We start from the raw sequence: 57,671 nt of genomic DNA, 5'->3' as shown, positions 1-57,671 counted from the left end.
AAGCGGGGAGTCGAGTGTAGGAGCAGAGCAACAAGGCTAAAGCCACGGTGATCAGGGCATTGTTCAGGGGGTGCGTCATCAATGCGGTTGAGCGAAAAAAAGCAAAGGAGTCAAACTCAACGCTTACTATACGAGTATTTAATACGTACTCCCCCACGGCAAGTAAGGAATTAAACAGCAACAAGTAAGCAAGTAGCACCAAAATACGCTGCAACTGCGAGTGTGATAATTGCGCGAGTAGCACTAACAACAACAATGGCGCTAAAAAGGTATTAACCATATAGGCCATGCCTGACGTGCCTTGTGTGGCTAGGCCATAGACGATAACAGCGCTTAGAGCGATAAATGACCACCACCAAATAGACGCTAACTGACCTAATTCAGCAACACTTGCTGCCATGCCTCTGCTCAACACCAATAACCCAAATAACGCCAGTAAAATGTATGCATAAAGGTGTATTTTAACCACCGGCGAGCCGCCTTCTGATACGTAGGCGATACCGAGGTTTTCAAGCAGGTAGCCACCGAGTACCACCGCACTGAATAAGGCTAATTGTAGGTATTTTGCTAATTTAATCTCAGACACTGCGCCGCCTCCAGTTGAGGCTTTGGCTACGTATAGCGAAAGTATTGAGTAACCAGTGCATCAGCGCATAGGTCGTGATCCCTACCAGTACACCAATAACAAGCTGCTGCCAAGGCGCAAGTGATACAAGGTTTTTCAACAATGTATAAAGCACTGCGCCCATTACCGTTGTCGCCAGTAACGTTTTATAAAGCTGTGCTGGCCAGGTAAAGTGGTAACGGTAATAACGCCCAGTTATCAACGACAGCAACGCTGCGACACACATAGCAATAAGCAACGCCAATGCAGCACCTAAAGCACCTAGCTTGGGTACCCATGTAAACGCTAAAGCGAGCTGCAAGGCAAAGCCCACAGCAGTGATCAGCGGTAGCCATTGAGTGCGCAACCTAAACTGTAAGCCATGGTCTAAATAGTGGCCGCGTAGATTCAAAATAAAGGTGGCGGCGGCAATAGCATAAAATACGCGTAAATCTAGCTGCTGATAGCGCTCACCTAAAAACACAGTGATCAGCGGCTGTGCCAGTAAACACAGCCCGGTCAGCGCCGGTATCGCTAACGCACACAAATACCCACCATAGCGGCTATGAGCCTGACGCAATTGCTGCGGTTTATCGGTGAGTTTGGTCAGCTCTGGATACAACGGCAGAGCCACGACCATAAACACCAGTGCCATTAAGCCCACTAACAAGTTGGCTATGCCGGCGTAGAGCCCTGCTTGCTCTAACGAAGTAAGCTGGGCAATGACGATACGGTCACTGCGTGTCGCCAATACTCCGAGGGCACCAGTAAACATAAAAGGTAAACCATAGTGCAGAAACTCTCGGCGCAGCACCGGTGTGCCCTTATGTCCCTGAGGGTTTCTACGCAAAGTAAATAACAAGGCGATGGCGTTACTCGCTACCAAAGCAATTAAGGCGCTATGCAGGGCACCATCAAGCCACAGGCAACCCAAGGTAAGCACCACGGATAACACCGCTTGGGTCAAGGCCGCATAACGATAACGATTAACTTGCTCACACACTCGAGCGCGCTCAAGGTAGTAGGTATATGTTCCTTTGGCAACGAACAGCAGAGCAACCCAAAGCATATTGCTCCATGAGAACAGCGAAAACACCCACAAGCATAAGGCTACAACCAGTACTGCTACCGCTGCAAATAACCATAACAACGAGCTACTGAGGCACAAAAGCTGCTCACGCTCTGGACTTTGTGCACTGGGGTAAAAGCGTAGCAGTGCAGTATTAATCCACTGCGCAAACATAGAGCGTGTGCTTTCCATGATCACCAGCAGTACTGCCAAAAGACCGTATTCGCTTACCGTGAGAAACCGAGTTTGTATGGCTATGAGCGCAAACACACTCAATGCTGAAAATATCTGTACTGGGGCGTAGCTGAGTAACTTATTAAACACCCGCTAGCTCCTTGTACAACTGCTGATACTGGGCATTGACTCGTTGCGCCGAAAAAGCGTCAGCGATGAGCTGAGGCTCAGCACTGCCCCTGCCCTCGAGCACCTGACTAACTCTTTGCACCGCAGCGTCGATATCATTGCTATCGATAAAGGCACCACCCGCACTGATGAATAACTGTGGCTGCTCAGCCAATACACCCACGCGCGTCGAGACCACGTTAAGACCAGCAGCGACCATTTCCAAGGGGGCCAAGCCAAAAGTCTCCTCTTGTGAACAAAACAAGCCCACATGTGCTTTGGCATAATGCTGCGCCACTTCAGACATTGACAAGGCACCGGTAAATTGCACGTTAGTCGAGATCCCAAGCCGCTCGATTTGAGCGTCTAACTCCGCTTTATAGTCATGATCACGTACCGGGCCGATAATGCACAAATTCACCTCACGGCTTTGATTTAGCTTCGCCACAATATCTATAGCGACATGAATGCCTTTTTTCCGGTGGATCATTGCACAGGTCACTAAGGTGAGGGTGTTAAACTTCTCTATTGACGCTGTATTTACAGCAAAAAAAGCAGGGTTAATGGGGTTGGCAACGACCTCTGCATTTATTCCCGTTTGCTGGGCAATACACTGTCGCAGCTGCTCGCCTACACAGGTAACTTTATTCGCCCTATGGCGTGACAAGCTCGGCAGAATACGCTCATAGAGCAAGTCATTGAGCATCGACACTGACTTACGCCCTAACTTTCCAAACGAATGCACTGTCACCATTTTCGCAATGTGTTTGGGCACGCCAAGCAACAGCGACCAATAGTGACTGTGCACCACATCCGCACGGTGCGCCCGGCAAAACTTGCGCACTTGCCAGCACTGATAAATCACGCCAGGTACTGGCACTCCCGCGATCTTGCCCTTGCTAGGTACAAAGGTCACATGCACTTGTTCGCTTAAGCGATAACGCGTGAAATACTCTGCTGAAGACTGACCAACTTTCAACGCGAGCACTTCATACTGACACCCGGGCGTTGGCGTCGTTATGAGTGCTTGCAATAACTGCTGGCACACACTATCGACGCCCCCGGCGTTATCGCTGCCCCAGTCAATGGTGCTTAACGGTGCAACAATCACTACTTGGGTCATGAATTAACCTGCACTGGATTTGCAATATAGGTTGCCTCACCATGTTCGCGCACCACTTTAGCCGGGTTCCCGACAACGGTGGCATGCGCAGGTACATCCTTGATCACCACAGCTCCCGCGCCTACCTGAGCACCATCGCCAATGTGTACGTGTTCAACCACACTGGTGTGTGGTCCTATGTATACATTGTCACCAATATGCGCTGCGTGACCATGGTTTGAACCAATCACGGTATAAGGGCTTAAATTACAGTTAGCGCCAATTTTAGCGCTGGCATTAACAATAATGCCGGTGCCATGACCTAAGTACAGCCCAGGCCCGACCTGCACTTCCTTGGGCAACTGAATCTGATACCGTACTGATAAATGTTTATGCATCAACCGCGCAAAGCCGCGCACCAGGGTGCTGCGAGCACGACACAAGCGAAACCAAAACACATAGTTGAACGAGGGGTTCACTAATAAATGCTTGATCAGTAACACCCTAGAAACTCGCCCGGTTTGCCGATATAAATCGGCTTTAATGAGCTGCTTAGGTGTCATCACGCCAACACACCTCGGGTATCAATCACCACTTTACGGGCAAACTCGGTTTTGTCGGCATTTTTAAATTGCTTATGATCAACCAGTACAACGACGATATTTGCAAGCTCTAGCGCCTGCTCCAGGGAGGTCAGTTCAACCCCTTGGGCACCAAGGTGACTAGGAAGCTCATCGATGTTCGGTTCAACAGCCAATACGGCGCCGATTTGTTGTTGCGCTAAGTCACTGACAATGTCTAAAGCGGGGCTTTCTCGTAAATCGTCAATATCAGCCTTAAATGACAGACCAAGGCAAGCAATAACCGGGCGCTTAAACTCATCCGCCGCTTGCTTTATTTGCTCAACCACATAGCTTGGCTTGCCGTCATTGACCAAGCGCGCTTGTTTAATCAGCTTTGCCTGCTCGGGAGCACTGCTAACAATAAACCAAGGGTCGACTGCGATGCAGTGACCCCCCACTCCTGGACCGGGATTAAGGATATTGACGCGGGGGTGGCGATTGGCCAAGCGAATGAGTTCCCACACGTTGATTTTTAGCTTGTCACAGATCAACGATAATTCGTTGGCAAAGGCGATATTCACATCACGGAAAGAGTTTTCGGTTAACTTAGCCATTTCTGCGGTGCGTGCATTAGTGATAATACACTCGCCGCGAACAAAGTTTTCATACAGCTCAACCGCGCGTTTTGAGCATGCTTGCGACATACCACCAATGACGCGGTCATTAGAAACTAGCTCCTGTAGTACATAGCCAGGTAGTACACGCTCTGGACAATGGGCGATTTTAATATCTGCGTTGTCACCCACTTGCTGTGGAAAGCTCAAATCTGGACGCGCTTCGCTTAACCAAGCAGCGAGTTGTTCGGTGGCCCCAACCGGGGAGGTCGATTCAAGAACCACTAGATTGCCTTTTTCCAACACCGGCGCAATCGCTTTGGCCGCACTTTGGATATAACTTAAATCGGCCTCCACTGGTCCACTGTCATTATCTTTAAAGGGAGTGGGCACCGCGACCATAAACGCATCCGCTCGCTGAGCTTCGGTCGTCGCACGCAGATTACCGGTGGCAACCACACCGCGTACCACAATGTCTAAATCAGGCTCAACGATGTGGATTTTTCCTTCATTGATGGTATCCACTGCTTGCTGATTGACATCAACGCCAATGACATTAATGCCACGCGAGGCGACAACGGCGGCGGTAGGCAGGCCGATATAGCCCAAACCGATAACTGAAACTGTTTCAAAATTCATAGTAACTATCCTTATTGGGCATGAAAGTGAGCGCCGATGGCATCGGCAATGCGTTGGCTGGCTTGACCATCACCGTAGGGGTTATGAGCACGGCTCATGCGCTGGTAGGCCTGCTCATCAGTCATTAAACGTTCAACGGCAGTGAAAATGGTTTGCTCGTCAGTGCCAACCAACTCGACTGTGCCCGCCGCCACCGCTTCTGGGCGTTCGGTGGTATCACGCATAACCAATACAGGTTTCCCAAGACTTGGCGCTTCTTCTTGCACGCCGCCAGAGTCAGTTACAATAAGGTGCGCACGATTCATTAAATAAACAAAGGGAAGGTAATCCAATGGCTCGATAAGTGAGATATTTTTCAAGCCTTGGAGCAGACGATTAACCGGCTCACGCACTTGCGGATTCATGTGCATAGGATAAACAATCCGGCTTTGTGGAAAGCGCTTAGCAATACGCGCCAATGCCTGACAAATACGCTCGAAGCCGCCACCGAAACTTTCTCGGCGATGCCCGGTCACTAAAATCACTTTCTCGTCTGCGGCCAAAGCCAATTGCTGCTGCAACTGTTCGCTAAGACTTGGCTCGGTATTGACCTTATCGACAACATCCAGCAACGCATCAATCACCGTATTACCGGTTACGTGCACGTTGCTCGGGTCAATATTTTCCTTCAGCAAGTTGTTCTTTGAAGTGTCTGTTGGCGCAAAGTGCAGCTGTGTCAATGCGCCTGTAAGCTTACGGTTCGCCTCCTCAGGCCACGGCGAATATAAATTCCCGGTGCGCAGCCCTGCCTCTACATGGCCGACGGGAATTTGCTGATAGAACGCCGCCAAACTCGCCGCAAAGGTGGTGGCGGTATCACCATGCACTAAGACGATATCGGGTTTAAATTCATCAAGCACAGGAGCTAAGCCCTGCAAAATGCGACATGTCACATCATTGAGTGACTGCCCTTTTTGCATAATATCGAGATCATAGTCGGCTTTAATGGCAAAAAGGGCCATAACTTGATCGAGCATTTCTCGGTGTTGTGCCGTGATACACACGCGCGCTTCAAAGCGAGAGTCATTCGCCAAGGTTTTCACTACCGGCGCCATTTTGATTGCCTCAGGACGTGTACCAAATACACTCAGTACCTTAGTGGCCATATAAATCCTCTAATTTTTTAATTCGCTTAACAGGTGTTATGCCGATGCGCTGGCACTGTGCTTGGCTTGCTCGATAGCTAACATGCTTTCCAGCGCAGCTTGAAATTCGCTGCCAAACTGTTGGCTACGCATGGCATAGTGCACATTGGCAATCATGTATCCGAGTTTAGAGCCACAGTCATGAGAGCGACCCTTCAAATGGAATGCCTCCACGGTTTGAAGTTGGCGAAGCTGATGGAGGGCATCGGTTAATTGGATTTCGCCACCGGCTCCTGGGGGCGTGTGTTCGAGCAGATCCCACGTTTGCGCACTGAGCACATAACGGCCGGTTATCGCCAAACGGCTTGGCGCTTGTTGCTGTGAGGGTTTCTCTACCATGTCACGAATAACAGCGCTGTCACCCGCGTGAATCGTCTTACCGTCAATGTCAACGATGCCATATTTGTCAACATCAGTGGCTGCTACAGGCTCAACCATGATTTGCGAATGCTCACTGTGCTCATAACGTGCAATCATTTGCGCAAGGTTTTCGCTGCGCAAATTACACGCAAACTCATCAATAATCACATCAGGCAGTAACACCGCGAACGGGTTTTCACCAACGATCGGACGCGCTGCTAATACCGCATGGCCTAATCCTAGCGGCTTGGCTTGGCGTACTGAAATGATAGTGACATCGTCTGGCACAATGCTGCGCACCTCTTCAAGCAAGCTACGTTTGACTCGTTTTTCCAACGTCGCTTCGAGCTCAAAGCTGGTATCAAAGTGATTCTCTACTGAATTTTTTGAGGAATGAGTCACCAGCACAATTTCCTTGATCCCCGCCTCAACGGCTTCACGGACCACATGCTGGATAAGGGGTTTGTCCACTAATGGAAGCATCTCTTTAGGGATGGCTTTGGTCGCTGGGAGCATACGTGTTCCGAGACCGGCGACCGGTAATACCGCCTTTTGCACTTTCATATATATTTCCTTTGAAAACGGTGTGAGTGGCAAAACACTCAGTGAGCCCACTCCGTCCTTGGCACTGCACATCTAGTCGATAAGTACTAAACATTGTACTTGTTAACAAATAGATTTCAATAACTAGCACCAAAGAATTAGATTAAGTTTTTATTTCGCGTGTACCTGTTGTACATTTAAGTGATATCATTCTGGGAATGAACGCAAACTTATAAGGGACTGCAAAATTGTAACCGGAATCAAAACAGCAGTAAGATTTGCTGTCGCAGTCGCCTTAAGTTGCACGGCTGCATTGACCTACGGACAATTGTTGCAGCCGCAGCAGCTCGTTGAGTACGTGCAAAATAAAGGGAACATTAGCGCATCAAGGCGGGCCCAACACTGGCTAGAGATGCTTGTTATGCAGCAACATGCAGATGCATGGCGCCAGCTGCAGAGCGTCAACCAGTTTTTTAATGACGTGGTGGCCTACCAAAGTGATGAAACGCTGTGGCATCAAAGTGACTATTGGGCCACACCGGCTCAACTGCTGATCCAAGGTGCCGGTGATTGCGAAGATTACGCCATTGCCAAGTTTTTTACCTTGGTTAGTTTAGGCATCCCCGATGAGCAGCTACGCTTAATGTATGTGCGCCATTTAACGCTTGATCAACCACATATGGTAGTGCTGTATTTTGATGGTCAAGATGATGAGCCTTACGTACTTGATAATTTTGATAATCGTATTGTCAAAGCCAGTGAACGCGAAGATTTAAAACCGATTTATAGTTTCAATGGCCAAGGATTATGGTTGGCTAAAGCGCAAAACCTCAGTGGCCAAGCCACTGGCAGTCGAGTGTCTGCTTGGGAGGAGTTGATTAAGCAGATCGAACAGGAATCAGCGAACAAGGAGTGAAAAGTCAATGAACAAACCAAGGATGAGTTTACAAACTCAAGTCTACGCCCTCATCGTGTTACTGGGAATAATCACTTTTGCAGTGAAGTTAAAGCTTAGTAGCGAACAAACCCAAGCCTTTTATCAGCAACAAATGGCGACTCACGCTCGTGATACCGCGACCAGTTTAGGTCTGGCTATTTCACCCTATTTAAATGAGCGCGATATGATGGTGGCACGCACCATGGTTCAAGCTATTTTTGACTCTGGTTACTATGCTCAGATAGAGCTTAAAGATGATCAAAATAAGTCGCTTGTTAACCTCAATCACAACCCCGAAATACACGGGGTGCCATCATGGTTTATGCGCCTATTTCAGCTCACAGCACCGACCTACACCAAGGAGCTCAATAGTGGTTGGAAAGTGGGTGGTTTTTTAAGTGTTACTACGCATCCAGGCGCTGCATACATCGAGCTTTGGCAGCAGGTGAAACAAGCGGCAATCAGCTCAGCAATGATTTTAGTGATTGCCCTGAGTCTTGCTTATTTGGTGCTGCGCTCGGTATTCAGGCCACTGCGAAAAGTAGAACAGCAGGCACAGCGCATTGGCCAGAAACAGTTTGTTCAAAACAACGCGAGTCCGAAATCTCGAGAGCTGTTCTCAGTCACAAAAGCGATGAATGACATGGTGACAAGTATTCAGCGTACCTTTGATGCGTTAACCAAACAAAGCGATGCCTACTACCGCCAAGCATATCGTGATGAGTTAACTGGGTTGGGGAATCGTCGCGCCTTTGATAACCAACTTAGCGCAGTGACTGAACAGCTGCAAGATGAGCATACCCACAGCGTGGCAATGGTCACCTTGCCTAGCCTGCAATTAATTAATGAACATCATGACTACCGTCAAGGTGACGCCTACGTGCTCGCGGTGTTGGAAGTCATCAAACGCTACCTCGCTCACCTAGGTGACTACCATATCTATCGCATCAGCGGTGGTACATTCACTATTCATATGCCCTACCCTTGCGACTTTGTTGCTGAAACATTATCGCGCTTGCACCACAGCCTTCAAAAAGAGCAACACCATCGTTATGAGAAGGGCTTTGCACATCTGAGTATCGCCTCCGTAAACAGCTGCAGTACCGTGGGCAGTATACTTAGTGAACTGGATACCGCCATTTCAACAGCGAGCCCTGACAAGCCGGCAATGTGTCAAACACACAATTTAGTGCAATCGCAAAGCCAATGGCGAGAGACCATTGTGAGAATTATCGAGCAAGGTAATTTTAGTTACTCATTTCAACCCGTTCGCAAACAACAACAGCAGCAAGCTCATTATTTTGAGACCTTCGTGCGCATTAGCGACCAAGGGAAGTCTATTGATAACCAACAACTATTCGCCATGGCTGAGCGCCTCGGCTTGGCGTGTGAGTTAGAGAAAAAGCTATTCCAAGCTTTTATTAACTTTCGTAATACTCATACGGAGTTAGCCCTTGCAGTAAACCTAAGTAAAGAGGCGTTTTACAATGAAGATTTTATTACTTGGGTGTGTCGTCAGGCTCATCATTACGGGTGCTTACGCCACAACACGGTGTTAGAAATAGGTGAAGCCACCCTCTTGGCCGACATCGCCATGGCCAAGAATGTGTTGGCGCGACTGAAAGCATTCAATATTAAAGTGTGTATAGAGCACTTTGGTTCCAGCCTTACCTCATTTAGGTATCTGCGTGACCTCAATATAGATTACGTGAAGGTGGATGCGGCCTATACCAAGGACCTACAGCAGAACGATGATGCACTTGCTTTATTACGCTCCATTGTCACCACTTGCACAGGAGTTGGAATAAAAACAATTGCCTGTCATATCGAAAACGCAGTGAGCTTTGACAAAGCTATGCAGCTGCAGTTTGACGGTCTACAAGGAAACTACATAAAGCCGCCGATGCAATTAGAAGAAGGCCCCGAACAAGCTATCTTCAACTTTCAAACACGAACATTATAGCGATAAAGGAGTAGATCATGAAAAAGACCGGTTTAGTGCTGTGCATAGGGATGATATGCGCCATGATGATAGGCAATGCGCACGCTGTCGAAGCGACCGCTAAAAGCGATGCGATTATTACTGAGGCTATCGACCAAGGACAGCCACTCAGTGAACAAATTACCGCACTTATGAGCCGCTACCCAGCATTAAATGCAGCTTTGGTTAATTCTGCTATCACTGCTGTTGGGGCTGATACCAGCGCAGCCAATGAGCTATTTTCCCGAGCCTTAGTCCACGTGGGCGTGACCTCAGATGAGGCCATGAATATCGTTGCAGCGGCGCTCAGTGCTGGCATGAACCCTGATAATGTGACCGCGTTAGCTATTGCCAACAATATGGATGCAACCTTAGTGTCACAAGCAACTGCAGCAGGGCCGGCAACAGCCCCAAACTTCGCACCATCCCCCATCGTCGGTCTCGGTGGTTCAGGCGGGGATGGCGGAATTTCTGAGTCAAACCAATAAGCGTTGATTCTTCAGTGTTAAGCCTGTCTCTGAAGACATCCGAAAGCTCGGATAATCGCCTTAAAGCGCATGGTTCACGTGCTATCTTTGCGCTGCTACTCATCATCTTATTTATAGCCCCCTTTGTATTAGGGGGCTTTCGTCTTTGGGCCAGTGCATTATTGTGCCTAGCTATCGCTGTAGTCAGCGCTTTGCATTGTGCTTATGCTGTGACGACTCAACAACCGCTATGGAATATAAATAAGACGCACCGCTGGCTTATTATCCCCATGCTAAGTTGTGTGTTTGTAGTGGCTATGCAGGATGTACTAAAGCTGAGCGCCAGCCCCGGTGCGACTAGGCATGCTTTGCTGGTCACGGTTGCACTGACCCTCTACGCCGTTTTGCTGCTCACTTACTGCACTAGCTATCAACGATTGCGGGCACTGGTCGTGTTATTGGTGATAACCGGGTTGGTGCAGGCAAGTTATGCCTGTATTTTGGTGTTAAGCCCAGACTTACCTAGCCTAGTCTTACAGTGGCAGCGCAACGACAAAGCCTTCGGTAGCTTCACCTACCAGAACTTTTTAGCTAATTACCTTGGTTTGGTTTTAAGTTTAGGCGTTGGGCTCATCATAGCTCAGCTAAGCACCGGGCAAAACCCTCTCAGCTTTAAACGTCTGATCCAAGTATGGTTAAGCCCCAAGTTAATGATTCGCTTAGCATTAATGGTTATGGTTATCGCACTTATCCTGACCCGTTCACGCATGGGCAATGCTGCTTTTTTCATTGCCTTGGCCTTAGCCTGTTTATTAGCCCTGTTTTTTTACCGCAAGCCCTCAAAGCAATTTAAGTGGTTAATTTTTAGTTTTTTCGTGCTTGATTTCATTCTTATTGGCGCACTGTTCGGGGTTTCCCAAGTGAAGGAACGTTTGAGTAACACCGCTTTGCTTTTCGAAAGCCGTGATGAAGTGCTTCGTGACGCATGGACACTGCTGTTCGAACACCCTTTTTTAGGCCATGGTGCGGGGAGTTTCTACACTGTATTTCCAAGTGTCCAACAAGGGCCCTACTCAGGATATTACGATAACGCCCATAATGACTATCTGCAGTTTTTAATTGAGCTTGGTTGGCCTGCTAGCATTGCCTTGGCAGTGGCGATTGGTGGTTGCTTATGGGTCTCGGTACAAGTAATGAAAAAGCGCAGAACGCGGCTTTATCAGGGGCTCGCATTCGGAGCAATCGCCGCCATTATATTTATGTTATTGCACGCAAGTGTAGATTATTCCCTGCAAGCCATGGCCAATGCGCTCACTTTCATTACCGTGTTATGTATTGGGCTATTATGCAAAACCTTATCACCGCCTGTGCTTGCCCGTAATTAGCGTTTATACACTTACTTACATTTGAATGTTGGCGAGGCATTAAAAGTTATGTCACTGTAAAGAAGTCATCTTGGGCCTGTACTTGCGTGAGTCGCTGGCCCCAAGGTAAATACCAGTGACAATACATAACAATAATGAGGTCTAACGTGACAGGAAGACACTTGCCAATTAAAAGTGCCATCGCCGCACTGCTTTTGCTAAGCAAACCAGTATGGGCCGACGCTTTTAGTGAACACCATCTTGATGTTGACTTTAACATTACTCAGGCCCCTATTAGCGCCGATATTTCGCCTCATCCGGGTAAAGAGATAATCGCTATCGGCCGCAGCAGCGCCAAAGCACAGCAAGTGGCCGTTCTGGCGTTGGTTGACGGGACACTAACCCAGGTGGACCGCTTTGCCATTGGTGAGCAGTATTTTGCCTATGACATTGGCAACGACCCGCAGGGCAAACAGACCCTATATTTCCTCGCCAAAGACCATGTTGGTCGTTATCAGTATCCACAAGGCCCTTCAGAGCCAAGGTTATTGTCCTATCTCGAAGTCAGCTCCGTATTCCAAATTCAACGCAGTAACTTTATGCGCCGCATGCCATTTATATTTGACTTTAATGGCGATGAAAGTGCTGATGTGATGCTGCCTAACTTTAATGAGCTACAGGTGTGGTTTAGCCAGCAAGATAAAGCGCACAAACTCTCCAAATTGGCTATTACTGGCCAAAACGTATTGACTCGCGATGGCTTGAGTGTGACTCCGGCACAAACCTTTACCTTAGATATTAATAACGATGAGCGCATGGATATTGCTCATCTCACCCCCGGGCAGCTGCACATTTACACTGCTGCCAAGCGCCATTTTGACCATCAAACAGTGGCCATTCGCGAGGATATTCACGCCATCGACTGGTGGGATCAACTCGATGATGATGGCCGCTCTTTGGACCAAAGCGATCTCAACTACCGTAAGTTGGAACGCTTTGAAGACGTTAACGGCGATGCAATAGTGGATATGGTGGTGCGCTATACCCAAAGCTCCGGCGTGTTAGATAGAAAAAACGACTACGAGATATTTTATGGCAAAAACACCGCTGATGGCGAGCTTAGTTATGGTGCGCAGGCCGATACCACAGTGCGTGCAGAAGGAACGCTCACTGGCCTTGAGCTGCAAGACATTGATGGTGATGGTCGCAAAGAAGTGATGGTATCCAGTTTTGAGTTAGGGGTCTCGCAGGTAGTCTCTGCGCTGCTAGCAAGTAGCATTGACCAAGACGTGCTGCTCTATCGCCAAAATGCGCAAGGACAGTATCCGGAACAGCCGAGCATGGACTATGAAACCGAAATGGGCTTTAGTATCAGCAAAGGCCGCGCCAGCGAACCCTTGGTGAAACTCGCCGATATTAGTGGCGATGGCATTCTTGATTTACTACTTTCTGAGGACAGCGATGAGCTTATTTATCGCTTAGGTAACAAAGACGGCGGCTTCTCCCGCAAAAGCAGTCAAGATATTGCCTTGCCACAATCCGCAGCACAGATTAGCCATGCCGATATCAACGGCGATAACAAAGCCGACCTTATCGCCTATTATGGCAAACTCGATAGTGCCAAGCTGCACAAGCGCTTAACCCTATTGGTCGCTAAATAACTGGCTACGTAATCACAGGCAGCGCGTTATTTATGGCCGCGCTGCCTGAGAAAACCATTAAAAGTTAAGCACCATCGGCGCTATCACTAAAGTTGCCAGCGTGATCAGCACAATAGCAATAATGTTCAAAGCAAAGCCTGCACGGATCATATCGGTAATTTTTATCTCCCCCGAGCCAAATACAATCGCGTTCGGTGGCGTGGCCACCGGCATCATAAAGGCGCAACTGGCGGCAATGGCAGCGGGCACCACCCAGACTAAGGGCGTACCAGTAATCGACTCTGCCACCGGCCCAAGTAAAGGCAAAAACCCGGCGGCAGTCGCCGTATTGCTGGTGATCTCGGTTAAGAAAGTAATTAACGCGGCCACCACGAGAACACTTATCACCAACGGCATAGCACTGGCCCCACTAAGCAGATTAGCGATGTAATCAGCCAAGCCTGAGCTTTTTATCTGCGCCGCTAAGGTCAAGCCGCCACCAAATAGCAACAAAATCCCCCAAGGCACGTTTGCCGCGTTTTGCCAGTCTAAAACCCGCTCTTGAGAGTGCTTTTCTGCCGGTAACATAAACAACAGCAACGCCGCAGCAATAGCAATACCGGTATCTGATATCGCCAGCCCGGTGACATTACCGAGCACTGGGCGCAACACCCAACTCACCGCTGCTAAGGCAAAGACCGCGAGGACACTTTTCTCAGCCCGAGACATCGCTCCTAACTGCGCTAGTTGATTGCGAAACATGCCTTTGGTCTCTACTTGGCTGGCAGTTTTATCCACTTTATACATCACTTTCGTTAACCACAGCCAGGTTAGGGTCAGCATCACTAAAGACAAAGGGACGCCTATCATCATCCAGGTAGCAAAGCCGATTTCGATATTGTAACTGTCGGCTAGATACGCAGCCATCAAGGCATTCGGTGGCGTGCCTATCAAGGTTCCAATACCGCCAATGCTAGCGCCATAGGCAATACTCAATAGCAACGCCTTGGCAAAATTATCACATTGGCTGCCATTGTCCTTTAATAGATGGACCACCGATAAAGCTATCGGTAGCATCATCACGGCTGTTGCGGTGTTTGACATCCACATTGATAAAAATGCGGTCACCGCCATCATCGCCATGATTTGCAAGCTTGGCTTGCTGCCCGCCAGCAATAAGGTAGTCAGAGCAATGCGTTTATGCAGCCCCCAACGCTCCATGGCAATTGACAGTAAAAAGCCGCCTAAAAAGAGGTAAATAAGAGGATGGGCGTAAGGAGCTGCAACCGCCTTAATCGGTGCAATCCCAGCCAAAGGCACAATCACCAAAGGCAGTAACGAGGTGGCCGGAATAGGCACCACTTCGCTGACCCACCAAGATGCCAACCAAATTGTTAAGCCGGTAGTGCGCCACGCGGCCATAGACATCCCCGCTGGTGGGTCGAGCAAACAGGTCAACAACATGACGCATGGCCCGAAGGCCAACAACAGTTGACCCCGAAGTTGAGTAAATTTCGAATCTGACATGCTAAGACCTCTTAGAATTTATATTTTAGTCCAATTGCAGTACTGGTATCGGAGACTTGGTTGAGCTCAAGTTTAGTCGCTAAAAAGTAAAAAGATGTTTGCTTATCAACTACGTAGTCAACACCCGCTGAGAGCTGCTCGCTATCGCTGTCATGACGAAGCTGGCTGGTATCACGCGCATATTGCAATTTGGGTTGCCATGCGTCACTTGCATAATAGCGCAAACTCACAAGCACACTGTTGCCGTCTTTATCGCCGGCTAAGTTTTCACTGCGCTGCACCAGCACCCCACCTTGCAGTCGTTGCCATTGATACACCGCATTGACGCGTAACGCTTGAATATCAGCTAAGGCATCGGTGTAGCTTAGGGCTACATAATAGGGGGTCTGCTTTAGGGCGCGATCGCCATAACTCAATAAGGCGGCGACGCCATTCTTTTCGGTTTTAGCGTCATCTTTCGGCGCAAAAGTCAGCGCCCATTGCCATTGCCCCCACTTTGGCGAGGTATAGGTAATGCTATCGGCGATACGGTCTTGACCGCCTATTGTTTGCGTTATGTCGCTTTGGGTCTCATTGAATTGGTCAATTTTGCCCTCACTGTACTTGAAGCGGCTGTCATTACGACCAAATAGCACCGTGCCATAAGCTGATTGCACCCCTAAGCAGGTGTTGCGCGCACTGAATGGCTCGCTGGTGTCGTCGCTTTCAAAGCCTTTCACCTGCACTTCGTATTTATATACCACTTGGGCTTGCGCACTGATATCGTGCTTGCCTTTTACGCCAATGCGCGAGAATGGCGCATCAATATGGGTGCCCTTATCGGTGTAACGCATCAATCCTTTATCGGTGTGCTCAAGTTGCACCTGTGCTTTACCATAAATGCTGTAGTCGCCGGCCGCAGCGCCATGTGCAGCCACCCCAAGTATCACGCATGAATATAATGTTATTGGTCTTATCATAGTGTTGTCCTATTGTTGTCTGCAACACTACACTCAAGAACCTGACCAATTTTAATAACCTAATATAAACAATGAGTTGTCATAATTTAAAGAACGTATAAGGCGTGACATGTGTGGATTCCCGCACATTCTTTTACTTATTTATCACCAATTCCACCCATTAATTAGGTTCGGTATAACTTGCTCGGGTGAGCTGGTACTTGGCCATTTTGTCATACAGCGTTTTACGTGGGATTTGCAACAGTGCCATGGTCTGTTTGATACTGCCTTGGCTTTGGGCTAATGCATCTTCAATGAGTGACTGCTCATAGTAAGCAACTTTTTGCGCCAAACTCAGTACTTCTTGCTGCGATTCAAGCGCTTGTATTGAGTGAGTGGCTAATTGCTCGCCAAGCAATACCGTACGCTCAGCATGGTTGCGCAGCTCACGTACATTGCCTGGCCAATCATATTGCATCAGTTGCGCACGCAGGGGCTCTGTTAACGCCATACTGGGTTTATGAAAACGCGTGGCGGCGATAGATAAGAAGTGCTGATACAAAAGGGGGATATCGGCTTTTCTTTGCCGTAGTGCCGGGATCGGCACTTTTAAAAGATTGAGGCGAAAGAACAAGTCGGCGCGAAACTGTCCAGTATCCACTAAGGTTTGCAAATCGACCTTGGTTGCCGCAATCACCCGCATATCAAGATCAATGCTCTGGTTCGAGCCGACGGGGGTGACTTGGCGCTCTTCGAGCACACGCAGTAATTTAACTTGTAAGCTTGCTGACATCGCTTCGATTTCATCGAGAAAAACCGTTCCGCCATTGGCGTAAGCGAACTTGCCTTCGCGTGCCTGATTAGCCCCAGTATACGCACCACTGGCAGCACCGAAGAGCTCACTTTCAATCAACTCTTCTGGAATTGCACCACAGTTGATTGCCACAAAGTGGCCTTGGTTGCGATCGCCATGTTCGTGTAAATAACGCGCGACGAGCTCCTTCCCGGTGCCGGTTTCACCTTCGATTAATACATCTGCGGGGGTGTCTCTAATCGCATCAAGTAACTGCATCATCTGCTGTATTTGTGGGGTTTCCCCCAAAATACGCACCCCAGGAGCACAATGATGCTCTATTTGCCGTTTTAATTGGCGATTCTCTAGCACTAGTTTGCGTTTATCCAAAGCCCGTGCCAGACAATCTAATAGCTGTTCATTGACCGGTTTTTCAAATAAATCATAGGCCCCTTGCTGCATCGCCTTTACTGCGGTACTCACATCGGCATAGCCAGTTAAAAACACCACCGGCAACTCAGAGTCAAACTGCTGAACCTGCTGCAAAAACGCCAAACCATCCAGTTTCGGCATATTAATATCGCTAAGCACCACACCGGCAAAGCTACGGTTAAGCTTATGCAAGGCTTTATTGGCATCGTCAAAACACACGGCCTGATAGCCCTCAAGCTCTAACAATTGCTTTAAGGAGTCACGGATACTTGGTTCATCGTCAATAACGTAGATAGTCTGTGCATTGCTCATATTTGTGGCTCTTGTTGATGCAAACTAATTAGAAATTCAGCGCCGCCATCAGGGTGATTATGAGCGCTAAGCGTGCCTTGAAAAGACTCGATAATTTGCTTAGAAATGGATAACCCCAGCCCTAGGCCATGCTCGGATTTGGTGGTGTAAAATGGCTCAAAAATGCTGCTTAGCGCATGATGCTCTATCCCCGAGCCGGTGTCGATAATGGATAAATACACATTCTCGTCGTCACTATCAGCTTCAATACGCAACCGCTTCACCGCCTGTTTTTCCATGGCTTGGCAGGCATTAGCAAAAAGGTTCACCAACACCTGCTCGAATTGATACGGGTCAACCCACACCGTCACATTGGGCGGGTGGTAGCATACCTCAACACCGTATTCTTTGAGTTGCGGCCCTGCAACCAACAAAGCGTTATCTATGGTTTGCACCAATGACGTTGCTTGCATTTTATGCTCACGCTTTTGACTAAAAGATTTTAGTTGCGCCGCAATGGCATGAACGCGATTAACTAATTGCTCGATTAGCTGTAAGTTGCTGAGCGCTTTATCATATTGACCACGAGCAATAAGCCGTTTACTGGCGGCAATATACGCACTCATGGCACTGAGCGGCTGATTAATTTCATGGTTAACGCTGGCACTGAGTTGACCGATAGTGGCGAGTTTAGCGGTGCGTACTAGGGCATCTTGGGCTTGCTCCAACTCCTGACTTCGCTGCTTCACCTGCTCGGCAAGGGAGCGCTCGCTGTAAAGCAGTTGCCGATACCCCGCTACTTTCACCAATAAATACTCAACCAAGGCAATCAAGACCAATAAACACATGAGGGTGACACCAAGGCGCGCCACCAAGGTTTCATTAAGGTAATTGCGAGGCACGAGGGTCAATAGTTGATAAGGTGCACGCGCCAAAGCGGTGTCATCAATCACAAAGGTGCGCTTGCGCTTTGCAATGTAAACCTGCGCTTGACCTTGCCACTGCCAAGGCGCCGGTACGATGATGCGTTCAAGAAATTGCTGCGACTGCTTTAGCTGCTGGCGCTGCGGTGTCGTCATTGGCGACAACGAGGTTAATCGCCACGGTTCAGCGTTCGACATCAACACCACATTGTTCTCATTAACCAATGCAAATAGCGTATCTTGCACGCTATCGAGTGCCGCTTTATCGGCCTCAAACTGGCTGGCATTCACTTTAACAACGATGACGCCGGCCGCCTCACCTGCGACTATGACAGCTTGAGAAAAGTAAAAACCGCGCTTGCGAGAGCGCTGCCCTAGGGCAAAATCAATGGCGCTATGGTGGCGCATAGCATCTCGAAAGTAGCCGCGAAAAGCAAAGTTATTGCCTTTGTAGCTGTAGGGTAAACGCCAATTACTGGTCGCAACCACAGTGCCTGATGTGTTGAGTAAATATACATCAGAGGCGCCACTGGCCAGTTGCATATCGTGCAGATAGCGGTCGGTATCTTGACTGGCCGCGCGCTTTATATCCAAGGCTTGGTGCACTGCTTTACTGCGACTCAAGGAATCGACAATACGTTGATAGCGGCTAAATTGCCTATCGATATAGTCACTGAGGTGCGCGCCTTGCACCCTTGCTTGCTGGTGCGCACGTTGCGCCTGCTGCTGCACGGTCACCTGCACGGTCAACACCATAGCGACCACCAGCACTACGCTATAAACAAGAAGCTTAACGACCAGCTTATTTGACACGTATTATTCACTTATTGATGGTGATATTCGCTCTCAGTCTACCAGTGTGACGACCACGATGGTAGCGGTGCAACAACAAGCGATGGGTGAGTTTAGCACGCATTCGAGCAATAAAAAGGCCGCGAATGCGGCCAACAGGAGACACAGCGATGACGCTGAAAAAGGCTATTTTTGTAGCACTAAAGCAATGGACTCTGGCGCCACGAAAGCATAGCTGGCATCTGCACTGACATCCCCACTGACACGGTTAAGGATATTATCCCAGCGCATCACCAAGCCATTGGACTTTTCTGCGAGGTATAAATCGCGCCCACTGAACATAATGTCTACTGGGTTTCCTAACATCGAATTAGGCCCGCTAATAGCAATATCAATGTTGGTTAGCCCAGAGGCCATGGCCGCGCTATTGAGCACATAAATTTTACCGTCGGTAGCATCGGCGGCGCTGCCCACATCTGTCACGATTAAGGCATCGCTCAGCGGGTCGTAGTCAATGCCATGAATATTGGTGGGCGCCGCCACAGCCATACCTGACATTGCCGGGACAATAAGTCGGTCTTCGCCGGCCAAGGTGCTCATTCCACCATACATCTTAGCGCTGACTTCATCGAACACGGCAATGGTGCCATTGGTTAAGGCCACAAAAGCGCGATCGCTTTGGGCATCATAATCCACATCCCAAGGGCGTGCATCGTTGGCTGGCAGCAAGGTCATCAGCGGCGCCACATTGCCCGACGCACAGCGCGAAAAAACTTTGATACCGCGATTACTGGTCGAGAATTCGGCAACAAACACGAGCCCTTGCTTTGATGCGATATCGATCCCTTTCGGTGAGGTTAACGTGGTGTTGGTGCCACTTACCATACGATCCTGACTCAAGGTGAACATGCCGTCATCACGGGTGTTGGCAATACGGTTTGCGATGATAATACCGCCAGAGCTGCCATCACTGCTATCGAAAGTGGCGTAGCCGTTGCCCTCAATATCAAAGGTCACGCTTTCAATGGTCGCTTGAGTATCAAAGGTCATATTCATAGCCGACAGCGGCGCATTTAGTTGCGCTATCATTCCAGTTGTCGGCCCAGCAGTTCCCGGATTAGATGACACCGCAACGCCACGTACTGTGGCTGGCCTATCAATATCTGAAGCATCAAAGTGCGTGGTGTGTTGTTTGCGAGCAAGAGACTCGGGTTTGCTGGTCATGGTCACAAAATCAGGAGCGATATCACCGCTGGCACCATTGAAAATATTGGTGTACACCAAAATCGCATCGTTCGACTTCTCGGCCACTCGCAAGGTAGCGCCCTCTAAAAGAATATCAACCGGATTACCTAGGCGGGTGCTTGGGCCCGCTATCATACGGCTTACAGGGGTATTGCCATCAGCCATTGCCGCACCTTCAATGACAAACAGCGCGCCATCATCGGGACTCTGCGCACTGCCAACATCAGATAACACTAAACGGTTTTGGCTGCCATCGAAGGCGATGCCATGTAAATTTACGCCAATGGCGTCGCCGTTACTGTCGCTTGGAACAATCGTACGAGCTGGGGTGGCTGTCATGCCTGAAGCAATGTAATTGTCGTACACCGCGACAGTGCCATTGGTGAGTGCAGCGTAGAGGCGGTCATTAATATCGTCATAGGCGAGATCCCAAGGAGCGGCATCGGTGGCGGTTACGGCAACTGGCACGTTATCACCACTGGCCATCGCACCAAAGGCGCTGATTTGCATAGCGCCAAAGTCAGCAACCAATAAAATCCCGTGCGCGCTGGCGAGCGTCATCCCCTTGGGGTTTACCAAGGTGCTATTGGGGCCAGATATTGCGCGATCCCAAGTGCTAGAGAAGCCATTGTTTTGCGCCCGTAGCGATGTTGCGCACAGTGTTTTAATACTGCCAGTATCGGCATCCCCGGCTTGAATAAGCTGATCTTGATGGCCGTATACCAGCCCTTGATTGTTGGTAGTTTCTAGCGTGTATAACAGTTCACCGTATTCATTAGTGACATCAACGGTGCCGGCATTATCGCTGCCATTATTTGCACGTAAGAAGGTGCCTGCTGACAAGGCCGGGCGGCCGTCTTCTCCGTCGTTGCCATCGCTACCTGGCGCGCCATCGGCTCCTGGCGCACCATCACTGCCATCATCACCGCTACAGCCAGCAATGAGTCCGGCGCAGGCCAAGGCGATGATACGCAGCTTTATCGCATTGGAGTGGGTAGAAGGTGTGAGCTGCTGCGATGCAGCAGAAGTATGTTGATTACGCATATCCATTCCTCGCAAGTTGTTAAACCGTGTTATAACGTGTCTTCGCTATACTGCTTCACGTCCTAGCCCTGACGTCGCTATCTTTAGTTACATCAGGGGCGTAACGGCTTAACCTCGCAATTGGATGCGAAATTATTCAAATTATCAGTGAAAAAATGATAACCATCTGATTTAAAAGGGGTAATGATACCCCTTATTCAGTAACTAAAACGCCTTAAGCGTCTTTGAGTACTAGTTGTACCTCAATATTATCTCGGGTCGCATTTGAGTAAGGGCAGACTTGATGAGCTTTTTCAATCAATTGTTGCGCTTCATCTGTAGCCATATCTGGCAAATGGATCTCCAATTTGGCCTTGATGCCAAAACCGCCTTCAATCGGCCCTATTGAGACCTGCGCGTCAATGGCGGTGCCCTCAGGTAAAGAGGTATTTCCCTCGTTGGCAACGTGGCGCATAGCGCCGATAAAACACGCTGAATACCCTGCTGCAAATAACTGCTCCGGATTGGTCCCTTGGCCATCATCGCCGCCTAACCCTTTAGGCGTGGACAGGGTCACGTCCAAGCGACCATCGTCTGATTGAGCATGGCCTTCGCGGCCACCTTCGGTATGTACTTTCGCGGTGTAAGCAACCTCATTAAGTGTCTTCATACTGTGCTCCTCTTTAGCAGTTGATGCTAAGTGTGATAAGCGAATTACCAAGTTTTCCTTGGGCCTATAATGGGTGTTGCGACGCGAGCGATGGTTTTCAAGACCAATGACAATAAAAATGCGACCAGCAACCATTGGCCATGTTTACCCCACCAGCTCCCTTAGCTACACTAGCGCCACCTCATCAAACACGGATGATTGCTATGTTTTCTCCCCAATACCGTGTGCTACTCAGCGCTATTTTTTGTGTTTTATTGGCCATGGTCACGATTCAATCGGGCGCTTCAATTGCCAAACAGCTATTTCCCCTAGTAGGCCCTGAGGGGACCACAGCCTTGCGCTTAGGCTTCTCAGCCTTGGTACTGTGTCTGGTTTTTCGTCCCTGGAAAGCGCTTCCCCAGGGCACCGAGTGGCGCAGTATTATCACCTATGGCCTGTGCTTAGGCGGTATGAACATCACCTTTTATTATGCTATTGAGCGTATCCCCTTAGGGATCGGTGTGGCGCTGGAATTCACTGGGCCTTTGTGCGTTGCATTGCTGAGCTCAAAACGTAAACGTGATTTAGTGTGGGTGGCATTGGCCATCGCAGGTATTGTGTTGCTGCTACCGGAGATAGATGCGCAAACGGGCCTCGACCCCATCGGTGTTATTCTCGCATTAGCGGCCGGTGGTTTCTGGGCCGGCTACATCCTATTTGGTAAGCGCACCGGTGGGCAAAGCTCCGGTGGACGCACTGTTGCTTTAGGCATGAGTGTAGCAGCCCTGGTATTAGTCCCCTATGGCGCAGCATTTCAAGGCATGGACTTGCTGAGTTGGCAGGTGATCCCGCTCGGCCTATTGGTCGGTGTGATGTCCAGCGCCTTACCTTATACGCTGGAAATGATTGCTCTTAGAAATATGCCAGCCCAAGGCTTTAGCGTGATGATGAGTATGGAACCGGCCATTGCCGCTTTGGCCGGATTCATGATCTTGGGCGAATTGCTGACGCCATTACAATGGCTGGCCGTAGCCTTAGTGATCACCGCGTCCATTGGCTCATCATTGCAACCTAATAAAACATAACCGGGTCTATTTCGCTGGTTTTGAAAATAAAAAGTTAACTAATGTAAGCGAATTTGATCGTTTCTCATATGGCTTTCGTAATCGCCCTAGTTGGACACGCAGTAAACGTCCCTCTGTGAGTAATCAATTTACAGGAAGCCATTATGAGATACCTACTGTTACTGAGTAGTCTACTATTTGTGAGTGCCTGTAGTGATGACGATGACGACAACGTTACTACACCGCCTCCCCCTCCTCCCGCACCAGAATTTTCTGCCACACAAACTTATGAGCTAACGCTCAGCGCCAAGCAAGAAGTACCGATGAACGATTCTATGCAAAGCGCTGCTGCCACTGTTGAGCTCGATGAGAACCTGATGCAGTTTCGAGCCTCTCTCGATGTCAGTGATGTCGAAGGCTTTAGTGCTGCCCACATTCATGATGGAGATATCGGCGAAAATGGTGATGTTGCCTTCACCTTTAGTGCCGCCAGTGAAGGCATGTTAGAGGTGGCTATCACTGATCTAAGTGAAGACTTAGTATCGGACTTAATGGACGGCGACTGGTACATTAATGTCCACACCGACGCCTACCCAGACGGAGAACTTCGCGCCCAGATTGTGCCTGATACCATCTCCATTATCACCTTTAAACTAAGCGGCGAGCAGCAAGTTCCCGCTAACGACAGCGCCGGTCTTGGTTATGGCTATGCTGCCTTTGACAGCACCAATAATGAGTTAGCGCTGCGCGCTGTAACCATGGGCGTGGACGATGCCACCGCCGCACATATTCATACCGGACGCATAGGTAGCAATGGTGAGGTGTTAGTGGTACTCGAACAAGATGATGAGGTCATGACCGATTGGGTTGCACCTGAGGGCACGCAAATCGACGCCGATACACTCGCTGTTCTGCTCTCTGGCGGCCATTATGTTAATGTTCATACCCCTGACTTTCCCGATGGTGAAATTCGCGGGCAAATTCTGACAGATAACTTTGTTGTCGCGACTTTCCCTCTATCAGGTGCTCAAGAAGTTCCAGCAGTTGAGACCATGGCATCTGGTGACGGTTATGCCCTAGTTAACACCGACGACTATGGCGTTGAGCTGAAGGTGAACACCACCGGCGTTGATGATGCCAGCGCGGCGCATATCCATACTGGCCGTTTAGGCACCAATGGTGAAGTGTTGGTCGCCCTTGAGCAATCTCTTGACGATGCCGGTACGTGGATGGCCCCTGAAGGCACACAAATCGATGCTGATATTTTTGCTGTGCTGGCCTCTGGCGGTCACTACGTCAATGTGCATACCCCAGCAAATGCTGGCGGAGAGTTACGCGGACAAATACTGACCAGTAATTATGCGCTGGCCACCTTCGCGCTAAGTGGTGCCCAAGAAGTGCCTGCGGTATCCACTTCCGCCTCAGGCAGTGGTTACGCCCTGGTGAATACCAGCGACTACAGCACTGAAGTACGGGTTGTCACCGAAGGCGTCGATGATGCCACCGCCGCCCATATTCACACCGGTCGTGTAGGTACCAATGGCGAGGTCTTTGTTGCCTTGGAGCAGTCGATGGATGATGCCGGGGTGTGGATGACCCCAGAGGGCACGCAAATTGATGCCGATATATTCGCGGTGCTGGCCTCAGGTGGTCACTATGTCAACGTGCATACCCCAGCAAACACGGGCGGAGAAATACGCGGACAAATACTGACCAGTAATTATGCGCTGGCCACCTTCGCGCTAAGTGGTGCCCAAGAAGTGCCTGCGGTATCCACTTCCGCCTCAGGCAGTGGTTACGCTCTGGTGAATACCAGCGACTACAGCACTGAAGTACGGGTGGTGACCGAAGGCGTCGATGATGCCACCGCCGCCCATATTCACACCGGTCGTGTGGGTACCAATGGCGAGGTCTTTGTTGCCTTGGAGCAGTCGATGGAGGATGCCGGGGTGTGGATGACCCCAGAGGGCACGCAAATTGATGCCGACATATTCGCAGTGCTGGCTTCAGGCGGTCACTATGTCAACGTGCATACGCCAGCAAACACCGGCGGAGAGTTACGCGGACAAATTCTTACTGACAACTATGTACTTGTCGCCTTTCCTTTGAGTGGCGATCAGCAAGTACCCATGGTGACCACAGACGCTTTTGGTGATGGCTATGCCCTAGTTAACACCGACGACTATGGCGTCGAGCTGCAAGTGCTTACCAACGGTGTCAGTGATGCCACTATGGCGCACATTCACACCGGTAACCTGGGTGAGAATGGCCCGGTCTTAGTCGCTCTAGAGCAAGACATGGAGAACGCCAACCGTTGGATGGCACCAGCGGAGACGGCCATTACCGCAGAAATTTTCGCCATTTTAGCCAGTGGTGGCCATTACGTGAATATTCATACGCCTGCCTTTCCAGACGGAGAAATACGCGGACAGATTCAATAAAGCTTACAAAGGCCAGCAAAGCTGGCCTTTTTTATTTCCTCGCCGTGCTAATTCATTCTTTATCTACCTGCTGGCGCTGCTTAGTGGTTAATTCATCGGCTACGGTTGCCCCACGCTCCCCTCTTGAGCGAGGCTCGCCTATGGTGCTATCTGTCAAGGTTTGTTGCTCAATACTGGCGTTAATCGCTGCGCCCAGAATGACAATATAGGCGCTGATATAGAGCCACATCAACATGATCACCACACCAGCCAGTGAGCCATAGGTTTCACTGTAAGAGGCGAACCGTGAGACGTAAAAAGAAAAGCCAATCGAGGCGACAACCCACATGCAGGTGGCAATGAGCGCACCGCAAGAGAGCCATCGCCACTTAGCCGCTCGACGATGCGGCGCGTAACGATAAATAATACTCAGTGACAATAAAAAGATGGCAGCCAACAGCGCCCACGTGATTAATTTTATAGTCCAGTCTATATTGCGCTCGAAGCCCACATAATTGAGTATTACCGGCAATATACCAATGGTGGCAAGGGCCACCACCGCAATAATGATGGCGCCAAAAGCAAAAACAAAGCGCGTTAATAGGGCAATAAATAAATTGCGCTTTTTACTCTCGTGATAACTAATATTGCACGCAGTGATCATCGCTTGCGCGCCTTTGGAGCTACTCCAGATGGTCAACACGAAACCGACAATGGCACTGATGCTTAGGCTTGCTTGAGATTGCGCATTCAGCTCTTGCACTTGGCTCATGACCAAGTCTTGGCTCGCAGGTGCAAGTAAGCTCAGCACTCTATCAAGTTGTTCAACCATATCTGCTGCTGAGAAGAAATAGCCATACAGTGATAATAATGCCGCAAGAGCTGGAAAAATCGCCAACAAGCCATAAAATGCTACCCCCGCAGCGACGAGGGATAAGTTGTCTTGGCCTAAATTATGGACCAGCCGTTTGCTTATATCCCACCACCCCCGTAGGGGAACATCACTGGGCTTTTGAGCCTGATAACCTCGCTTTTTCAACATATTACTCCGTTATCTTGGCGGCACAGCCGCACCGTCATCGTACTTTGTTAACTAGCAATAACAGCGCCAACATAGTGGCACTGGATTTGCTCGCATATACCCCTATTCGTTCATTTGTGGGCTAAAAACACCATGAGTATTGACCTCACCACTGTGATTTTAAAGGCTGCTGAGCGCATTGCACCGCCAATGCCTGAGCCCTCTTGGCAAGCATTGAGTGAACAGTTTAGGCAGTTTTTACACAACGCCTGGCAAATGTTACCTAATCTCAGCCTTGGCCTCGCAGTCATGATCCTATGCTGCCTGCTCGCTCGCCCTGTGGCCTACCTGTTGATCAAACCTTTGCATCGGTTCAGCCAAAGCCGTTTAGTTCAGGTGGTCATGCGCCGTTTTATCAGTATTCTCATTATGCTGCTGGGTGTTTATGTGTTTCTTCGTCTGGCCGCACTGACTGAATTTGCTGTCGCAGTAATGAGTGGTACCGGCCTTATCGGACTCATTCTCGGCTTCGCCTTTAAGGACATTGCCGAGAATTTCATCTCTAGTATGCTGCTAAGCATACAGCGACCTTTTAAAATCGATGACGTAATCGAGGTGGACGGCCGTTTAGGCGTAGTGCGTAAGGTGACCGCTCGCGCGACCACTTTGGTTGACTTTGATGGCAACCATATTCAGATCCCCAACGCCACCGTGTACAAAAATGTGATCAAAAACTTCACAGCCAACCCCAAGATGCGGGGTCACTTTATTATCGGCGTTGGTTACGACAATAACTTAAGGCAGGCTCAACAGCTTGCTTTACAGTGTATTAGCAGTAAAACCATGGTATTGAGCGACCCACCACCACAAGTGTTAATTGATAATCTCGGTGCATCCACCGCTAACCTGCAGGTTTATTTCTGGGTTGATAGCGAACGCTTCAGTGTGCTTAAAGTGGCCTCGCACCTGATGCGCGAGGTGGTCGATACCTTTACCGAACAGGAGATCAGCATGCCTGACGATGCTCGAGAGCGCATTATTGTTAACCAACCTGACGCCTCAGCCGAGACTACGCATGCACAGCCACAGAAGGCAAAGCCGAGTACTGGCGCTAGCCGCCATAATCAAACGGTGGATGACATCAGTAGCGATGCCGAAGATATCCGTGAACAGGCGCAAAAATCCCGGGAGCCCGAACAAGGCAACAACATCATCTAGCTGAGCTCGGCTATCAGCGCATCAAGTTGCAGTGCCATGGCATTAAGTTCTTCTCGCTGACACTGCAGAGATTGACTTAGGGTGTCTCGCCACTGCTTAGCGTTGCTTTGCAGCGCCAACCCCGCCTCAGTAAGCGCTATTTGCAATTGCCGTTCATCATCATCACTGCGCACTCGAGATAGCAGCTCCTGCTTTTGCATCCGTTTTAACAGCGGCGTCAATGTGCCTGAGTCAAGGTGCAGCTCTGCGCCAAGTGATTTAAGACTCATGGGCAATTGTTGCTGTTCATGGCGCTGCCAAAGCACCAAAAGCACTAGATATTGAGGATAGGTCAGGCCCAGCTCATTCAACATAGGTTGATAGCCCCGCACAACTAGCCGAGAGGCAGTGTAGAGCTTAAAACACAGTTGGTTTTGCAAATATAAGGTGCTGTTATCTGTCATTTAGGGTGCTAATAGTTGTTCAATATCGGCGCGTATAGCTTCGGGTTTTGTCGTGGGTGCGTAACGTTTCACTACCTGCCCTTGCTGGTCAACTAAGAACTTAGTGAAGTTCCACTTTATGGCCTTAGAGCCTAGCACGCCCGGCGCTTGTTGCTTTAAATAGGAAAACAAAGGGTGAGCATCGGCACCATTAACATCCACCTTAGTCATTACCGGAAACGACACGCCGTAATTAAGTTCACAAAACTCACTTATCTGCGCATCATCACCGGGCTCTTGAGCGCCAAACTGGTTACATGGAAAAGCGAGCACCACCAATCCTTTATTTTCAAAGTCTTGATAAAGCGCGTTCAACCCTTGGTATTGCGGTGTAAAGCCGCACTTACTTGCAGTATTGGCGATCAGTAAGACTTTGCCTTGATATTGCTCAAGTGACACTTGCTCGCCACGGTTATTGACTGCGTTAAACTGATAAATAGACATAAATACCTCGCAATTATATTGTGCACAATATAATTGATCGCAATCTAAATGCTTTCAAGTTTTATTTATTGTATACAATATACATTAAGTGTATGGTCTAGCTAAACAATAAAAACTGATTCCGTATGAAGAAAATAACGCTCATCCTTTTACTAATACTCATCACTGGGTGTGCATCACTCCCTCGTGATGAATCCGCTCTTGCCCCCGCAATCGATGGCTGGTCGAGTACGCCAAGGTTGGCCGAGGCAAAGCAAGCCGTTATCTTTTTGCACAGCCAAGCAAACCAGACACACCCACAGTGGCAGCAGATTAATGCAGTGCTTTATTTCTTACGCTCATATAGCTATCTCGGCGAACCCGATAAACTCAGCGAGCGCCTGCGAACTAAGCTCGCCAACTCTTTACAACGCTTAGCTAACAAGGCCAAAGAGACGGATAGCGCCGAGTATTATCGCTTTATGGAACATTATGCGGTGAGCATCTATCGCTTGCTTGATACCCCCGCATTGCACCCTAAGGCATCCTCTTGGATCAGCACGCTCACTGACTTTATTGCCACGCAGCCTGATACTACAACCATTCACGCTGACTATGCGCTTTGGGAAAGTTATCGGGCACTGGCCTTTTTGGCTTTCAGCGCGCGCACCGAAGTACCGCTGCAACACACACTTGTCCACTCGCCCTCAACCTTGACGGTGCTTAGTGATGCCCTTTCCCGCTCGCAATGGCAACAGCAGCATGCACTTTGGGTATTGGGCTATTGGCATCAATTGTTGCCTCTGCCACAACAACACGCGCTTGATGCCGCGATTTGGCGAGCAGTGCAACAAAGCACTGACGATGAAAACGAGCAACAGCGATTATTTTCGACCGTATATTTGGTCAACAGTTTTCGTGGTTTGAGCTACTGTAAAGAGGGCTTCCAAGCGCGCTGTGCAAGCCCCAATATCGATGATGTACTACCTATTAACCACCGGTGTAGTGAACGCTTGTTTATCCGCGCCACTTCCCTTAGCAGTGAGCAACTGCAATACAGCTGCCGCCGCTTAATCGCCCAAGAACAGGACTTTCATGAACTATTCGCCAGCGACTATACGCCCGTGGCCAACGATCATAACCATGCCCTAAGGGTGGTCATATTCGACAATTACAGCGACTACAATCGTTATGGTCAGCTACTGTTTGATATTCAAACTAACAATGGTGGTATGTACATAGAGGGGACGCCCAGCGATCCGCAAAACCAAGCAACGTTTTACTCATTCCGTGCGTTTTGGCTAGCCGATACTAACCGGGTGTGGAATCTCAATCATGAATATGTGCACTACCTTGATGGCCGTTATAATAAATATGGCGGTTTTGGCCACTTTGCCGAGCACCTAGTGTGGTGGAGCGAGGGCCTTGCAGAACTCATCGCCAAAGCTCAGCACAACCCTCGTGCAATCGAAGTCATAAAAGACACTGATGCCAATGAAAGACCAAGCTTACAGGCTATTTTTGCCACTGATTACAACGATAGCAGCGAGCAAATTTATCAATGGTCATACTTAGCTATGCGTTATTTACAGCAGCATGATATTGATGCGCTGCGCTCACTGCAGCGCCACCTTAGTGGTGATTTTTATCAAGGCTACACGCGCACACTCACACATATCGCTAAGCAGCATCAACCGCACTTTGCGCGCTTTGTGAATGCGCTTGCAGCTACTGAGCCCAAGCAGCAACCGAGTGAGACAAAAAACCGACTATACCGATACCTTTATCGTGACTACCTAATGCCCTCACACCTAAGCTACGACGCGCATCACCGTCACTTGTTGTAATGTAAAGCCCCTTTACGCACGGTGCTAATATAAGGTGTTAGCACCGTGATTGCCCCTCGCCGCTTTACCGCCATAAAGATATAACTTAATGTTTTATGGTCAGTTTTGTGAAAACATCTATACTGCTAAAGGTAAGCAATGGTGCGCGCCCGTATCCGCACAGCAATATCATCTTGGAGGCGAAGTGACGTTCACACACAGGTTATATCGGCTTTATCATTTCGGTCTTCGCCTCGCAGCGGCGCTTTTGCCCATTCGCACGCCGCATGTTTATGCCGGGCAGCAGGCGGTGTCGCAATGGCTTTGTGAGGTTAAAAAACAAAACCTGCGCACCTTGTTAGTGGTCAGCGACCCGGGCATCGTTGCTTTGAATTTGCAGCAACCCATAATTGCGGCGCTACACCAGCAAGGGATTAATACGGTGCTCTACAGCGATGTTGAGGCCAATCCCGGGATACCTTGTATTGAGCATGGGGTAAGCTGCTATCAGCAACACCATTGCCAAGGCATTATCGCCATTGGCGGTGGTTCGGTGATGGACTGCGGCAAACTGATCGCCGCACGCATTGCTCGACCGAGTAAATCCCTACAGCAAATGCAGGGGTTATTTAAGGTGTTGCGCCCCTTGGTGCCACTTTATGCAGTGCCAACCACGGCGGGTACCGGCTCGGAAGTCACGGTCGCCGCCGTAGTCAGCGACCACAAGCGACAAATAAAATTCGCCATCAATGACTTATGCTTAGTACCAAAAGGGGTACTCTTGCTGCCTGAACTAACTCTTGGCTTGAGCCCACAGCTCAGTGCGACCACCGCCATAGACGCCCTCACTCACGCGATTGAGTCCTATATTGGCATTAATGCAACGCGCTTTAGTAAAGCAAAAAGCGTGGCTGCCACTAAGCTGATCCTCTCTAATTTACCCCTGGTTTACCAACAGCCCAACCACATCGATGCGCGCATGCACATGTTGTGGGCGGCCTTTTATGCTGGCCAAGCCTTTACCCGCACCTCGGTGGGTTATGTGCATGCTATTGCCCATCAATTGGGAGCGCTGTACGGCATTGGCCACGGCCTAGCCAATGCCCTGCTGTTAGCGCCAGTGCTCAATGCCTATGGACAGCGCATCGATGCTCAGCTCACGGCGCTGGCACAACAAACTTTGGCAGCAAATAGCGATGCTCAAGATATGCGCGCAGCGATTGCCACCTTGCTACATGACTGCGCTATCCCCAGTACCATTGCGCAACTGCGCCAAGAAGACATCGCCACAATAGCTAAACGAGTGATTGCTGAAGCCCATCCTGACTACCCGGTGCCCTGTTTTTTTAACCAGCACGACATCGAAACAATACTGTATTCGCTACTGCCACAACAGCAGCACTCCAAGCAAACAAACGAGCAACAGTCGTTGGCAGGCCAGTACCGCTGAGCGTGAATGCATAACAACGTCCCCGCGCTTGCTAATATAAAGCCAGCGCGGCGGTGCCACATGGCTATAAAACATATATGAATTGACTCGGCCACCGTATCGGTAGGTCAACAAATAAGGCCTGAGGCTCATCAGCTCCATAGGCATAGCCCGTAGGCTACGTCCCCGGGTGATTGTCAGTACTTCGCAGCACTGCACTTTGACTTTAGCGGTCACAGAGTCGCTGGTACACATAATTCGCCGCAATGAGGTCACTGAGCGCAGTCCCCACGGATTTAAATAAGGTAATGTCATTATCACCCTGGCGCGCCGGACGATTGATGCTGGCCAAATCACTGAGTTGACCTTGTATTTGCTCGGGTGAGAATACCCCCTCACTGATGGGGATTAATAGCTCCCCGGCTTCATTGAGGACGTTATCGCGGCTATCCACGTACACGCGACTGCGTTTTATCGTTTCGCTATCGCACTCACGAGCATCGCGATGATGATTGCCTATTAAGTCGATATGAGTCCCTGGCGTTAACCATTGACCACGAAACAGCGGCGCGTGACCGCCGGTAGCACAGCAGATGGTATCGGCACTGGCAATAAGCGCTTCACTGGCTGAAGTATGCTCAAATTGACAATGAGCAAACTCTTGGCGCAGTTGCGCGAGGATGGCTTCGGCTTTGGCGGTGTTGCGGGCAACCAGACTGACTTGTTGATAATCTCGCACGCTCAGGTGCGCGCGGATCATAAACGGAGCAAGCTTACCCGAACCAAATACCACCAGCTTTTTCGCCTGTTGGGCAGCCAAATAACTGGCCGCTAATGCCGACACCGCTGAGGTGCGCCACAAGGTGATTTCGGTGCCATCCACCAGCGCTCGCGGCTCGCCATGCTGGCGCGAAAATAACATCACCTTGGAATACAAACTGGATTTGCCATGGTGCTCATTATCAGGGAAATAAGTAAAAGCTTTAACCCCGATAACTTGCTCATTCCATGCCGGTAGCACCGCAAACGCATCTTGGTTATCGCTATCGGGGCTGAGCGGATAGACATTGCGTCTGGGCATAGTGGCTTGACCAGCAAAGCCTTGTTGTAGCGCTTTTAACAATGGCGCATAGGCCATCACTTGCTGTACTTGCTGTTGATTAATAATCTCCATGTTCACTCCTTAGCGCGAATTGTTGAGGGGCTAGAGTCAGGCGCTGATAGCCTGTCTCGGTAACGACAATGTCTTCTTCTAAACGCACACCGCCATAGTTGGGAATGTAAATGCCGGGCTCAATGGTGATGACGTTGCCACTTTCTAGTTGATAGGGGGCATTGGCTTTAATAAAAGGCAACTCATGAAGGGTTAGGCCAACACCGTGCCCCAACCCTTCGCCGGCATAACGATGATACGGGCTCGAGGCCAACACTTGCTGAGCGGCGTGGTTTAACTCATGGCAACAAATGCCTGCGCAGACCTGTTGCAGCGCTGCTTGTTGTGCCTTGTCAACGGTGTCAAACAAGGCTTGTTGCTCGCTAGTGGGCTCGCCCAACACATAGGTGCGGGTCATATCTGAGCGATAGCCGCTGCGCACAGCGCCAAAATCGATTAAGATTAAATCGCCCTCGCATAAGCGCTTTGCTCCCGGCTCACCATGGGGCAACGCCGTACGCTCGGCGAACAGTAAAATAGTGTCAAAAGACACCCCTTGCGAGCCACGTCGTTGCATTTGATAATCAAGCTCTATTGCCAATTCTCGCTCAGTTATGCCGCTTTCAAGCAAAGTGAGCGTATCGGCCAAGGCCGCATCGGCAATCTCAGCAGCGCCACGGATACAGGCTATCTCTTGGCTATCTTTAACACGGCGTAACCTCTCAACCACCTGTACTGTGGCAACACAGGTATTAGCGCGCAAATGCTCGGCGATGTGCTGCCATTGACCGACACTAAAATGCTCCGATTCAAAGCCCAGAACGCTGTGCTTGGCGCACACCCGAGCCAAACATTGCCCAAGGCTTTCGCGGTCACGATCGCGCTGGATAACCTCCATCTTTGATGTTTCCTCTAGCGCACGCAGGTAGTAACGGTAATCGGTGATCAGTAACGCTTGCTCGGCGCTGACAACCAGGGTGGCCCCATGCCCACTAAACCCGCTGAGATAAGCAATGTTTTCACCGCTGTGAATGATAAATGCCTGTACGTGATGACTCTCAAGCTGTGCTCTTAAGCGCGCCATACGGCGCTGAAAATCAAATGTTATCGCCATAACTCCTCGCTCTAGCTCCTCTATAGTGATTGCCGCTAAGGCGCACATATCGCACCTTAGTCGTTAACGAAAAATGCCGAGCACCTAAGGTGCCCGGCGGGGTTGCGTCATAACGCAGTTCAGGGAATTAAAAACGAATACGCGCCACCAATGAGGCGTAACGCGCCGCTGGACGCCAGGTTGTCATGCCATAATCTGGGTTCAGCTCGAGGCCATTGGCACCATATTGCGTGCGCTCTTCGTTAATGGCGATGGCGGTATCATCGTTCAGCACGTTATACACAGTGCCCTTAAGCATCAGCTCTTGACCAAATAGCTCGCCATAGTAGCTTAACGACATATCTATTTGTGTACTCCAAGGTAAGTTGCCTTTGCTGCCACGCGGTGCTGGCTCACCGTTTTCATCATAATGCGAGGCATGATCGTAGTAGCGACTGATACACGCATCCCAAGGGTTGCCTGGGGCACAGCTATCAACGCCCTCAGGGTGCACACTGAAATAGCTTTTCGGGCGACCTGAGGTGCCCCGGGCAACCAGGCCAAAGGTTAAATTGTCGGTAATATCATACGTTCCCGAGAGCTTAATTGCGTGGCGGTGATCATTCGGCAGGTTGCCATAACCATGGTCCATTAAATCGCCATAGTCATAAGAGGTTGTCCAACCGGGGTCGGCTTGATCGTTATCGGTTTTCACCAAGCCTTCGGTGTTGCCCCAGCTGTGCGACCAGGTGTAAGAAGCGTCAATGCGCAGCTGCTCGGTGATGGCGCCATCCAAAGTGAACTCAAAAGCCAGATATTTGCGCTCAGCCTTTGGCAATGCCAGCTCTTGGGCACTCAAGGTCACTTCATCAACTTGTCCATCCCCGTCGAAGTCATAGCTCATTTGTACACTCTCGCCGGGGTTATTAAGCACATAATAGGAGCCTTGACCGACATTATCGGCAATGCCTAATTCAGCCAGCTTTTTCGCCAGCACCGGCCCTACATCTGTGTCCTCGACACTGCGCCCAAGCTTGCGATAAATGGCACGTGCTCCAAAGGTCATGTCGCTGAACACTTCTTGTTGGTAGCCAACAGTCCACTCATCGGAATACATGGGTTTAAGATTACTGGATGCAATCAGCCCCGGCTCAGTGATCCCGCGTTGACGCCAGCGTCTGTCGCGTAGCATCGCGCCCCGACTAGGAGAGCCATCCGCAAGTAAGACAGGTTCGCCTGAACCATTGAGCTCGTCGAGCTCAAAGTATTCAAACCATTCCACCGATGCCGAACCTTGGGTAATGTTCATATTCGCCGACACGGGCTGAAAATAACGCCCATACGTGGCATAGACCTTGGCACTGCCATCGCCCCATAAGTCATATATGGCTTGCAGGCGCGGCGCTATCTGGTTGTCGATATCAACATAGGCGCGCCCGTCACTGACGGTGTTTTCAAATTGGCTATAGCGCAAGCCCAAATTCAGCACCAGCTGCTCGCTGACCTGCCATGAGTCGTTAATGTAAAACGCCAACGCACTGGTATCGGAATCAACGGCCCGAGTACGTACTCGTCGCTCAATGTAATCTTCACCAGCGGCGGCACCGGAAATATCATTGTCTGCGGCGGTGGCAATGGTCCACCAGCCCATGGCATCACCCTCGCCATTTTGTCCGGAGAAGTAATCCACCTCGACCTTGGTGTAATCGACGCCAAACTGCAGCGCATGGGCGGCTAAGTCCCAGTTAAAATCTAGCCGCAGTTGGTCTCGGGTATATTCCTCTGCCGAGACATTGGCATTGGTGTGCTCGGAAAGCGTAATAAACCCATCGCGTTCGTCCCAAACTCCCGGGTTAGTTGAAGCAACCACATTTTCAACATTCTCGGTAACGCGCCCGGCTACCGCCGACATAGAAAAATAATCACTGAGGTAGCCATTGTACGACAGGCTATACATGTTGCCGCCGTCCTCCCCGGGTGCCGTCACTCCCTGCTGATCGCCAATGCGGTCTTGCTGCCAGTTGTAGCCGTAGGTGTCCGTTTCCCATTCGCGCTTGTTGTTCATCGCCGATAAGCCAACGGCGTGGTCTTCGTTAATAAACCAATCTAATTTGCTGAACCAGCGGTCTTCATCGCGGGAGAAATCACTAAAGGTTGTTTGCCCTGCGCCCTCTGAGCTTTCGCGGCGCGGATTAAACAAAGCATAGGCAAATAAGGTGTCCTCAATCAGGGCGCCACTGGCCCATACTTGCAGCTCACTGAAGTCGTAGGCACTGCGCTGAGTATTGGTGCTGATGGTGCCATTACTTTGGTAAATTGAGTCATGCTGGGAGCGCAAGCTATCCCCCTCCCAGCGCACCTCGGCGCCAGCGCTAAAGTCATTATCACCGGATTTAGACACTGCATTGACAATCCCCCCCATTGCGCCGCCAAATTCAGGGTTGATCCCCCCAGTTTTGACCTGGGTTTGCGAAATAGCCTCCCAAGGCAGGCGAATAGAGCCGAGCCCAGTGCGAATGCTGGTTACATTCAACCCATTAAAGTAATAACCATTTTCCGCAGAGGATGCGCCGCCAAAGCTAGAAGCGCCATTAAAACTGCTGCCACCAGCAGCGGCGGTGCCCGGTGCCAGTAAAGCGATACTTTCAAAACCACTTTGCACGGGCATAACCTTGATTTCCTCATCGGAGAAAGTTAACCCAGAAGTCGATGAACCTAAATCGACACGGCGAATGGCAGCACCGGTAACAGCAATGCGCTCCATGGGCTGCGCACCGGCCTGTAGCATTTGCGCATCTAAGATGATGGATTGACCAATGCTTACTTTCACACCTTGCTCAATGACGTTTTGATAACCCTCTTTGCTTACGGTGACGTTGTAAGTGCCCACCGGCACGTTCCGCAAAATGTACTCGCCATCGGCGTCGGTGCGGACTTCATAAGTTAACCCCTTGCTGATATGCACTAAAGTGATGGTGGCACGGGTAATATCTTCACCGGCGCTGCTGACTATGGTGCCTTTAACGATACTGCTGCCATCCACCGCCATTGCAGGCGTGGCGCTGGCTACTGCAAGGGCCAAGGTACTAACTTGAAAAAGACGATTTAACGATGCCTGCATGCCCTTGCGGGAGCGGCGCTTTGATGCTGTTGCCATGGTTTTATCCTGTTTGATGTTGTTGTTTTATTGCTCAAGGCGAACACACCATAGCGCTTTTACATATTGTATACAATATTAAATATACATAAAATACTTATATACTTAGTCAATTCTCTTATGAGTGAGAGATCATCGCGGTTATAGCGGCGGTCGGGGTCGTTAGGGGATCACCGCAACCTGCTCAAATAGCTGAGCGAGGGCATCGGGCATAAATTTGCGCTGCGCGGTGATGGCGTAAAAGTGCTCGTAAGCATCTGGCAGGCTTTGATACTGACACAATATGTCTTGCTCTATTTCATCTTTTACCACCACCGGTGGCAGCACCGCCAGCGCACCGCTGTCCCGTGCCAATAAACGAAGCATCGCCATATCATTTGCTTGTGCTTTAATATCGGGTTTGTACTGCCATCGTGCGCACAAGGCGTTAAAAGAGTCACGAATTTCTGAGTTTTCGCTCGGCACCACCCACTGCACCTGCTCGTACCCCAAGGGAAAATCACTGTCTATTTTAGTGCTCGGCGGCCCGACTATCGCCAAGGCTTGACGGGATAGCAACCGGCTCTGCCAGAGATCGTCTTGATGGTTTGGGCTGATAGCGCGATTGGTTAGCACCACATCCAGTTCATGATCAATCAAGCCATTGAGCAATCCCTCCATGCGCCGCGCAGTCAAAGAAAAGCTCACATCTTGATGATTCAGTAGTGGGGTAATAAAGCCCTCGATAAAGTTCCGCGATAAGGTATTAAGCACACCAATCGACAAATGCTGTTTCTCTTGCTGTACTCCTTTTAATAAAAACGACGAGAGCTCTTCACCTTTATTAAATATATCATCGGCATAGGCCAATACCCGCTTACCCATATCGGTTAACACAAGGTTGCGACCTTGGCGAGCGAACAACTTAATTGCCATTGATTGTTCGAGCTGCTTAATTTGTACCGATAACGCTGATTGCGATACATGCAACTCCTGCGCTGCTTGGGTTAGGTTTCCCAAACACGCAACACGCCAGAAGTAATACAGGTGATGATAGTTGAGTCGATTCATTATACTTATACAAAACAGAACGGTTCGTTAAATTATATATATTTTTTTTACTTTTGCATCTTTGCCATACTAGCTGCACTCAACCAAGGAGCCATCGATGAGTGACATGTTAATTTCTGTTTTACTGGCCTTTATTCCTGTGAGCTTGGCGCTAAGTTCTTGGTATATAGGGACGCAGAAGCGTGCCAACAATGGCAACGGAGCGTTTCGCCTTATCTCCTTACTTGGCTTTATATTCGCCGCCACAGCGGTGCTTTACAGCCAATTTGATGCCACTCCCTTTAGCGTATTAACACTGTCCCCAGCGCGCTTAATCGTCCTTGGCCTAATCCTTTTCATGAGTTTGATATTAATAAAGTTTTGCCGCAATTACATGGCCGGCGAGCAGCGAATCAACTTATTTTGGCGACGCTTAATCGCTACTTTAAGCGCGGTCTCCTTAGTGGTAATTAGTAACCATCTTGTGCTGTTTTGGCTGGGCTGGGTGGCCATTAGCCTCGCCCTCCATAGATTGCTAATGTTCTATCCTGACAGACCGCGTGCGGTGATGGCTGCCCATAAAAAGTTTATTGTCGCACGCTGCGCAGAAACCTCGCTGTTAGTGGCCTTTGCTCTGCTTTATTGGCATCACGATAGCTTGTTAATCAATGAAATTACCGCTTCTTATGTTAACAACACGGCGCCATTGACACTTACCGAACACTGCGCCGGGTTTTTTATTGCCCTAGCGGCCTTGATTAAGTGTGCACAGCTACCCATTCATGGTTGGCTAATGCAAGTAGTTGAAGCTCCGACCCCGGTTAGTGCGCTTTTACACGCTGGGGTTATCAACCTAGGCGGCTTTTTATTAATCATCTTCGCACCCCTATTTATGCAAGCCACCGTGGGACAATGGTTAGTGCTTATCGTTGCCGGACTCACCACAGTGATCAGCGCCCTTGTGATGACCACTCGGGTAAGCGTGAAAGTACGTTTGGCGTGGTCCACCAGTGCACAAATGGGGTTAATGCTGGTTGAATGCGCATTAGGGCTGTTTGAGCTCGCCCTGCTGCACCTTGTGACCCACTCAGCCTACAAAGCACACGCATTTTTAAATTCAGGCAACGCCGTGCAAGAAGATATCGCTCGGCGGCTGTCACCAGGGCGCTCACCCAATGGCAAAGACTGGCTTGCCAGTGGCGTGTTCTCCTGCATTGCCGTAGCTTTGGTATACCATTTTAGCGGTTACTACGGCGCCATCAGTGTATGGGCCTTGGTTGCCCTCGCCTTGAGTGTGCTTATTGCTACTCGTCGTGGGCTTATCACCAACGGCCACTTTGTCACCATGGCGCTGTTAGCTCTGGCTCTGGCCAGCTGTTATGCAGCCCTTAAATCGCTGTTTGCGGTTGCTGTGCCCGCAAGTAACTGGCGAGAGGCCCCCTTGAGTGCTGCCGACCTGTGGACCTTATTACTGATTGTCAGCCTGATGTGTTGCAGTTATGTTTTACGCTATCAAAACCATAAACCTAGAGTGCAAGCACTCTCGGCTATCTTGTTCGCAGGTTTGTACTTAGATGAATGGCTGACTCGACTCACTCTGAGAATATGGCCTACGCGCTTACCCACTCGGCAAAATGCTAAAACTGCCTCACACTCGTCCGCCAGTTCAGCTAAGGAGAACTTTTAATGAGCGCTCAGCAACCCTCGCCTGCACCGCTATTTAGCTTGAGCACCACGCAGCAACAGGCTATTACTCAAGCATGCCAATACATAGCGCCGAACTGGCCGTTAGATCAGATGATAGCGGTTAATCCGTTTTGGGAAATGCGCGGTCTTGCCATTGAAGATGTGGCTGCCCGGCTGGCAACCTTGGCCAATGTCGACTTGCTCATGCCTCGTGCGTATTATCGCCAGCGCTGGGCCGATGGCGACATCACCGATGCGCATTTGGCCATGGCCAACAGTCAACTAGGCTATGACTTCACCCCCGAGCAACTACACAGTGCTTTGGAAATCGCGCTGCCACAACAGCATTGGCACAATATCGCCGATTTACTAGACGCCCACCGCCCGGCCCACAAAATGGCGTGGCGGGATGAAATAATCCATCAGATCAGTCAGTTTTGCGCTGCTCATTACCAAAAGTTAAGGCCGATGCTGTACCGTGACAATGTCTCGTCAATGCCAGACTTATACCAACACTGGCTCAGTGTTATTCGCGCTGACAAAGGCATCAGTATCGTCATGGATGAAGCTGGTTTACATGAATATTTTCAGCAACTACCGGAAACGGCTGATGAACTACTATCGCAAAGCCTGCGTTTGTTAGAGCTTGATGATGACATGCTTGAGCCCTATGCTCATGCTTTATTGCTCGATATAAACGGCTGGGCCTCATGGGTGGCCTACATTCGCTGGCAAGGCCGGCTCTATCAACAGCCGCAAGACGACATGCTACAACTGCTGGCGATCCGCATGGCTTGGGATGTGGTCATTTGGCGCTATTTAAAAGCGCAACACACCAGCACATTCGCGGTGTTACATGAGCAATGGCAATGTGAAAAACAGCACCTTCCTGAACGAACACAAGCGTTTAAAGCAGCGCAAAAACCTTTGTGGGTGTGGGCCAAAGCGTTAGAGGTCAATTATCAGCAAAACTTGCATGCCTCACTCAGAGCAGCTGAGCCTGCCCCCCCTAGCGAAAGTGCGCTACAGGCTGTGTTTTGTATTGATGTGCGCTCAGAAGTGATGCGCCGTGCCTTAGAGGCACAAAGTGAGCACATTCATACTTTTGGTTTTGCAGGCTTTTTTGGCTTACCGCTGGAATATCAACCAGCAGACAGCGCGCTCAAACGCCCGCAACTTCCGGGACTGCTTAAACCTGTTATCAAAGTAAGTGAAGCACAGGCGCCTAAAGGTGCAAAACGCAAACGCCACTTCAGTGCCCATTGGCAAGGCTGGTCAAAGGCGGCGCCGTCGTCATTTTCGATGGTGGAATCCGCAGGCTGGATGTACGCCCTGAAAATGCTGAAAAACTCTTTTAAGCGCGCCAAACAAGCCGCACACAATGAGCACATTCAGTGGCAACTGCATAAGGACGACCATAACCTAAGCTTAGCGCAGCAAGCTGAGTTCGCCTACGGCGTACTCAAAGCCATGGGCATACAGCGGTATGCGCCCAAGGTGTTGTTAGTGGGTCACGGCAGCCACACCACCAATAACCTTCACGCTGCTGGCCTTGAGTGCGGCGCCTGTGGCGGACAAAGCGGCGAGGTGAATGTGCGTGTGTTAGCGCAATTATTGAATGACGAAAAAGTACGTGAACAGGTGGCAAGCAAAGGGATCACGATTCCTAGCGTCACCGAGTTTGTTGCCGCGCTGCATAACACCACCACCGACCATATTCAGATTTTTGATAGCGAGTTGGACGAGCAAAGCCGTCAGTGGCTCGATAACGCCACGAACACAGCTCAGCGCGAACGGCTGATCAATATTGCCCCTGAGCTTAAAGAGCAAAGCGATAAAGACATCGACAAAGCCTATTTAAACCGCGCTGGCGACTGGTCGCAAGTGCGCCCGGAATGGGGGCTGGCGAATAATGCCGCCTTTATCGTCGCACCGCGTAGCTGGACACGCAATGCGAACCTGCAAGGGCGTAGCTTTTTGCACGACTACCACTGGCAACATGATGAAGCCTTTCGCACTTTAGAGCTTATTATGACCGCGCCAATGATAGTAACTAATTGGATCAACAGCCAATATACCGCATCGGTCACCGATAACTATAAATACGGCAGTGGTAATAAGGTATTGCACAATGCAGTAGGCGGTAACATAGGGATCTTTGAGGGCAACGGCGGCGACTTACGTATTGGCCTGGCGATGCAATCTATCCACAATGGCGAACGCTGGATGCACGAGCCACTGCGTTTGAGCGTGTACATCGCCGCGCCACGAACGCCTATTGAGTCTATTTATGCGCGCCACGAAAGCGTTAAAAGCCTGGTTGATAACCGTTGGCTCAACTTAATGCGCTGGGACGACGATGGCCAGATTGAACGCTTTTGTGACGGCGCGTGGCAAACCTGCTAAGCATACGCGCTGTTGTGCCATAAGTGCATAACAGCCAAAAGCAAGAACAGCTGCGCTACTTGGCTTTTCGGAGTCGCTCAGTGGTGATGCGCATCAGCATGTAAATTTGGAATAAGTGAAGTTGCCCACTGAGGTTAAAATGAGGCTCGTTATGCAGAACAGCTTTTGGCTCGAATAAGTAGAAAATCAGGCTAAAGCACTGAAAATATTAAAGTTACTATTTTACATACCGAGCCATTGTTAGGCTCGGATATCTCAATGCTCGTTTCCCACAACCCTATTCTATTTAGACATTACCAACCCACTCTGGTAACTTTATGAATTTATGGACAAATATTAAGTGTGCAACTAAGTGTTCATTATTTAAGTTTCTGGCTTAACCCGAAATGCACGCTAATACACTGTTACGTTGCAAGGTGAAAGGTGAAGAATGAAGCAAGCATCACGATTCATGCCCAAGTACGAACCTAAAAAGGCAAGTAAACCGATGCTAATTGCCTTTTTCGCAATAGCGGTGGCAATCGTGATTTATCAGCCTTGGTATCTGCTAGTGATTGCAGGAATAGCTTTGTTAGTAATAGTTTGGAGCGCTATAGATCAGCCTAAAGTAGAGAGGCACTTTCAAAATTTATGTAGAGAACGTAGCGGTTTGTCTATCTGTGAATTTGCCAGGGAGTTTGATCCAAAGGTCGTAGATACTTGGATTATCCGAGCGGTCTATGAGCAGCTGCAAGCGGCGCTACCAACTAAGGAAAATGTTCCTATAAAGGCTTCTGATGGTTTGTTCGATACACTGATGCTTGACGAAGATGAGCTCGATCTGGAATTGGTTGAGGAAATTGCGCAACGAACTAGACGAAGCCTTGAGGACTACGAAAGTAATCCTTACTACGGCAAGGTAACAACGGCAAGAAAATTTGTGCTATTTTTTAATCATCAAGCTCGTGCCAGTGCAACGTAACAAGTTGCTTAAGTACACTCCGGCCACAAAAAGAGTGGCCTCCGCGGGGCAACCTACACTGCGTTTCGGTTTCCCCTTAGCAAGGCGTTAGGGCGCTCGAAAGTATTTCAATTATCAATTTCTAGAGGACTTAAAGTGGATTTTGGTTTGGCGTTTTTTCTGCAGTGATGTCTGGTGTACTTATTTTTGTACTCCAAAACTTGATCTTAAAGTTAGCTATTGAACCTGCAAAAGAGTTTAAAAAGCAAATTGTGTTAACGAGTATCGTAATTCTTGAAAACATGCCTAAAATTTCAAATGCTTCAGCTTCAGAAGAAATTTCAAATGCAATCTCAAAGCAATCTGCACTTCTGCTTGCTGAGTGTGAATTGATAATGGGATACCGAATACTGAAGTGTATTTACAGACTACCATCAAAGAAGGACCTTTTGAGTGCTTGTCACAACTTAAACGTAGTGTCACACAATATGAGACCGACATCGCAAGAGTTTTATAAAAGTCCGGACTTCAACGGGAAAGCACGAGATCTTGCGTCAGAAAATAATAGGCTTTTACGTGAAGTATCGAAGTTACTAAAAGTTAGCGTTACCTTTGAGCCAACGCCCTAACAAAGCGTTTAAGACGGATTCCCAACGCTTGGCATTTTTGGTTTGCTTTGAATTTAGTGTTTACGGCACAATGCTTTAGGTCAGGTGGTAGCGTTGCTCACCACTTAACGCGGCGTTAGGTAAAGGACTTACCCAAAAAAAGTAGACACCTTCTATAGTTAGAAAAGAGGTGTCTCATGACTAAAAAGAAAAGAACCCAGGCCTATACCGAAGAGTTTCGTCGCGAAGCGGTTCGAAGGGCGGAGCAACCCGGAAATACCAACAAATCCGTCGCCGAAGAGCTGGGGATCAGCGCCCAGCAAATTTATAACTGGCGTAGGCAATTCAACCGTCTTTCCGACAAGCAATTTAATACCGTTCAAGGCGTTGATTACTCGAAACATGAAAGTGAGGAACTGCGCCGTCTCAAGCGCGAGCTACACGACCTGAAAGAGGAAAATGAATTCTTAAAAAAGGCAGCCGCGTACTTTGCGAAAAGCCAGGAGTAAAGTACGCGCTGATTGCGCAGTATGTAGGCCAGTTCCGGATCACCTTGATGTGCAGAGCATTGAAAGTCTCACGCTCTGGCTTTTATCGTTACTTGAACCGAAAGCCGAGCAATAAAGCACAGAAACATGCTGAGTTGGCCCATCATGTGAAAGAGGCTTATGAGGTCTTTAAGGCACGCTACGGCGCGCCCAGACTAACCTATGAACTCAATGCCAGCGGTGTTCGATGTAGCCTCAATACGGTCGCTAAAATCATGCAAGAGCTGGCTCTCAAGGCAAGAAATGGCAAAGCGTTCCGTTACAGTCGCAGCAGCTATTCAAACTCGAATGTAGAAGGGAATGTGCTTGCCCAGCAGTTCATCACAGAGCGTGCCAACAGGAAATGGGTATCAGATATCACTTATATCCGTGTTCGCGGCCAGTGGCTTTACCTGGCCGCTGTGATGGACCTGTTCTCAAGGGCGATTGTCGGTTGGGCATTAGACACGTCGATGACGGTCAAGCTGATTTCAGATGCTTTCAACATGGCACTGGCCCGCAGGGAGGTTAAACCAGGTTTGATGCTTCACTCAGATAGAGGCGTGCAGTACCGTGCGGTGGCCTATCAGGATTTAGTGCGTTCATCAGGTGCGATAATCAGCATGAGCCGAAAGAGCAATTGCTGGGATAATGCGGTGATGGAATCCTTCTTCAGTCGTCTCAAAGTTGAGCTGGTTTATGCCGAGAAATTCCACTCGATACAACACGTTAAATCCTGTATGTTTGAATACATTGAAATATTTTATAACCGCAAACGACGTCACTCAGCGTTAGGCTATCTCAGCCCGCTGGAGTATGAACAACGGTTTGCGTAATAACCTGTCTACTTTTGATGGGGAAGACCAGTAACCGAGGGAATATAGGTGCATATTGTCATAACTGAGAAGGAAGTGGTTCTTACTAAACAGGATTACCAATCGTTCCGAGAAGTTCAAAACGACTTCTTTGATTACGTCACCTCACTTGGCCCTTGGTCATCGGAGGAAATAGTAGATTACCTCGAAACTGAGTATCCAAACATTACACCTCCTGCCAAAGAACAAGTAGATACACTTATGAAATCAGAGCATTTTGAAGTTGCCTTAAAGGGGCTTGGTGAATAAGGTTACCTAACACATATGAACCTTCTTCCGTCAAATAAACAATAGAATCTTTTTTAGCTGCCGATAGGCAGCTAACTGTTTTTCAATTAGCAAAATAATCTACTTCGCTCTGTCATTGTGGCCGTTAAATAAATTGCTTACGGCAAACACATATAGAGGCTCTCTTATTGTGATCTCATCACTGCCTAACTCTGTCATTCCTTATGGTGGTTAGGGGCACTAGACATTCATCGGTTAACCTTAAGAAGGCACTATTCAAGTCAGTTGGCTCGTGGCTCCAGTTAGTTTCAGGCTCAACTAAGGTGTAAACAATTTTGCTCATTGTTAATGCGCACCAATGGGGTGTCTAATCAAGCGCAAGTAGCTTATACGGCGACTATATTTACCTGCCATATCATGCTTTGTGGCATATACGTCACAAATAACGCGCGATAGTTCTTGCTTATCTAGTTAGGCGTTCAGCTCACCCCATCGTGCGACTTAGGCGCTTAAAAACCGTTCATCATCGAAAACCGTTTTATTCTTTAACATGAAGTAAACAGCGCGGCCGAGTTTATGGGCCAAGGCGGATAACGCTTTGGCTTTGCTCATGCGCTTTTATAGTTTGTTTAGATAACGTCTTGCTTTGTCGTTACCTCGTAAATAGAGAATAGCGGCTTCACTGAACGCCCATTTTAAATGACCGTTGCCAATTTTATTACCACTTGTGCCGTAGGTTTTACCTGCTGATTCAGCTTTGCATTTAACTAAGCGGGAATAGGAAGCAAACTTTTGGACTGACTCAAAGCGCTCTATGTCGCCAATTTCATAAAGTATGGTCATCGCTAATATGAGCCCGATGCCTGGTACCGTTCGCAATTGAGCGTAATAGTCAGGGCGATGTTGTTGTGCTTTGCGCCCAAGAAAACATTCAAGGTATTTTAGTTCTTGAGCGTAGCTATCGAGGATGGCTAAGTCGAAATTGATATTACGTTGAACAACGGGGTCGTCATAACGCGTTCTGAATTCTTCCCGCACACATTTGTTTTTCATGTGCAACTCTAGCGCGGGATAATTATATTGGCTGTTCGTGTTAACGATATGCGCTTTAAGCTGAGCACCATGCTGAACAAGCTTGGTTCGTCGACGCAGTAAATCACGAGTCGCTCTCATCTCACTTGGATAATCATAAGCAAGAGGAAAGTTGCCACCGCTTAGCAAACTGGCGATTTTATAAGAATCAATTTTGTCGTTTTTGGCTTTACCACCGTGAATGGCTTTCATGTAAAGAGCGTGACCGAGCACGAAATCAACATCAAGTTCTTTGCAGAAGTCACTAACCCAATACCAACAATGCATACACTCTACGCCAATGACTACTTGCCCTATGTAGGGCTCAATGAGTGACAATAATGTTTGTTTATCTGCCTTTATCTTTTTATGAACAACCTTTTCACCCTTGTCATTCAAGATACAGACATAAAGAATTCGAGCATGTAAGTCGATACCACAGTAAAAATCATGTAATTTGGTATAAAATTTCATTGAGCTTTCTCCTTTTGGTTTGGTCGCCTTGAAGTTTAGTATTTCGCTAAACTTCGGGGAGAAGGTTCAATAAGTATCAAGTTACTCAAAAGGACGCAAAACGCTTGGCTTGCGCTCCTTCTTCGCTAATTTTGGCCAAACATTTATGCGCCCATTAGTAAGGCGTTATGCGTAATCGAGTATGAAGAAATATACGGCAGATGACATTAAGCCCATAGATTGGGAAGCTCATGTAAGGATGCGCCCTGAAATGTATTTCCCTACCCCTGATGTGGATGCGGAGGAAGTCGCCAAAGCTATTGAATACAGTGCAAAAGTTTTGGGTGCCGTAGAAACAGATTTTAGCGAGATGGATGGCTGGTCTTATTTTTGTGCAGATAAGGACTGGATTTTTAAATCAGAGTTTAAATTCGAATCAATCCACGAAATATTTAGCGGTCCTGGTCCGTTTCCCGAAGTTAAGCGGCAAAATGCTTTTAGGTGTGAGTCTTTGTGCCTCGCTTTTTCTTCGTCTGTATATACTGCCTCGAATGGGGAGGTGATTGTTTTGAAAGGTTCAGCTCCGGCCGGTGCCCTCTTGGAGGCCCATTTAAAAAAATTAGGTGGTTGGGAGCGAGTTGTTGGTTTTAAATTTATTAAAAGCGCATAACAAAAGGCTGTTTGTCGACCTGTATTTGCTCCGGCCTAAAAAACAGGTCTCCGCAAAAGCCGGGCGTTATGCATACAGGGAGTAACAATTGAAGAAAGCACTTTTGATTGTTTATGGGGTTATATTTTTAGCGTTAATACTACTAAGCATATTTGGAATGATGTCACTCGGCGAGTTTTCCCTGTCAACACTTGTAAGTACAGTATTTTCAGCAATTTATTTGACAGGGCTATGGGGTTATACCTTCGGCAAGAAGATATGGACCGCTGTCATTTGGCGGCGATTCTTCTATCTGCTTTGTTTTGGAACAATTGTGACGTTTCTTATCGGTACTTTAGCTGTTGGAGGGCAACAAGCAATAGAAGCCATAATTGGCTTGGTAATCAGTATTCCTCTGGTTTATTGCTTATACCAGTACAGTAAGGGAGAACAGAGCTATTGGTTGAATACAGAGGAAAACCTGAAGGGAAGAATCCTAAGTGACTTGATGGCTAACAATAAGTCAGAGTTGGAGTTGGAAAAAGAGCACGGTTCATCTAAAGCTCTAATAAAGGTTTCAATGGAAGATGATGAGTACGTTGTAAGAATCACTCGACTTAATGGTGATAGTGAAGATTCATTTAAAAACACTTTCGCCAACCTTGGTCACTTGGCAATATTTATAGAGCAATACACCTTCATCAAAATCTCTGATTTTGAAAGAAAGTATGCATAATAAGTTGCTGAAATTCGTTCGTAAACTCACTGGGACAATTACCAGTCGGCTTGGCGCTTCGCGCAAGTATAGCCTACTGGTAATTGCCCCTTAGCAAAGCGTTAACTGTATCTGGGGAGTTATGCGAAATACTGAAAGAGTCAATTCAGAAAGACCGGAAAGCGCATTTGAGGGTGACGTAGTATGGAGCCCTTTGAAATCAATTTGGTTTCTTTCAAATCTACTCGCTGCGTTATGCATCGCTCCTTTCGTATTTTCATTTTCAGCTCTTATCGTATTTGTCTCGTTGACTGCTGTAACACTCTGCTTTGGACATTCTCTGGGAATGCATAGATTGCTAATTCACCGATCTTATGAATGTCCAAAATGGATGGAATATTTATTTGTCTACTTAGGTGTGTTAGTTGGTATGGCTGGGCCAATTGGAATGATGAAGCAGCACGACTTAAGAGATTGGGCGCAACGCCAGAAAAAATGCCATGATTTCTTATTGCATGGATCAAAAATAGTTAAAGATGGTTGGTGGCAGCTCAACTGTGACCTCAATTTGAAATATCCACCTGAGCTTACGATCGAAGATAAAGTGTCAAAGAATAGGTTCTACCTTTTTATTGAAAAATATTGGTTGCTTCAACAGTTAGTCTTCGCAATTCCTCTATATCTATTGGGTGGTTTACCGTGGCTAGTATGGGGTATTTCTGTACGGGTTGTCATCTCTGTCGGTGGTCATTGGCTTATTGGTTACTTTGCTCATAACCACGGGCAACGAACTTGGGCAGTCGAAGGTGCGGCTGTTCAGGGACACAATATTCGTATTGCCGGTTTTCTATCAATGGGTGAGGCGTGGCACAACAATCATCACGCATACCCCGGCTCAGCTATGCTTGGTTTATACAAAGATGAACCGGACCCAGGTTGGTGGGTATTAAACGCTCTTCATAATCTAGGGGTCGTTAAAAACATTAAGCTACCAAAGGAATTACCTCATCGTTCAGAGTTAGTCACAGAAGCTACAGACCTTGATCATCGAATAGAGCGTGTTCCTGAAGAGTGTAAAATTGCAAAATTCATCAGAAGAAACACTTAACAAGCGGCTAGGACTTACCCAAACTGCTAGACATCTAGCTAGTCAATTTATATGATCGATAATCAACAGGTTGGACGCTTATTGACAGTAATAAAGTAACTCATTTTTCTGACATCAGTGGTAAAGTTTTATCCAGCAAGCTTTTTAAAAAAGCACAAAATACTATTGACTTTACTCCTTCGTCGCTTATTCTGGCCAATCAAATTTTTTATTATTAACAGGACGTTAGTGCCATAAGGACTTAGCAATGAGAAAAACAGTTACATTATCAATTTTTAGCTTTTTTTTGGTATCATGTGTATCAACGACTCCCCCTACTTCTCCTAAAGAGCAAATTCAGTATATTGATTTGACCTCAGACGATAAAAAGGAATTAGTTAATGAGTATTGGGTATTAGAAAAAAGACAAGACCCCAAATACCCAGTTGGTGCTGCTAAGGAAGGTCTATCTGGCTGCGTAGAGCTTGTTGTAGGCATCAAGGAAAACGGGAAGGCGGGAGGTTATAAAGTCAAAAAGTCATACCCTGAAGGGGTATTTGAAAAGCATGCAGCAGCAGCATTAAATAATTGGCAGTGGTCAGCTTCAGATAAAAATACTGATAAAGCGCCAGTACTAACTACAATCAAGTTGGACTTTATGGTTAGTAGTTCTAAAAATAAAGCTGAAGCAGAGAAGCAATGTGGATTCCCGCATAAGCAATAACCCTAACCATCTTCTAGGATAAAATACAGTTGGCTTTGCTTCTTATATTAGCCAACTATATTTTCATTATTAACAGGACGTTATTTTTCAGGAGAATAAGTGGACTATTCAAGTTACCCCATCCCAGAATTACAAGAAAGTTTAAGCAACATTGATAAGCATGCCTACCCCGATAGATATCAAAAACTGCTTAATGAATTGGAAGTAAGAAAAGAAGAAGTAGAACAATACCAGCAAAACGAAGAAGACAAGTTCCATATCACAGTACATAGCCGCTTAAACATTCTTGCTTGGCTTCAAGTCATCACTTGCATCGGGTTTTTATATGTTGGTGCTGCTAGTTTATTTGAGCAAGTGACATTATTGAATGTCGCAATCCTCCTAGCGGCCTCAATACTCAATGGGTTAGCGGGTTATTTGCTGCTAAAGAGGAAAAAGTCAGGGTTTCATTTGTCTTTGTTCAACCAAGTTGCTCAGTTGCTGTCATTGAATTTGGGCTTCATCTATTACTCATATTCAGGCCTTGGATACCTAGCGGTTGTTTTACAAGATGGAATATCACTGAAAGCTTCATTATTTGACCCCTCACTTCATTTATTATGGGGGGAGTCATTTAGGTTTTGGCGTTGGTTTAGACTTGGTTTCATTATTTTTTGTGGGTCTATTATGTAGCTGCAAAAATGAACAAGACACCTGGAAAAAATAACAAACTCTAACGTTCACTCGTAAACTCACAGGAACAATTACCTACCGACCCGGTGCAAAGCGCAAGTATCGTCAACGAACGATTCCCCAAAAAGAAGCGTCGGTACATCATGTCAAATTTAACGCTGTCATTTAGCAGTTATTTCAAAAAGATAAGGATATATTGTGGTTAAAAATCATTCCCTTTCAATCATATTTTGTGCGGTACTAGCCGGTTGTGGTGGTTCAAGCGATAAAGCTGAACAACAAGAAACAGTAGACGTACCATTAGATAGTAAATTTTACGGAGTATGGTCAACTGGTCCGTTGGTTCACGTGGCTATTTCAAAAGACTCTATAACAACCTTTGCCTTAGATGAAGAGCGGGGTTGTTATGAATCTGGGCTATTTCAGGTAAATAGCAGTACTGAATCATCATTAACTGCAACTGACATACAGTCAGGCGAACGGGCAACATCTAATTTTCAGTTACAAGGTTCGGATTTAATTATCGAAGAAGATGGATATATGCTCTCTTTTTCAAAAGCTAATTCCTTTAATCCATACCCTGGGTGTGAAAATTTCTACGGTGTAGAAAATGTTGAGGTCAAGCTAGAACTCTCATATTTACCCTCTTACATAACGATTAACCGAGATGCCCAAAAATATGGGTATGTCGAATATGACTATGGAATTAATTTTGATATCAATAAAAATGGTGTGTTGGACTCTGGTGATATCTCTATAAACGTCAAGCACTACAAGGGAGCGGATGACTATACAGATAACCATGAAATTTCGATTGCTGAATTAGGGAGTAAAATTTGGACTCTCTTACCACAGCACCAGACAGGTTCTATACAGCCCACCACTGATAGTAACGAAGATAATAATACTGTGCAGTTAACTCAAACAGGTAACAGCTTAATTTTAAATTTTGATACTAACCAAAGTTCCTTGTTGGCTCACATAAGTGAGGATACTCCTGTGCAGGTAAGTACATACCTTAGTTATCCACAACCTGAGCCCGAAGTGTTAGAAGGTTGGCAAGACGGACCTTGGAACTGGTCAAGTAAGATCCATAGAGATTTCCTTCCAGAGCAAGGTTTTACTCAACCTAGCCTTTACCCTGAAATGGTCATTGATGATGCAACCACAGATTTAACCGAAGGAGAGTCCATGTGGGTCGACATTAAATCAGTTCAGTTTAAATTTACAAAATAACTAATGAAAGTGTGAAGGCAAAGGAGCGAATAGTGAAATCTGTAACTTTATTAATTGTTTCATCAATCATTTGCCTTCCCGCATTTGGAAAAAACCTCTGCGAATATGACGATAAAATAGTCTTTTCTTGTGAGGTAGGGGCAAAAAACATTTCTGTGTGCTTAACCTCTACTGGCTCAGTTAAGTACCTTTTTGGAACTCGGGATAACATTGAACGCCAATTGAGTTCTCCTATTTTCAGTAGCGCGGCTTGCTCCGGAGGGGCTGTTAGTAGGGTAAGGTTTAAAACCGGAAATACCAGTTACGTTGTTTATGATGTTATGTGTAACTCATATCGGATCAACGATACCCTCTGGAGCAAATCAGAATCCGCAGGAGTGATGGTGCTCAATGGGGATAAAGTCCAAGTTAAAACTGCTTGCACTGACTTTGATGATAGTTTGTTTGGCATTAATACGGCTCTATTGCCTAGGACTATTGAAAAAGAAGACTTTGACCATGAACTCCCATAGGTGCAAAGTGTAGGCTCCCTTTGGCAGAAGGGTATTAAGCTTGTGGAGAGTATTGGGTTACGATTCGCGCACTTGGGAAGCCGAAAAATGGCTTTACCTTTACCGAAAAGTTATTGCTACGCTCGGCTTTTATCGCCCTACTCACCCCTTATGACTCAGTGCTCGCAAGTATCTAAAATATCATCCGCTTTACAGTACCTGTGCTCAGAAGTTCTTTGTGTAATGCAACAATTGAAAAATACGGTCTCTAACTATACTTGCCCGATAATCACCACGAGAAATCGCTGCAGAGCTACCAAAACTTTTACGGTTCCAAGTATTCTTAATAAACTCAAATTCCGCATCACGATACTTTACCCAGTTCAACTGCGCAGCTATCAACTCTGAACGTCTATTATCTGGCAATTTAGACGTCATTTCTTGCGCAGCTTTCTCAAGCTCTTTATTCAAAAAGTTCAGGTAATGGTTATAGGCAACAAGATAGTCACTTGTACTATTTTTAGGGTCTTCAATCGCTAACAAATAGCTAGCCTCGCGTTTTACAAATTCTCCAATTAAGTCTGGTGCATCCGGATTATCGATTGCATGTGCCTTTACAACCCCCATAAACAGCCAAAATGCCAGAACAAATTTATAAACTATTCCTTTTTTGGTTTTTATCACTTTGCATAAACTCCTTTACTGTAGCTTTACCATTGTGCCTATCTTGTGCTTCTCAAGCCACGGTTAACTTCCCTTGATATTGATACTCGGCTTTTAAAGCAATCTCTACTTTTTATAAAGCTTTCTTATAAAAAACACTTATATTCAGCCTGTTAGGCATTGCTTTATCACCTTTAATCACAACTTTGTCACTTAATTTCTCGTCTTTATCACTTTTATTTGCGCTCATTCGCGCATCATCCAGAGGTGTTTTACAACGAGAAAAAAAGATGAAAGATGCTCTAATCATTCAACGCTACTTTGTTAAGTTACTCATATTATTTATTTGCTTAATAGGTGCGCCAGTACAGGCAAAGTGGCAACAATTCACCCAAACCGATACGCCCATTCCCAACTTAAAAAATAAACCCAAAATCGATGGCAAATTCGCTCCAGGTGAGTGGCGAGATGCAAAACGCATAGAGGACTTTGTCGTTTTTCGCCCAAATATAGGCGAGCGCCTCGATTATCCGGTACAAGCTTATATCAGCTACGATAGCGAGTTCTTTTACGTAGCGGCGAAGATCAGCCAGCCTGAGCAAACTCTCACTGACAGGGTGCTCACTCAAGGTGAGTACATGTGGCATGAAGATTACTTCGGTTTGGTGTTAGATACCAACTTCGATAAATCTGATGCCTACCTTTTTCATGTCACCCCCTCCGGTGTAAAAGAAGACGGCCTAGTCGATGGCACCCGCTATATTGGCGAGTGGAAGACCCTTTGGTATGCCAAAACCAGCATTGAGGCACAAAGTTGGTATGTGGAAATTGCTATTCCCATGCAGTCCATCTCATTTGAAAAAGATGCCGAAAACTGGGGGCTACAGCTTCGCCATAGGGTTGCGAGCCCGAACACTCAGGTGTACTGGAACCTCAACAACCCCAGCAATTATGCCTGGCATACCAATCAATTGGCGCCCATTAGCGGTTTAACGGGCTTAAAGCAAGGGCTTGGAATTGAAGCAAAGCCGAGCTTGGCCTATAAACGTAACCAAAGTGAGAGCAACTTAGCGCCATCATTAGATCTACTCTATAAACTGACCCCAAGCCTCTCAGGAATGTTAACCCTCAACACCGATTTTTCCGGCACAGAAGTAGACGAAGTGCCGCTTAATACCACGCGCTTTAGCCAATATTTTACTGAAAAGCGCGATTTTTTCTTGCAGGATAGTCAGATCTTTCGCTTTGGCGGTATGGATGATAACTACGCGAACGGTATGGCGTTTTACTCCCGGCGCATCGGACAAGGTAAAGAGTCGAACTTACTGGATATCAATTGGGGGACCAAGCTCACAGGTCAAATCGGCGACACTCGTTTGGGGGTATTAAGCGTCAATCAAGATAGCGATACTTCGCAAGCACAACAAACGCAACTAAGTGTAGCGCGATTAACTCATCAAGTTGCCCCTGCGCATCAGCTTGGCGCCATTCTCACTCATGGCAGCCCAGATGATTCGGGGGATAGAACCCTAGTAGGTGCCGATTACCGCTACCAAAGTACGCTGTTTAATGACTATCCTCTAGTTGCCCATGCCTTCTACCAGCAAGCGGAGCTGGCAGATAAAGTGCAGCCTAACGATGCTGATAAAGCATCATATGGTGCCTCGCTGAGGCTGCTAAACGACGCTTTTTATTTACGCGGGCGCTTTCAATATATAGGTAAAGACTTTAACCCTGCTTTGGGGTTTGTGAATCGCAGAGATTTACGCTACTACGAGAGCGTGAGTCATTATCGGATACGGCCGAAATCGGGTTGGTTAGCTCAGCATATTAATTATTATCAGTTCACTGGTTTTTATTATCTAAGGGAGAACACTGAGGGGCATCGCCAAGGGCAAAGCGTATTTATAAGGCCGCTTCAGGTTGAAACCAAAGGTGATAACTTCTTTTTTCTCAGTCACAACCGCTATCAAAAAGTACTCGAGCGACCATTTAACTTTACCGATAAATTGACCTTCACAGCCGGAGAGTATAACTACAGCCACAATGAGCTCTATTTTAGAACAGCGAACAGTAAACCTTTTTACGTCACCGCCAGACTCGCAAAAGGGATGTTTTACGATGCCGACTTTGAACGAGTCAGCACCACCCTTAATTACCGCCCGAATAGGCATTTGTATTTGGAACTGAGCCGCGATATGTATTACTACGATACCGACACCGCCGCTGATAAGCTCTTCAACACTCAATTACGCGTGAATATCGCCTTTAACACTGAATGGTCGTGGAATAATCTGCTGCAGCATAACACCCAAGCTGACAGTTTTTCGGTTTTCAGTCGAGTGCGTTATGAGCCATCGCCAGACGCCGTGTACTTGCTTAGTCTTAACCGGGGCTACGATTTGCAGCAGGGCTGGCACCAACGGGAGCAAGTGTTTGACGAAACCGCTATAAAAATGGCCTACACCTACAGATGGTAGCGCCACGAAGCTAACAGCTCCCCCCCTTTTTAAGCCATAACCTGTTATCGCGCGTGTGTTGTATACAGATCACTGCTAAACGCACGCGTACCACCATAGACAATTTGCCCATTTTCAACATCAAAGCCATAGTAAGCATTAAGCGGTTGCTGAGTTAACAGCTGCAAAGAGGTTGAATTTATCTTGTAGGAGGAAAGCTGCGCCTCTTTATGGTTATTTAAATACAACACCCCATTATCAATAATGGCATTTGAATAGCTTGCCACTTCTCCTATCGGCTCAGCCTCGGGCAGCCGGCCATCAAGAATCTCGGAAAAGGAAAAACGATACAACTCATTGCTTTGATTTATGAGGTAAGCAAATTGTGGCTCGCTGTTATCGACGAGAATGCGTACCCAAGGAGCGTCTAGCTCAGCCAATAACTGCATCTGTCGGTTGTAAATCCTCACTCGGCGCTGGTGCTGATTCTTCACTGTTAAAGAAAACAACGTCGGGTTAAGCCAAGACAGTGCAAAGCCATAGCCATCTATGTGTGCTCGTTTGGCTATACCGTGCTCTACAATATCCACCAGCCAGAGCTGACGATTATCATGATTAACTACGGCCAGCCTATCGTCTGGTGAAACCGCCAGCTCATTTAATACCATATGCTCGGACATAGGCACTATTTGCTGTGCTCTTTGTCCTGGGGCCTGAAAATAAATATGGTCGCTGCCAGCACGATTGGAAACAAAGTAAATACCGGGTTGAGTGTGAGCGAATGCCGGCAATCGCTCATTGCCATTACTGTTGTCCAGCTCAAATCCAGAGTTTTGCCAGCGAATATCTATGTTTTTATCGTAGGTTGAGTAGATGTAATCTTTCTCATTGGGGTGGCGCGCCAGCGCACAACATAGTCTATCGCCTAAACTGGCGATTACCTGAGACTCACCGCTTTGAATATTCAGCATTTGTAGTTGTGCGGGTTTTGATGCGGAAACATAAATAAACTGATGCTGCGCATGGCCCCAAATAGCTTGATTCAACTGCTGCGCAACATCAATCAAAGGCTCTGCCGCCCCAGTAGCAAGGTCAACCTGGTAAAGTCGACTTTGCCCTTCACTATTATTGGCAACCAATAACAAATTTTTGGCTCCGGGCTTTAAATCAAGATCAACTAACTGCCATTGCTCGGGCAACTCAACTGCCACCGGCTCAAGGCCTTGGTTCAGATTAATTCGATAGAGCCTATTTCTATGCTCATGGTTGCGGGCATGACCAAGCAGCCAAACCGACTCGGTTTGTGTATCAAAAGAGTATCGGTGCGATATTAAGCTCTCGCAATCAAGTATTTGTGCACTTGGTGCAGTCAGTGCTGCACTTTCACGACTAAACGGCACCTTGAACCAGCCGCATTGGTCTTGGTAGTAGCCTTTAACAATCAGTGCGTTGGCGGTTTGAGCAATAAGGGAGTCAAAGTAATAATCTTTACTTTCAATAACCGCACCAACATCGTCATTGTTGTTGTCCAAGCGCTTATGCCATAACTCATTACCATTGGCATAGGTATTATTGATAAAGGTTACAGTGTTCCCTTTTGGCGCCACCACTAGGCTTCTTTTAGCCCCATCAACGCGGGTTAGTACGGTATTTTCACCGTAATTTAGGCCGCCATTCCCTCCATTTTGCCAAAGTAACAACAATACAACCACCGCACAAATTAGTACGGGCAACGCAGCTTTAACGGCAAGGTTGCGGCTTTTGGGCTGGGTGTTGGTGTTAATTTCATCCACATGCACGTTTGTGTTGAGACTATCTTGAGTGTGTACAGTGGCAATAAAGCG

Annotated in this window: 46 protein-coding genes and 1 pseudogene (2 of these 47 cut by a window edge); 24 read left to right on the top strand and 23 right to left on the bottom strand. The window is 48.0% G+C overall.

What is annotated here, in order from left to right; all coding sequences use genetic code 11:
- The 7 genes in view from FIU82_RS15635 to galU are tightly spaced (at most 36 nt apart) and all read right to left on the bottom strand, a layout consistent with a single transcriptional unit that may run on beyond the window.
- Window positions 1-586, bottom strand: partial view of a VpsF family polysaccharide biosynthesis protein gene (locus FIU82_RS15635; RefSeq protein WP_045978964.1) — the 5' end (the start) only. It extends 662 nt beyond the left edge of the window; only the first 586 of its 1,248 coding nucleotides appear in the window; its start codon is at window positions 584-586; its stop codon lies off the left edge, out of view.
- On the bottom strand, window positions 579-1,997 hold the full coding sequence (locus FIU82_RS15630) for a lipopolysaccharide biosynthesis protein (RefSeq protein WP_152441553.1): 1,419 nt from the start codon (window positions 1,995-1,997) through the stop codon (window positions 579-581). The genes FIU82_RS15635 and FIU82_RS15630 overlap by 8 nt, the downstream gene beginning before the upstream one ends.
- Window positions 1,990-3,138 carry a VpsD family glycosyltransferase gene (locus FIU82_RS15625; protein ID WP_152441552.1) on the bottom strand — a complete coding sequence of 383 codons (1,149 nt, stop codon included), beginning with the start codon at window positions 3,136-3,138 and terminating at the stop codon, window positions 1,990-1,992. Before FIU82_RS15625 ends, FIU82_RS15630 begins: the two co-directional genes overlap by 8 nt.
- Window positions 3,135-3,683 carry a serine O-acetyltransferase gene (locus FIU82_RS15620; RefSeq protein WP_045978961.1) on the bottom strand — a complete coding sequence of 183 codons (549 nt, stop codon included), beginning with the start codon at window positions 3,681-3,683 and terminating at the stop codon, window positions 3,135-3,137. The genes FIU82_RS15625 and FIU82_RS15620 overlap by 4 nt, the downstream gene beginning before the upstream one ends.
- Window positions 3,680-4,933: a UDP-N-acetyl-D-mannosamine dehydrogenase gene (gene wecC, locus FIU82_RS15615; RefSeq protein WP_022945837.1), complete on the bottom strand. Its 1,254-nt coding sequence runs from the start codon at window positions 4,931-4,933 to the stop codon at window positions 3,680-3,682. The genes FIU82_RS15620 and wecC overlap by 4 nt, the downstream gene beginning before the upstream one ends.
- A gap of 11 nt (window positions 4,934-4,944) precedes the next feature.
- Entirely contained in the window at window positions 4,945-6,078 is a 1,134-nt protein-coding gene (gene wecB, locus FIU82_RS15610) for a non-hydrolyzing UDP-N-acetylglucosamine 2-epimerase (protein WP_152441551.1), read from the bottom strand.
- A gap of 36 nt (window positions 6,079-6,114) precedes the next feature.
- On the bottom strand, window positions 6,115-7,041 hold the full coding sequence (gene galU / locus FIU82_RS15605; protein WP_045978959.1) for a UTP--glucose-1-phosphate uridylyltransferase GalU: 927 nt from the start codon (window positions 7,039-7,041) through the stop codon (window positions 6,115-6,117).
- A 292-nt stretch (window positions 7,042-7,333) separates the two neighbouring features.
- Between galU and FIU82_RS15600 the strand changes: the two genes are divergently transcribed.
- The 5 genes from FIU82_RS15600 to FIU82_RS15580 all read left to right on the top strand — a co-directional run bounded on the left by FIU82_RS15600 (window position 7,334) and on the right by FIU82_RS15580 (window position 13,430).
- A complete protein-coding gene (locus FIU82_RS15600; RefSeq protein WP_022945834.1) occupies window positions 7,334-7,936 on the top strand; it encodes a transglutaminase-like cysteine peptidase in 603 nt (200 codons plus the stop codon).
- A 7-nt stretch (window positions 7,937-7,943) separates the two neighbouring features.
- The gene (locus tag FIU82_RS15595; protein ID WP_152441550.1) at window positions 7,944-9,920 is read left to right on the top strand and encodes an EAL domain-containing protein; all 1,977 of its coding nucleotides are present in this window, start codon (window positions 7,944-7,946) and stop codon (window positions 9,918-9,920) included.
- Between the two features lie 17 nt (window positions 9,921-9,937).
- On the top strand, window positions 9,938-10,426 hold the full coding sequence (locus FIU82_RS15590) for a hypothetical protein (RefSeq protein WP_138548842.1): 489 nt from the start codon (window positions 9,938-9,940) through the stop codon (window positions 10,424-10,426).
- A 14-nt stretch (window positions 10,427-10,440) separates the two neighbouring features.
- A complete protein-coding gene (locus FIU82_RS15585; protein ID WP_022945831.1) occupies window positions 10,441-11,790 on the top strand; it encodes an O-antigen ligase in 1,350 nt (449 codons plus the stop codon).
- A 146-nt stretch (window positions 11,791-11,936) separates the two neighbouring features.
- Window positions 11,937-13,430 (top strand): VCBS repeat-containing protein, encoded by a 1,494-nt coding sequence (locus tag FIU82_RS15580; protein WP_172972745.1) that lies wholly within the window; start codon window positions 11,937-11,939, stop codon window positions 13,428-13,430.
- A 57-nt stretch (window positions 13,431-13,487) separates the two neighbouring features.
- On the opposite strand, the gene FIU82_RS15575 is transcribed toward FIU82_RS15580, so the two are convergent.
- The 6 genes from FIU82_RS15575 to FIU82_RS15550 form a co-directional block, all read right to left on the bottom strand.
- A complete protein-coding gene (locus FIU82_RS15575; RefSeq protein ID WP_152441548.1) occupies window positions 13,488-14,936 on the bottom strand; it encodes a DASS family sodium-coupled anion symporter in 1,449 nt (482 codons plus the stop codon).
- Window positions 14,937-14,947: 11 nt separating this feature from the next.
- Complete coding sequence (locus tag FIU82_RS15570) at window positions 14,948-15,895, bottom strand: porin (RefSeq protein WP_152441547.1); 948 nt, start codon at window positions 15,893-15,895, stop codon at window positions 14,948-14,950.
- Between the two features lie 160 nt (window positions 15,896-16,055).
- A complete protein-coding gene (locus tag FIU82_RS15565; protein ID WP_152441546.1) occupies window positions 16,056-17,411 on the bottom strand; it encodes a sigma-54 dependent transcriptional regulator in 1,356 nt (451 codons plus the stop codon).
- On the bottom strand, window positions 17,408-19,126 hold the full coding sequence (locus tag FIU82_RS15560; RefSeq protein ID WP_152441545.1) for an ATP-binding protein: 1,719 nt from the start codon (window positions 19,124-19,126) through the stop codon (window positions 17,408-17,410). Before FIU82_RS15560 ends, FIU82_RS15565 begins: the two co-directional genes overlap by 4 nt.
- Window positions 19,127-19,291: 165 nt before the next feature.
- Window positions 19,292-21,394, bottom strand: a complete 2,103-nt coding sequence (locus FIU82_RS15555; protein ID WP_253946386.1) for a hypothetical protein — start codon at window positions 21,392-21,394, stop codon at window positions 19,292-19,294.
- Window positions 21,395-21,608: 214 nt separating this feature from the next.
- Entirely contained in the window at window positions 21,609-22,043 is a 435-nt protein-coding gene (locus FIU82_RS15550) for an organic hydroperoxide resistance protein (protein WP_045979053.1), read from the bottom strand.
- 203 nt (window positions 22,044-22,246) lie between these two features.
- On the opposite strand from FIU82_RS15550, the gene FIU82_RS15545 reads away from it, so the two are divergent.
- Both FIU82_RS15545 and FIU82_RS15540 read left to right on the top strand, forming a co-directional pair.
- The gene (locus FIU82_RS15545) at window positions 22,247-23,107 is read left to right on the top strand and encodes a DMT family transporter (RefSeq protein ID WP_138589068.1); all 861 of its coding nucleotides are present in this window, start codon (window positions 22,247-22,249) and stop codon (window positions 23,105-23,107) included.
- 143 nt (window positions 23,108-23,250) lie between these two features.
- Complete coding sequence (locus FIU82_RS15540; protein WP_152441544.1) at window positions 23,251-25,527, top strand: CHRD domain-containing protein; 2,277 nt, start codon at window positions 23,251-23,253, stop codon at window positions 25,525-25,527.
- Window positions 25,528-25,579: 52 nt separating this feature from the next.
- On the opposite strand, the gene FIU82_RS15535 is transcribed toward FIU82_RS15540, so the two are convergent.
- Entirely contained in the window at window positions 25,580-26,548 is a 969-nt protein-coding gene (locus tag FIU82_RS15535) for a YihY/virulence factor BrkB family protein (protein WP_022945821.1), read from the bottom strand.
- 189 nt (window positions 26,549-26,737) lie between these two features.
- On the opposite strand from FIU82_RS15535, the gene FIU82_RS15530 reads away from it, so the two are divergent.
- Window positions 26,738-27,745 carry a mechanosensitive ion channel family protein gene (locus tag FIU82_RS15530; protein ID WP_253946391.1) on the top strand — a complete coding sequence of 336 codons (1,008 nt, stop codon included), beginning with the start codon at window positions 26,738-26,740 and terminating at the stop codon, window positions 27,743-27,745.
- Here FIU82_RS15530 and FIU82_RS15525 read toward each other — a convergent pair.
- Window positions 27,742-28,188: a MarR family winged helix-turn-helix transcriptional regulator gene (locus FIU82_RS15525; RefSeq protein ID WP_022945819.1), complete on the bottom strand. Its 447-nt coding sequence runs from the start codon at window positions 28,186-28,188 to the stop codon at window positions 27,742-27,744. The two genes, FIU82_RS15530 and FIU82_RS15525, sit on opposite strands and share 4 nt — an antisense overlap.
- Window positions 28,189-28,671, bottom strand: coding sequence for a glutathione peroxidase (locus tag FIU82_RS15520; RefSeq protein ID WP_022945818.1), 483 nt, complete (start codon window positions 28,669-28,671; stop codon window positions 28,189-28,191).
- 125 nt (window positions 28,672-28,796) lie between these two features.
- On the opposite strand from FIU82_RS15520, the gene FIU82_RS15515 reads away from it, so the two are divergent.
- A complete protein-coding gene (locus tag FIU82_RS15515) occupies window positions 28,797-30,497 on the top strand; it encodes a collagenase (RefSeq protein WP_152441542.1) in 1,701 nt (566 codons plus the stop codon).
- A gap of 184 nt (window positions 30,498-30,681) precedes the next feature.
- Window positions 30,682-31,926 (top strand): iron-containing alcohol dehydrogenase, encoded by a 1,245-nt coding sequence (locus tag FIU82_RS15510; RefSeq protein ID WP_253946385.1) that lies wholly within the window; start codon window positions 30,682-30,684, stop codon window positions 31,924-31,926.
- A 205-nt stretch (window positions 31,927-32,131) separates the two neighbouring features.
- Here FIU82_RS15510 and FIU82_RS15505 read toward each other — a convergent pair whose 3' ends face one another.
- The 4 genes from FIU82_RS15505 to FIU82_RS15490 form a co-directional block, all read right to left on the bottom strand.
- Window positions 32,132-33,079, bottom strand: coding sequence for an ornithine cyclodeaminase family protein (locus tag FIU82_RS15505; RefSeq protein ID WP_152441540.1), 948 nt, complete (start codon window positions 33,077-33,079; stop codon window positions 32,132-32,134).
- Window positions 33,066-34,172, bottom strand: coding sequence for a Xaa-Pro peptidase family protein (locus tag FIU82_RS15500; protein WP_253946384.1), 1,107 nt, complete (start codon window positions 34,170-34,172; stop codon window positions 33,066-33,068). Before FIU82_RS15500 ends, FIU82_RS15505 begins: the two co-directional genes overlap by 14 nt.
- A 127-nt stretch (window positions 34,173-34,299) precedes the next feature.
- Window positions 34,300-37,308, bottom strand: coding sequence for a TonB-dependent receptor (locus tag FIU82_RS15495; protein ID WP_152441539.1), 3,009 nt, complete (start codon window positions 37,306-37,308; stop codon window positions 34,300-34,302).
- A 162-nt stretch (window positions 37,309-37,470) separates the two neighbouring features.
- On the bottom strand, window positions 37,471-38,358 hold the full coding sequence (locus FIU82_RS15490) for a LysR family transcriptional regulator (RefSeq protein WP_152441538.1): 888 nt from the start codon (window positions 38,356-38,358) through the stop codon (window positions 37,471-37,473).
- Window positions 38,359-38,455: 97 nt separating this feature from the next.
- Between FIU82_RS15490 and FIU82_RS15485 the strand changes: the two genes are divergently transcribed.
- The 6 genes from FIU82_RS15485 to FIU82_RS15460 all read left to right on the top strand — a co-directional run bounded on the left by FIU82_RS15485 (window position 38,456) and on the right by FIU82_RS15460 (window position 45,628).
- Complete coding sequence (locus FIU82_RS15485; RefSeq protein WP_152441537.1) at window positions 38,456-40,024, top strand: NADH-quinone oxidoreductase subunit L; 1,569 nt, start codon at window positions 38,456-38,458, stop codon at window positions 40,022-40,024.
- Window positions 40,024-42,429 carry a YbcC family protein gene (locus tag FIU82_RS15480; protein ID WP_152441536.1) on the top strand — a complete coding sequence of 802 codons (2,406 nt, stop codon included), beginning with the start codon at window positions 40,024-40,026 and terminating at the stop codon, window positions 42,427-42,429. Before FIU82_RS15485 ends, FIU82_RS15480 begins: the two co-directional genes overlap by 1 nt.
- Before the next feature lie 430 nt (window positions 42,430-42,859).
- Window positions 42,860-43,390, top strand: coding sequence for a hypothetical protein (locus FIU82_RS15475; protein WP_152441535.1), 531 nt, complete (start codon window positions 42,860-42,862; stop codon window positions 43,388-43,390).
- A gap of 784 nt (window positions 43,391-44,174) precedes the next feature.
- A complete protein-coding gene (locus tag FIU82_RS15470; RefSeq protein ID WP_216651825.1) occupies window positions 44,175-44,486 on the top strand; it encodes a transposase in 312 nt (103 codons plus the stop codon).
- The gene (locus FIU82_RS15465; RefSeq protein ID WP_152440531.1) at window positions 44,441-45,340 is read left to right on the top strand and encodes an IS3 family transposase; all 900 of its coding nucleotides are present in this window, start codon (window positions 44,441-44,443) and stop codon (window positions 45,338-45,340) included. The genes FIU82_RS15470 and FIU82_RS15465 overlap by 46 nt, the downstream gene beginning before the upstream one ends.
- A gap of 48 nt (window positions 45,341-45,388) precedes the next feature.
- Complete coding sequence (locus FIU82_RS15460; protein ID WP_152441534.1) at window positions 45,389-45,628, top strand: hypothetical protein; 240 nt, start codon at window positions 45,389-45,391, stop codon at window positions 45,626-45,628.
- A gap of 480 nt (window positions 45,629-46,108) precedes the next feature.
- Here the strand turns inward: FIU82_RS15460 and FIU82_RS15455 are convergent.
- Window positions 46,109-47,152, bottom strand: a pseudogene (locus tag FIU82_RS15455) (IS110 family transposase).
- Window positions 47,153-47,333: 181 nt separating this feature from the next.
- On the opposite strand from FIU82_RS15455, the gene FIU82_RS15450 reads away from it, so the two are divergent.
- The 7 genes from FIU82_RS15450 (at window position 47,334) to FIU82_RS15420 (ending at window position 52,726) form a co-directional block, all read left to right on the top strand.
- Window positions 47,334-47,801: a hypothetical protein gene (locus FIU82_RS15450; protein ID WP_152441533.1), complete on the top strand. Its 468-nt coding sequence runs from the start codon at window positions 47,334-47,336 to the stop codon at window positions 47,799-47,801.
- Between the two features lie 88 nt (window positions 47,802-47,889).
- On the top strand, window positions 47,890-48,516 hold the full coding sequence (locus tag FIU82_RS15445) for a hypothetical protein (protein ID WP_045978943.1): 627 nt from the start codon (window positions 47,890-47,892) through the stop codon (window positions 48,514-48,516).
- Between the two features lie 193 nt (window positions 48,517-48,709).
- Entirely contained in the window at window positions 48,710-49,603 is an 894-nt protein-coding gene (locus FIU82_RS15440; protein ID WP_367648287.1) for an acyl-CoA desaturase, read from the top strand.
- A 247-nt stretch (window positions 49,604-49,850) separates the two neighbouring features.
- Window positions 49,851-50,306, top strand: coding sequence for an energy transducer TonB (locus FIU82_RS15435; RefSeq protein WP_152441531.1), 456 nt, complete (start codon window positions 49,851-49,853; stop codon window positions 50,304-50,306).
- 99 nt (window positions 50,307-50,405) lie between these two features.
- Window positions 50,406-50,978 (top strand): hypothetical protein, encoded by a 573-nt coding sequence (locus FIU82_RS15430; RefSeq protein ID WP_152441530.1) that lies wholly within the window; start codon window positions 50,406-50,408, stop codon window positions 50,976-50,978.
- A 198-nt stretch (window positions 50,979-51,176) separates the two neighbouring features.
- Window positions 51,177-52,214 carry a hypothetical protein gene (locus tag FIU82_RS15425; RefSeq protein WP_152441529.1) on the top strand — a complete coding sequence of 346 codons (1,038 nt, stop codon included), beginning with the start codon at window positions 51,177-51,179 and terminating at the stop codon, window positions 52,212-52,214.
- 32 nt (window positions 52,215-52,246) lie between these two features.
- Window positions 52,247-52,726, top strand: a complete 480-nt coding sequence (locus tag FIU82_RS15420; protein WP_152441528.1) for a hypothetical protein — start codon at window positions 52,247-52,249, stop codon at window positions 52,724-52,726.
- A 204-nt stretch (window positions 52,727-52,930) separates the two neighbouring features.
- On the opposite strand, the gene FIU82_RS15415 is transcribed toward FIU82_RS15420, so the two are convergent.
- Window positions 52,931-53,389 carry a lysozyme inhibitor LprI family protein gene (locus FIU82_RS15415; RefSeq protein WP_152441527.1) on the bottom strand — a complete coding sequence of 153 codons (459 nt, stop codon included), beginning with the start codon at window positions 53,387-53,389 and terminating at the stop codon, window positions 52,931-52,933.
- A gap of 269 nt (window positions 53,390-53,658) precedes the next feature.
- Here FIU82_RS15415 and FIU82_RS15410 point away from each other — a divergent pair, with 269 nt between their 5' ends.
- Window positions 53,659-55,848 carry a DUF5916 domain-containing protein gene (locus tag FIU82_RS15410; protein WP_216651834.1) on the top strand — a complete coding sequence of 730 codons (2,190 nt, stop codon included), beginning with the start codon at window positions 53,659-53,661 and terminating at the stop codon, window positions 55,846-55,848.
- A gap of 44 nt (window positions 55,849-55,892) precedes the next feature.
- On the opposite strand, the gene FIU82_RS15405 is transcribed toward FIU82_RS15410, so the two are convergent.
- Window positions 55,893-57,671 carry the 3' portion of a winged helix-turn-helix domain-containing protein gene (locus FIU82_RS15405; RefSeq protein WP_152441526.1) on the bottom strand. 285 nt of this gene lie beyond the right edge of the window, so the window shows 1,779 of its 2,064 coding nt (coding positions 286-2,064); the start codon falls outside the window, past its right edge; the stop codon is at window positions 55,893-55,895.

This window comes from Pseudoalteromonas sp. THAF3 (genome assembly GCF_009363775.1).
Taxonomy (GTDB): Bacteria; Pseudomonadota; Gammaproteobacteria; order Enterobacterales; family Alteromonadaceae; genus Pseudoalteromonas; species Pseudoalteromonas ruthenica.
This window is presented reverse-complemented; position numbering and strand designations above follow the sequence as displayed.

What these genes read in the sequence shown, in the direction of transcription:
- FIU82_RS15625 (WP_152441552.1), bottom strand. Translation starts at nt 3,138, where the DNA reads ATGACCCAAGTAGTGATTGTTGCACCGTTAAGCACCATTGACTGGGGC.
- wecC (WP_022945837.1), bottom strand. Translation starts at nt 4,933, where the DNA reads ATGAATTTTGAAACAGTTTCAGTTATCGGTTTGGGCTATATCGGCCTG.
- wecB (WP_152441551.1), bottom strand. Translation starts at nt 6,078, where the DNA reads ATGGCCACTAAGGTACTGAGTGTATTTGGTACACGTCCTGAGGCAATC.
- galU (WP_045978959.1), bottom strand. Translation starts at nt 7,041, where the DNA reads ATGAAAGTGCAAAAGGCGGTATTACCGGTCGCCGGTCTCGGAACACGT.
- FIU82_RS15595 (WP_152441550.1), top strand. Translation starts at nt 7,944, where the DNA reads ATGAACAAACCAAGGATGAGTTTACAAACTCAAGTCTACGCCCTCATC.
- FIU82_RS15590 (WP_138548842.1), top strand. Translation starts at nt 9,938, where the DNA reads ATGAAAAAGACCGGTTTAGTGCTGTGCATAGGGATGATATGCGCCATG.
- FIU82_RS15575 (WP_152441548.1), bottom strand. Translation starts at nt 14,936, where the DNA reads ATGTCAGATTCGAAATTTACTCAACTTCGGGGTCAACTGTTGTTGGCC.
- FIU82_RS15570 (WP_152441547.1), bottom strand. Translation starts at nt 15,895, where the DNA reads ATGATAAGACCAATAACATTATATTCATGCGTGATACTTGGGGTGGCT.
- FIU82_RS15565 (WP_152441546.1), bottom strand. Translation starts at nt 17,411, where the DNA reads ATGAGCAATGCACAGACTATCTACGTTATTGACGATGAACCAAGTATC.
- FIU82_RS15555 (WP_253946386.1), bottom strand. Translation starts at nt 21,394, where the DNA reads ATGCGTAATCAACATACTTCTGCTGCATCGCAGCAGCTCACACCTTCT.
- FIU82_RS15550 (WP_045979053.1), bottom strand. Translation starts at nt 22,043, where the DNA reads ATGAAGACACTTAATGAGGTTGCTTACACCGCGAAAGTACATACCGAA.
- FIU82_RS15545 (WP_138589068.1), top strand. Translation starts at nt 22,247, where the DNA reads ATGTTTTCTCCCCAATACCGTGTGCTACTCAGCGCTATTTTTTGTGTT.
- FIU82_RS15540 (WP_152441544.1), top strand. Translation starts at nt 23,251, where the DNA reads ATGAGATACCTACTGTTACTGAGTAGTCTACTATTTGTGAGTGCCTGT.
- FIU82_RS15535 (WP_022945821.1), bottom strand. Translation starts at nt 26,548, where the DNA reads ATGTTGAAAAAGCGAGGTTATCAGGCTCAAAAGCCCAGTGATGTTCCC.
- FIU82_RS15530 (WP_253946391.1), top strand. Translation starts at nt 26,738, where the DNA reads ATGCCTGAGCCCTCTTGGCAAGCATTGAGTGAACAGTTTAGGCAGTTT.
- FIU82_RS15525 (WP_022945819.1), bottom strand. Translation starts at nt 28,188, where the DNA reads ATGACAGATAACAGCACCTTATATTTGCAAAACCAACTGTGTTTTAAG.
- FIU82_RS15520 (WP_022945818.1), bottom strand. Translation starts at nt 28,671, where the DNA reads ATGTCTATTTATCAGTTTAACGCAGTCAATAACCGTGGCGAGCAAGTG.
- FIU82_RS15515 (WP_152441542.1), top strand. Translation starts at nt 28,797, where the DNA reads ATGAAGAAAATAACGCTCATCCTTTTACTAATACTCATCACTGGGTGT.
- FIU82_RS15505 (WP_152441540.1), bottom strand. Translation starts at nt 33,079, where the DNA reads ATGGAGATTATTAATCAACAGCAAGTACAGCAAGTGATGGCCTATGCG.
- FIU82_RS15500 (WP_253946384.1), bottom strand. Translation starts at nt 34,172, where the DNA reads ATGGCGATAACATTTGATTTTCAGCGCCGTATGGCGCGCTTAAGAGCA.
- FIU82_RS15495 (WP_152441539.1), bottom strand. Translation starts at nt 37,308, where the DNA reads ATGGCAACAGCATCAAAGCGCCGCTCCCGCAAGGGCATGCAGGCATCG.
- FIU82_RS15490 (WP_152441538.1), bottom strand. Translation starts at nt 38,358, where the DNA reads ATGAATCGACTCAACTATCATCACCTGTATTACTTCTGGCGTGTTGCG.
- FIU82_RS15485 (WP_152441537.1), top strand. Translation starts at nt 38,456, where the DNA reads ATGAGTGACATGTTAATTTCTGTTTTACTGGCCTTTATTCCTGTGAGC.
- FIU82_RS15480 (WP_152441536.1), top strand. Translation starts at nt 40,024, where the DNA reads ATGAGCGCTCAGCAACCCTCGCCTGCACCGCTATTTAGCTTGAGCACC.
- FIU82_RS15475 (WP_152441535.1), top strand. Translation starts at nt 42,860, where the DNA reads ATGAAGCAAGCATCACGATTCATGCCCAAGTACGAACCTAAAAAGGCA.
- FIU82_RS15470 (WP_216651825.1), top strand. Translation starts at nt 44,175, where the DNA reads ATGACTAAAAAGAAAAGAACCCAGGCCTATACCGAAGAGTTTCGTCGC.
- FIU82_RS15450 (WP_152441533.1), top strand. Translation starts at nt 47,334, where the DNA reads ATGAAGAAATATACGGCAGATGACATTAAGCCCATAGATTGGGAAGCT.
- FIU82_RS15435 (WP_152441531.1), top strand. Translation starts at nt 49,851, where the DNA reads ATGAGAAAAACAGTTACATTATCAATTTTTAGCTTTTTTTTGGTATCA.
- FIU82_RS15410 (WP_216651834.1), top strand. Translation starts at nt 53,659, where the DNA reads ATGAAAGATGCTCTAATCATTCAACGCTACTTTGTTAAGTTACTCATA.